Annotated in this window: 55 protein-coding genes, 3 tRNA genes and 6 riboswitches (1 of these 64 cut by a window edge); of the genes, 34 read left to right on the top strand and 24 right to left on the bottom strand. The window is 75.5% G+C overall.

The genetic code is table 11. The features are described 5' to 3' along the window. Both ACRYM6_RS16915 and ACRYM6_RS16910 read right to left on the bottom strand, forming a co-directional pair. A protein-coding gene (locus tag ACRYM6_RS16915) for an ABC transporter substrate-binding protein (RefSeq protein ID WP_432544047.1) crosses the window boundary here: on the bottom strand, positions 1-79 show its start. The gene continues 1,595 nt to the left of window position 1, outside the view; the window shows 79 of its 1,674 coding nt (coding positions 1-79); its start codon is at positions 77-79; the stop codon falls past the left edge of the window. 105 nt (positions 80-184) lie between these two features. Next, on the bottom strand, positions 185-253 hold the full coding sequence (locus ACRYM6_RS16910) for a putative leader peptide (protein ID WP_432544053.1): 69 nt from the start codon (positions 251-253) through the stop codon (positions 185-187). A gap of 19 nt (positions 254-272) precedes the next feature. Next, positions 273-359: riboswitch (SAM riboswitch) on the bottom strand. 131 nt (positions 360-490) lie between these two features. Between ACRYM6_RS16910 and ACRYM6_RS16905 the strand changes: the two genes are divergently transcribed. From ACRYM6_RS16905 to ACRYM6_RS16880, 6 genes are all read left to right on the top strand, one after another. Continuing rightward, a complete protein-coding gene (locus tag ACRYM6_RS16905) occupies positions 491-1,861 on the top strand; it encodes an FAD-binding oxidoreductase (RefSeq protein ID WP_432544046.1) in 1,371 nt (456 codons plus the stop codon). A 57-nt stretch (positions 1,862-1,918) separates the two neighbouring features. After that, positions 1,919-2,013: riboswitch (SAM riboswitch) on the top strand. Between the two features lie 161 nt (positions 2,014-2,174). Next, entirely contained in the window at positions 2,175-3,077 is a 903-nt protein-coding gene (locus tag ACRYM6_RS16900; RefSeq protein WP_432544045.1) for a sulfurtransferase, read from the top strand. Continuing rightward, positions 3,074-4,303 carry an aminotransferase-like domain-containing protein gene (locus ACRYM6_RS16895; RefSeq protein WP_432544044.1) on the top strand — a complete coding sequence of 410 codons (1,230 nt, stop codon included), beginning with the start codon at positions 3,074-3,076 and terminating at the stop codon, positions 4,301-4,303. Before ACRYM6_RS16900 ends, ACRYM6_RS16895 begins: the two co-directional genes overlap by 4 nt. After that, on the top strand, positions 4,300-4,794 hold the full coding sequence (locus tag ACRYM6_RS16890; protein WP_432544043.1) for a GNAT family N-acetyltransferase: 495 nt from the start codon (positions 4,300-4,302) through the stop codon (positions 4,792-4,794). The genes ACRYM6_RS16895 and ACRYM6_RS16890 overlap by 4 nt, the downstream gene beginning before the upstream one ends. Before the next feature lie 54 nt (positions 4,795-4,848). Continuing rightward, entirely contained in the window at positions 4,849-6,276 is a 1,428-nt protein-coding gene (locus ACRYM6_RS16885; RefSeq protein ID WP_432544042.1) for a PLP-dependent cysteine synthase family protein, read from the top strand. Then, the gene (locus ACRYM6_RS16880; RefSeq protein ID WP_432544041.1) at positions 6,273-6,866 is read left to right on the top strand and encodes a methyltransferase domain-containing protein; all 594 of its coding nucleotides are present in this window, start codon (positions 6,273-6,275) and stop codon (positions 6,864-6,866) included. Before ACRYM6_RS16885 ends, ACRYM6_RS16880 begins: the two co-directional genes overlap by 4 nt. 66 nt (positions 6,867-6,932) lie before the next feature. On the opposite strand, the gene ACRYM6_RS16875 is transcribed toward ACRYM6_RS16880, so the two are convergent. The 4 genes from ACRYM6_RS16875 to ACRYM6_RS16860 all read right to left on the bottom strand — a co-directional run bounded on the left by ACRYM6_RS16875 (position 6,933) and on the right by ACRYM6_RS16860 (position 11,764). Next, positions 6,933-7,904 carry an ABC transporter substrate-binding protein gene (locus ACRYM6_RS16875; RefSeq protein ID WP_432544040.1) on the bottom strand — a complete coding sequence of 324 codons (972 nt, stop codon included), beginning with the start codon at positions 7,902-7,904 and terminating at the stop codon, positions 6,933-6,935. 85 nt (positions 7,905-7,989) lie between these two features. Further along, entirely contained in the window at positions 7,990-8,769 is a 780-nt protein-coding gene (locus ACRYM6_RS16870; protein WP_432544039.1) for an amino acid ABC transporter ATP-binding protein, read from the bottom strand. Then, entirely contained in the window at positions 8,766-9,731 is a 966-nt protein-coding gene (locus ACRYM6_RS16865) for an amino acid ABC transporter permease (protein ID WP_432544038.1), read from the bottom strand. Before ACRYM6_RS16865 ends, ACRYM6_RS16870 begins: the two co-directional genes overlap by 4 nt. After that, entirely contained in the window at positions 9,728-11,764 is a 2,037-nt protein-coding gene (locus tag ACRYM6_RS16860) for an FAD/NAD(P)-binding protein (protein WP_432544037.1), read from the bottom strand. The genes ACRYM6_RS16865 and ACRYM6_RS16860 overlap by 4 nt, the downstream gene beginning before the upstream one ends. Before the next feature lie 175 nt (positions 11,765-11,939). After that, positions 11,940-12,034: riboswitch (SAM riboswitch) on the bottom strand. A gap of 126 nt (positions 12,035-12,160) precedes the next feature. Between ACRYM6_RS16860 and ACRYM6_RS16855 the strand changes: the two genes are divergently transcribed. After that, entirely contained in the window at positions 12,161-13,171 is a 1,011-nt protein-coding gene (locus ACRYM6_RS16855) for an ATP-grasp domain-containing protein (protein WP_432544036.1), read from the top strand. A gap of 67 nt (positions 13,172-13,238) precedes the next feature. On the opposite strand, the gene ACRYM6_RS16850 is transcribed toward ACRYM6_RS16855, so the two are convergent. From ACRYM6_RS16850 to ACRYM6_RS16835, 4 genes are all read right to left on the bottom strand, one after another. Beyond that, complete coding sequence (locus tag ACRYM6_RS16850) at positions 13,239-14,567, bottom strand: NtaA/DmoA family FMN-dependent monooxygenase (RefSeq protein ID WP_432544035.1); 1,329 nt, start codon at positions 14,565-14,567, stop codon at positions 13,239-13,241. A 12-nt stretch (positions 14,568-14,579) separates the two neighbouring features. Beyond that, entirely contained in the window at positions 14,580-15,623 is a 1,044-nt protein-coding gene (locus ACRYM6_RS16845; RefSeq protein ID WP_432544034.1) for an LLM class flavin-dependent oxidoreductase, read from the bottom strand. Positions 15,624-16,168: 545 nt separating this feature from the next. After that, complete coding sequence (locus ACRYM6_RS16840) at positions 16,169-16,540, bottom strand: rhodanese-like domain-containing protein (RefSeq protein ID WP_432544033.1); 372 nt, start codon at positions 16,538-16,540, stop codon at positions 16,169-16,171. A gap of 70 nt (positions 16,541-16,610) precedes the next feature. Continuing rightward, positions 16,611-17,963, bottom strand: a complete 1,353-nt coding sequence (locus tag ACRYM6_RS16835; RefSeq protein WP_432544032.1) for an aminotransferase class V-fold PLP-dependent enzyme — start codon at positions 17,961-17,963, stop codon at positions 16,611-16,613. 55 nt (positions 17,964-18,018) lie between these two features. Beyond that, positions 18,019-18,132: riboswitch (SAM riboswitch) on the bottom strand. A 107-nt stretch (positions 18,133-18,239) separates the two neighbouring features. Continuing rightward, positions 18,240-18,331: riboswitch (SAM riboswitch) on the top strand. A 61-nt stretch (positions 18,332-18,392) separates the two neighbouring features. Between ACRYM6_RS16835 and ACRYM6_RS16830 the strand changes: the two genes are divergently transcribed. The 11 genes from ACRYM6_RS16830 (at position 18,393) to ACRYM6_RS16780 (ending at position 30,458) form a co-directional block, all read left to right on the top strand. Then, on the top strand, positions 18,393-19,376 hold the full coding sequence (locus ACRYM6_RS16830) for a methylenetetrahydrofolate reductase (RefSeq protein ID WP_432544031.1): 984 nt from the start codon (positions 18,393-18,395) through the stop codon (positions 19,374-19,376). Next, a complete protein-coding gene (metE, locus tag ACRYM6_RS16825; protein ID WP_432544030.1) occupies positions 19,373-21,721 on the top strand; it encodes a 5-methyltetrahydropteroyltriglutamate--homocysteine S-methyltransferase in 2,349 nt (782 codons plus the stop codon). Before ACRYM6_RS16830 ends, metE begins: the two co-directional genes overlap by 4 nt. A 148-nt stretch (positions 21,722-21,869) precedes the next feature. Beyond that, positions 21,870-21,962, top strand: a riboswitch (SAM riboswitch). 194 nt (positions 21,963-22,156) lie between these two features. Next, positions 22,157-23,749 carry an ABC transporter substrate-binding protein gene (locus tag ACRYM6_RS16820; RefSeq protein WP_432544029.1) on the top strand — a complete coding sequence of 531 codons (1,593 nt, stop codon included), beginning with the start codon at positions 22,157-22,159 and terminating at the stop codon, positions 23,747-23,749. Further along, complete coding sequence (locus ACRYM6_RS16815) at positions 23,746-24,741, top strand: ABC transporter permease (RefSeq protein ID WP_432544028.1); 996 nt, start codon at positions 23,746-23,748, stop codon at positions 24,739-24,741. Before ACRYM6_RS16820 ends, ACRYM6_RS16815 begins: the two co-directional genes overlap by 4 nt. Positions 24,742-24,791: 50 nt before the next feature. Beyond that, a complete protein-coding gene (locus ACRYM6_RS16810; protein WP_432544052.1) occupies positions 24,792-25,637 on the top strand; it encodes an ABC transporter permease in 846 nt (281 codons plus the stop codon). Further along, positions 25,634-27,259 (top strand): dipeptide ABC transporter ATP-binding protein, encoded by a 1,626-nt coding sequence (locus tag ACRYM6_RS16805; RefSeq protein WP_432544027.1) that lies wholly within the window; start codon positions 25,634-25,636, stop codon positions 27,257-27,259. The genes ACRYM6_RS16810 and ACRYM6_RS16805 overlap by 4 nt, the downstream gene beginning before the upstream one ends. After that, positions 27,256-27,756: a GNAT family N-acetyltransferase gene (locus ACRYM6_RS16800; protein ID WP_432544026.1), complete on the top strand. Its 501-nt coding sequence runs from the start codon at positions 27,256-27,258 to the stop codon at positions 27,754-27,756. The genes ACRYM6_RS16805 and ACRYM6_RS16800 overlap by 4 nt, the downstream gene beginning before the upstream one ends. A 136-nt stretch (positions 27,757-27,892) precedes the next feature. After that, positions 27,893-28,324, top strand: a complete 432-nt coding sequence (locus tag ACRYM6_RS16795) for a pyridoxamine 5'-phosphate oxidase family protein (RefSeq protein WP_432544025.1) — start codon at positions 27,893-27,895, stop codon at positions 28,322-28,324. Beyond that, on the top strand, positions 28,321-28,722 hold the full coding sequence (locus ACRYM6_RS16790; protein WP_432544024.1) for a pyridoxamine 5'-phosphate oxidase family protein: 402 nt from the start codon (positions 28,321-28,323) through the stop codon (positions 28,720-28,722). Before ACRYM6_RS16795 ends, ACRYM6_RS16790 begins: the two co-directional genes overlap by 4 nt. Positions 28,723-28,897: 175 nt before the next feature. Then, on the top strand, positions 28,898-30,010 hold the full coding sequence (locus ACRYM6_RS16785; protein WP_432544051.1) for a transaldolase family protein: 1,113 nt from the start codon (positions 28,898-28,900) through the stop codon (positions 30,008-30,010). A gap of 184 nt (positions 30,011-30,194) precedes the next feature. After that, positions 30,195-30,458, top strand: coding sequence for a hypothetical protein (locus tag ACRYM6_RS16780; RefSeq protein WP_432544023.1), 264 nt, complete (start codon positions 30,195-30,197; stop codon positions 30,456-30,458). Positions 30,459-30,477: 19 nt separating this feature from the next. Here the strand turns inward: ACRYM6_RS16780 and ACRYM6_RS16775 are convergent, their stop codons facing one another. Continuing rightward, positions 30,478-31,335, bottom strand: coding sequence for a sugar phosphate isomerase/epimerase family protein (locus ACRYM6_RS16775; protein ID WP_432544022.1), 858 nt, complete (start codon positions 31,333-31,335; stop codon positions 30,478-30,480). Positions 31,336-31,448: 113 nt separating this feature from the next. On the opposite strand from ACRYM6_RS16775, the gene ppk2 reads away from it, so the two are divergent. Next, on the top strand, positions 31,449-32,276 hold the full coding sequence (gene ppk2, locus ACRYM6_RS16770; protein WP_432544021.1) for a polyphosphate kinase 2: 828 nt from the start codon (positions 31,449-31,451) through the stop codon (positions 32,274-32,276). A 29-nt stretch (positions 32,277-32,305) separates the two neighbouring features. Here the strand turns inward: ppk2 and ACRYM6_RS16765 are convergent, their stop codons facing one another. Together ACRYM6_RS16765 and ACRYM6_RS16760 are read right to left on the bottom strand one after the other, a co-directional pair. Then, positions 32,306-32,773, bottom strand: coding sequence for a hypothetical protein (locus tag ACRYM6_RS16765; RefSeq protein ID WP_432544020.1), 468 nt, complete (start codon positions 32,771-32,773; stop codon positions 32,306-32,308). Continuing rightward, a complete protein-coding gene (locus ACRYM6_RS16760; RefSeq protein WP_432544019.1) occupies positions 32,770-33,375 on the bottom strand; it encodes an RNA polymerase sigma factor in 606 nt (201 codons plus the stop codon). Before ACRYM6_RS16760 ends, ACRYM6_RS16765 begins: the two co-directional genes overlap by 4 nt. A 227-nt stretch (positions 33,376-33,602) precedes the next feature. On the opposite strand from ACRYM6_RS16760, the gene ACRYM6_RS16755 reads away from it, so the two are divergent. Genes ACRYM6_RS16755 through ACRYM6_RS16725 form a run of 7 tightly spaced genes read left to right on the top strand, consistent with a single transcriptional unit; the run spans position 33,603 to position 36,566 of the window. Next, on the top strand, positions 33,603-34,082 hold the full coding sequence (locus ACRYM6_RS16755) for an Asp23/Gls24 family envelope stress response protein (RefSeq protein WP_432544018.1): 480 nt from the start codon (positions 33,603-33,605) through the stop codon (positions 34,080-34,082). A 13-nt stretch (positions 34,083-34,095) separates the two neighbouring features. Then, positions 34,096-34,422, top strand: coding sequence for an Asp23/Gls24 family envelope stress response protein (locus tag ACRYM6_RS16750; RefSeq protein ID WP_432544017.1), 327 nt, complete (start codon positions 34,096-34,098; stop codon positions 34,420-34,422). Positions 34,423-34,462: 40 nt separating this feature from the next. Then, positions 34,463-34,642, top strand: coding sequence for a DUF2273 domain-containing protein (locus tag ACRYM6_RS16745; RefSeq protein WP_432513213.1), 180 nt, complete (start codon positions 34,463-34,465; stop codon positions 34,640-34,642). 2 nt (positions 34,643-34,644) lie between these two features. Continuing rightward, positions 34,645-35,112: a hypothetical protein gene (locus tag ACRYM6_RS16740; RefSeq protein WP_432544016.1), complete on the top strand. Its 468-nt coding sequence runs from the start codon at positions 34,645-34,647 to the stop codon at positions 35,110-35,112. Then, positions 35,109-35,741: a DUF6286 domain-containing protein gene (locus ACRYM6_RS16735; protein ID WP_432544015.1), complete on the top strand. Its 633-nt coding sequence runs from the start codon at positions 35,109-35,111 to the stop codon at positions 35,739-35,741. The genes ACRYM6_RS16740 and ACRYM6_RS16735 overlap by 4 nt, the downstream gene beginning before the upstream one ends. Next, positions 35,738-36,316 carry a hypothetical protein gene (locus ACRYM6_RS16730; RefSeq protein WP_432544014.1) on the top strand — a complete coding sequence of 193 codons (579 nt, stop codon included), beginning with the start codon at positions 35,738-35,740 and terminating at the stop codon, positions 36,314-36,316. The genes ACRYM6_RS16735 and ACRYM6_RS16730 overlap by 4 nt, the downstream gene beginning before the upstream one ends. 37 nt (positions 36,317-36,353) lie before the next feature. After that, positions 36,354-36,566, top strand: coding sequence for a hypothetical protein (locus tag ACRYM6_RS16725; protein ID WP_432544013.1), 213 nt, complete (start codon positions 36,354-36,356; stop codon positions 36,564-36,566). A gap of 45 nt (positions 36,567-36,611) precedes the next feature. Here the strand turns inward: ACRYM6_RS16725 and ACRYM6_RS16720 are convergent, their stop codons facing one another. The 4 genes from ACRYM6_RS16720 to ACRYM6_RS16705 all read right to left on the bottom strand — a co-directional run bounded on the left by ACRYM6_RS16720 (position 36,612) and on the right by ACRYM6_RS16705 (position 42,848). Further along, entirely contained in the window at positions 36,612-37,217 is a 606-nt protein-coding gene (locus ACRYM6_RS16720; RefSeq protein WP_432544012.1) for a hypothetical protein, read from the bottom strand. 71 nt (positions 37,218-37,288) lie between these two features. Further along, positions 37,289-37,361, bottom strand: a tRNA-Lys gene (locus tag ACRYM6_RS16715). 186 nt (positions 37,362-37,547) lie between these two features. Continuing rightward, positions 37,548-41,066 carry a bifunctional diguanylate cyclase/phosphodiesterase gene (locus ACRYM6_RS16710; protein WP_432544011.1) on the bottom strand — a complete coding sequence of 1,173 codons (3,519 nt, stop codon included), beginning with the start codon at positions 41,064-41,066 and terminating at the stop codon, positions 37,548-37,550. 183 nt (positions 41,067-41,249) lie between these two features. Beyond that, positions 41,250-42,848: a methyl-accepting chemotaxis protein gene (locus ACRYM6_RS16705; protein WP_432544010.1), complete on the bottom strand. Its 1,599-nt coding sequence runs from the start codon at positions 42,846-42,848 to the stop codon at positions 41,250-41,252. Between the two features lie 8 nt (positions 42,849-42,856). On the opposite strand from ACRYM6_RS16705, the gene ACRYM6_RS16700 reads away from it, so the two are divergent. After that, positions 42,857-43,876, top strand: coding sequence for a PP2C family protein-serine/threonine phosphatase (locus tag ACRYM6_RS16700; protein WP_432544009.1), 1,020 nt, complete (start codon positions 42,857-42,859; stop codon positions 43,874-43,876). 141 nt (positions 43,877-44,017) lie between these two features. Here ACRYM6_RS16700 and ACRYM6_RS16695 read toward each other — a convergent pair. The 3 genes from ACRYM6_RS16695 to ACRYM6_RS16685 form a co-directional block, all read right to left on the bottom strand. Further along, positions 44,018-44,090: transfer RNA gene (locus tag ACRYM6_RS16695), tRNA-Lys, on the bottom strand. Positions 44,091-44,204: 114 nt separating this feature from the next. Continuing rightward, the gene (locus ACRYM6_RS16690) at positions 44,205-44,381 is read right to left on the bottom strand and encodes a hypothetical protein (protein WP_432544008.1); all 177 of its coding nucleotides are present in this window, start codon (positions 44,379-44,381) and stop codon (positions 44,205-44,207) included. A 128-nt stretch (positions 44,382-44,509) separates the two neighbouring features. Beyond that, on the bottom strand, positions 44,510-44,737 hold the full coding sequence (locus tag ACRYM6_RS16685; protein ID WP_432544007.1) for a hypothetical protein: 228 nt from the start codon (positions 44,735-44,737) through the stop codon (positions 44,510-44,512). A 125-nt stretch (positions 44,738-44,862) separates the two neighbouring features. Here ACRYM6_RS16685 and ACRYM6_RS16680 point away from each other — a divergent pair, with 125 nt between their 5' ends. Continuing rightward, positions 44,863-45,495 (top strand): hypothetical protein, encoded by a 633-nt coding sequence (locus ACRYM6_RS16680; protein WP_432544006.1) that lies wholly within the window; start codon positions 44,863-44,865, stop codon positions 45,493-45,495. Between the two features lie 49 nt (positions 45,496-45,544). Here ACRYM6_RS16680 and ACRYM6_RS16675 read toward each other — a convergent pair. Together ACRYM6_RS16675 and orn are read right to left on the bottom strand one after the other, a co-directional pair. Beyond that, positions 45,545-45,620, bottom strand: a tRNA-His gene (locus ACRYM6_RS16675). A gap of 96 nt (positions 45,621-45,716) precedes the next feature. Then, on the bottom strand, positions 45,717-46,346 hold the full coding sequence (gene orn, locus ACRYM6_RS16670) for an oligoribonuclease (protein ID WP_432544005.1): 630 nt from the start codon (positions 46,344-46,346) through the stop codon (positions 45,717-45,719). Between the two features lie 66 nt (positions 46,347-46,412). Between orn and ACRYM6_RS16665 the strand changes: the two genes are divergently transcribed. From ACRYM6_RS16665 to ACRYM6_RS16655, 3 genes are all read left to right on the top strand, one after another. Further along, complete coding sequence (locus ACRYM6_RS16665) at positions 46,413-47,531, top strand: PrsW family intramembrane metalloprotease (protein WP_432544004.1); 1,119 nt, start codon at positions 46,413-46,415, stop codon at positions 47,529-47,531. 70 nt (positions 47,532-47,601) lie between these two features. Continuing rightward, positions 47,602-49,611 carry an ArnT family glycosyltransferase gene (locus ACRYM6_RS16660; protein WP_432544003.1) on the top strand — a complete coding sequence of 670 codons (2,010 nt, stop codon included), beginning with the start codon at positions 47,602-47,604 and terminating at the stop codon, positions 49,609-49,611. 105 nt (positions 49,612-49,716) lie between these two features. After that, a complete protein-coding gene (locus ACRYM6_RS16655; RefSeq protein ID WP_432544002.1) occupies positions 49,717-51,189 on the top strand; it encodes a malate:quinone oxidoreductase in 1,473 nt (490 codons plus the stop codon). A gap of 41 nt (positions 51,190-51,230) precedes the next feature. Here the strand turns inward: ACRYM6_RS16655 and ACRYM6_RS16650 are convergent, their stop codons facing one another. Next, positions 51,231-51,635, bottom strand: coding sequence for a TIGR03618 family F420-dependent PPOX class oxidoreductase (locus ACRYM6_RS16650; RefSeq protein WP_432544001.1), 405 nt, complete (start codon positions 51,633-51,635; stop codon positions 51,231-51,233). A 53-nt stretch (positions 51,636-51,688) separates the two neighbouring features. Between ACRYM6_RS16650 and ACRYM6_RS16645 the strand changes: the two genes are divergently transcribed. Together ACRYM6_RS16645 and ACRYM6_RS16640 are read left to right on the top strand one after the other, a co-directional pair. Continuing rightward, complete coding sequence (locus ACRYM6_RS16645; protein ID WP_432544000.1) at positions 51,689-52,180, top strand: methylated-DNA--[protein]-cysteine S-methyltransferase; 492 nt, start codon at positions 51,689-51,691, stop codon at positions 52,178-52,180. A gap of 20 nt (positions 52,181-52,200) precedes the next feature. Further along, entirely contained in the window at positions 52,201-53,184 is a 984-nt protein-coding gene (locus ACRYM6_RS16640; RefSeq protein WP_432543999.1) for a GNAT family N-acetyltransferase, read from the top strand. A gap of 4 nt (positions 53,185-53,188) precedes the next feature. Here ACRYM6_RS16640 and ACRYM6_RS16635 read toward each other — a convergent pair whose 3' ends face one another. Then, positions 53,189-53,692: a low molecular weight protein-tyrosine-phosphatase gene (locus ACRYM6_RS16635; RefSeq protein WP_432544050.1), complete on the bottom strand. Its 504-nt coding sequence runs from the start codon at positions 53,690-53,692 to the stop codon at positions 53,189-53,191. Between the two features lie 127 nt (positions 53,693-53,819). Here ACRYM6_RS16635 and ACRYM6_RS16630 point away from each other — a divergent pair, with 127 nt between their 5' ends. After that, on the top strand, positions 53,820-56,045 hold the full coding sequence (locus tag ACRYM6_RS16630; protein WP_432543998.1) for a peptidase M6: 2,226 nt from the start codon (positions 53,820-53,822) through the stop codon (positions 56,043-56,045). Positions 56,046-56,149: the final 104 nt, after the last annotated feature.

The raw sequence follows: 56,149 nt of genomic DNA, 5'->3' as shown, positions 1-56,149 counted from the left end.
CGGCCCCCGCCCCGAGGGCCGCGGAGACCGCGCGGCGGGTGGGACGGGGACCGGGGGTTCCGGTGGTGGTGCTGGGCATGGGGGCGTGGCTCCTCGGTCGTGCGGCGGGGGGACCGCACGGGGTTTCGCCGGTGCGGTGCGGGGGAGGGGGCCGCGGACCGGCGGGCGGTCGCGGGGGGTCGGGTCAGCGCAGCGGACAGAGCGCGCTGGACTGCCGGGACAGGTCGACGTGACGACGGGCCGTCAGGTGCACCGCGGATCGCACTGGGTCTCCTCCATCGGTCCCGGCGGTAGCACCTTCCCGAAGGAGGTTGCTGCGGCGTCTCTGAGCCAGGTCTCTCAGCCGCTCTGGATGGTGGATCGAGATTGGCAGAGTTCCCGGCGCGCGTCAACGCCGGGTCCCGGGTGTGCGATGGTGGCGGTTCCCCCGCCCGTGACCGCACCGGAGCGGGACCACCCGTGCAGGAACTCCCGAACGGAGCCACCAGACGTGACGACCGAACTGCTCCCCGACGTCCTGACCGGCCCGCTGGCCGAGCTCGCCCGCGAACTGCCCGGCGCCGTGGACCCGGGTTTCGCCGCCCACGAGGTCACCGACCGCTCCCGCCTCGACGCCCCCGTCGGGGTCCTCGCCGTCGTCCGCCCCGCCGACGTGGCGCAGGTCCAGGCCGTCCTGCGCTGGGCCACCCGGCACCGGGTCCCCGTCGTCCCCCGGGGGGCGGGCACGGGGTTGTCCGGCGGGGCCGTCGGCGTGGCCGGCGGGATCGTGCTGTCCACCGAGCGGCTCGACCGGATCCTCGAGATCGCCCCCGCCGACCAGGTGGCCCGCGTGGAACCGGGCGTCCTGGGCGCCGACCTCGACGCGGCGCTGGCGCCGCTGGGGCTGCGCTACGCCCCCGACCCCGCCAGCTGGCGGATCTCCAGCATCGGCGGCAACGTCGCCACGAACGCCGGGGGCCTGCGCTGCGCCAAGTACGGCGTGACCCGCGAGTCGGTGCTCGCCCTGGACGTGGTGCTCTCCGACGGGACCCTCGTCTCGACGGGGCACCGCTCGATCAAGGGGGTCACGGGCCTGGACCTGGTGGGGCTGTTCACCGGGTCCGAGGGGACCCTCGGGGTCGTCGTCGGCATCACGGTCCGGTTGCGCCCCCGGCCGGTCGACGAGCAGACCGTCGCCGCCTGGTTCGACTCGGTCGACGCGGCCGCGCAGGGCCTTCTGGCCCTCACGGCCGGCGCGGCGCGACCGGCCGTCGTGGAACTGCTCGACGGCGCGACGCTGGGCGACATCGACGCCCACTCGGGCACGTCGCTGGCCGCGCACGGCGGCGCCCTGCTGCTCGTCCAGACCGACGGCCACGGCGCGCGGGCCGAGGCGGCCGAGGTCGAGGCGGCCCTGGCCGGAGCCGGGGGACGCCCGCGCCGGCTGCACGGAGCCGACGCGGAGTTCCACTGGGAGCTGCGTCGCACCGGCCGGGGGCCGCTGGAAGACGCGCTGGCCGTGGGGGAGGACGTCGCGGTCCCGTTGTCCCGGATCGGGGAGTTCCACCGCGAGATCACCAGGATCGGTGCGGCGCACCGGATCGCGGTGCGCGCCGTCGCGCACGCCGGGGACGGGAACTTCCACCCGCTGCTGTTCGCCGACGACACCGCCGGTGCCGCCGAGCGCCTCGAGGCCGCCGCGGACGAGGTCGTCGCGACCGCCCTGCGCCTGGGCGGCACCATCAGCGGCGAGCACGGCATCGGCACCGCGAAGCGGCGCTGGCTGCCCGACGAGCTGGCCCCGCGGGTGCGGGCGCTGCAGGCCGGCATCAAGGCCGTCTTCGACCCGCTGGGCCTGCTGAACCCCGGCAAGGCCCTCTGATCCGGGACCCGGGCGGGGATTGACAACCGGCTCAGGGCCACGCGACAGTGATCGGGCAACCCATCAAGAGCGGCTGAGAGACCTGGCTCCGCGACGCCGCAGCAACCCCCCGTGCGAACGGGTGCGGGTGCTTCCGCCGGGAACGATGGAGGATCGATGCAGCACCGCACGTCCCGTGCCACCCCGCGCCGTCCCGGGGGTCACTTCCACGCCTGCAGCCGGCGCGTGGTGGACCTGTGCCGTCGTTCCAGCAGCGCCTGTCGCTGAGGCTCGACCCGGCCTCCCCCTCCCCACCGAACCCCGGAGCACCCCCATGCCCGTCCCCACCGACACCGGCGACCCCAAGTTCACCGCGTACGCCCACCCCGACCGCCTCGTCAGCACCGCCTGGTTGGCGCAGAACCTCGGCCGCGAGGGCCTCGTCGTCGTCGAGAGCGACGAGGACGTCCTGCTGTACGAGACCGGGCACGTCCCCGGCGCGGTGAAGGTCGACTGGCACACCGAGCTCAACGACCAGGTGACGCGCGACTACCTCGACGGCAAGGGTTTCGCCGAGCTGCTGTCCCGCAAGGGCATCGGCCGCGACGACACGGTCGTCGTGTACGGCGACAAGAACAACTGGTGGGCGGCCTACGCCCTGTGGGTGTTCAGCCTGTTCGGGCACGCCGACGTCCGCCTCCTCGACGGTGGCCGGTCCGCGTGGGTCGCCGAGGGCCGTGAGCTCACGACCGAGGTCGTGCCGCGGGCCGCCACCGAGTACCCCGTCGTCGACCGCGACGACACCGCGATCCGCGCGTTCCTGCCGGACGTGCGCGCGCACCTCGGCCGTCAGCTCATCGACGTGCGCTCGCCCGGGGAGTACGCCGGCACGCTGACCAACATCCCGGACTACCCGCAGGAGGGCACCGTCCGCGGCGGGCACGTCCCCGGCGCCGCGAACGTGCCCTGGGCGCAGGCCGCCGCCGACGACGGCCGGTTCAAGGACCGCGCCGCCCTGGAGGCCCTCTACACCACCGGCGGGGCGCACCTGGACCCCACCCGGCCGACGATCGCCTACTGCCGCATCGGGGAACGGTCGAGCCACACGTGGTTCGTGCTGACCCACCTGATCGGCCTGCCCGACGTGCGCAACTACGACGGCAGCTGGACCGAGTGGGGGAACACGGTCCGCGTCCCCATCGCCGTCGGCGCCGAACCGGGCGGGGTGACCCCGTGATCCTCGTCGAGGACGACGCGGCGCTCGACCCCGAACTGCTCAGCGGCCCGCACCTGCTGTCCCGCCGCGCCCGGGACGTGCTGCCGGCCGTGGGTTTCGGCCCGCGACCCACCCACCCGGTCGAGGGCACCATCGGCCTGCACGGCGGGATCCCCGGCGCCGCGGCCCTTCCGCTGGCCGGGCTGTCCCGCGCCTTCGCCGAGGAACTGGCCGACCCGGCCGCGCCGTCGCTGCGCTACTCGGTGCCGCTGGGGCTGCCGGAGCTGCGGGAGTGGATCGCCACCGACGAGGGCACCGACCCCCAGCGCGTCGCCGTCACCAACGGCGCGCTGCACGCCCTGGCGCTGGTGTTCGACGCGCTCGTGGACCCCGGCGACGTCGTGCTCGTCGAGAACCCCACCTACCCGCTCGTCCTGACCCTGCTGCGGCAGCGCCGCGCCGACACCCGCCCGGTCGCCACCGGGCCCGACGGCCTCGACCTGGACGACCTGGAGGCCCAGCTGCGCGCCGGGCTGCGGCCCAAGCTCCTCTACACGATCCCGGACTTCCAGAACCCCACGGGCACCAGTTCGCCCGTGGCCGCCCGCCGCCGGCTGGTGGACCTGGCCGAGCGGTACGGGTTCCTGGTGCTGTCCGACGACCCGTACCGCAAGCTCCGGTTCGACGGTGACCCCGCCGAGGACCTGGACCTGGCCTCCGAGCAGGTCCTGCACGTGAACACGTTCTCCAAGACCCTCGGGCCCGGCCTCCGGCTCGGCTGGATCGCCGGCCCGCGGTGGCTGGCCGGGGCCGTGCTGGACGCCCGCCGGGACTCCGACCAGCACACCTCGCTCGTCGTCCAGCGTGCCGTCCACCGCTTCCTGGCCGGCCCCGGTGCGCTGGCCGACGCGTTGCGGCACAGCCGGTCGGTCCTGCGCGAACGGCACGACGCGCTGCTGGCCGCGGTGTCGGCCGAACTCGCGGGCGTGGTGGAGGTCCCCGCGGCCGAGGGCGGGATCTTCGTGTGGGGTCGCGTGGTCGACCCCGCCGTCGACCTGGAGAAGGCGTTGGACGCGGCCCGGCAGAACGCCGTCGACTTCCCGCTGGGGCGCTACTTCAGCCCCGTGGGCCCGCGCGAGTTCACCGACCGGTTCCGCTGGGGGTTCTCCGACCTCACGCCGCAGGAGCTGCGGGAGGCCGTGCACCGCGTCGTGGTCGCCTTCGCCTCCCCGCTGGCCCGGCGGTGACCGTCCAGGCGCTGCCCGTCGTCACCTGGGAGGCCACGGGCTGGGACGACCCGCGCGTGGCGGGCCTGCGCGACCTCATGGACGCCGAGATCGGCCCGCGCTACGCCCGCCCCGGCGCGAGCCCGCGCTCCTTCCCCCCGCCCCCCTCCGCCGCCGAGGTCGAGGTGGCGTGGCTGGCCCTGGCCGGCGGCGAACCGGCCGCGACGGCCAGCCTGCGCCGGCTCGCCGTCGAGGGCGAACCCGTGCGGTGGGAGGTCAAACGCGTCTTCGTCGCCCCCGCGCACCGCCGCCGAGGGCTAGCGGCCCAGGCGCTGCGCCGCGTCGAGGAGTCCGCCCGGGCCCTGGGCGTGGACCGGCTGCTGCTGCAGACCGGCGACCGCCAGCCCGAGGCGATGGCCCTGTACGAGCGCCAAGGCTGGGAACCGGTCCCCGCCTACCCCCCGTACGACCGCGTCGGGCACAGCCGCTGCTACGGCAGGCACTTCGACTGAGAACACCGCCGCGCCCCCGGGCCCGCACCTGCTCCTCCACCGAAAGGCCGCACCGTGAGCACCCTCGAACGGCTGCCGATCACCGGGACCACCCGCGACCTGGACCTGGGCGCCGCCGCCGGTCCCGTCCACGAGTCCGTCCTGGACGCCATCGGTTCCACCCCGCTGATCCGTCTGCGCCGCACCGCGTCTCACCTCCAGGCCGCCGTCTACGTCAAGCTCGAGCAGAACAACCCCGGCGGCAGCGTCGAGGACCGCGCCGCCCTCTGGACGGTCCGCCGCGCCCGGGCCGACGGGTCCCTGCCGCCCGGCGGGACGATCGTCGAGGGGACCAGCGGGAACACCGGCGTCGGGCTGGCCGTCGTCGGCGCCCAGCTCGGCCACCCCGTCGTCGTGGTCGTCCCCGACGGGACCAGCGCGGAGGAGATCGCCGTCCTGCGCGCCTACGGCGCCGAGGTCGTCGTCGTGCCGGGCGGCGTCCCGCGCGACGACCCGCGGCACGTCCACCACACGGCCGTCCGCCTGGCCGCGGAGATCCCCGGCGGGTGGCTGGCCCACCCGGACGACGACCCGGACGACCCCGCCGCGCACCGGGAGACCACCGGTCCCGAGATCTGGGCGCAGACGCAGGGGCGCCTGAGCACCTTCGTCGCCGGGGTGGGGACCGGCGGGACGATCTCCGGTGCCGGGGAGTTCCTGAAGTCCGTCAGCGGTGGCCGCGTCCGCGTCGTCGGGGTCGACCCGGTGAGCTCGACGTGCTCCGGCGGTGACGCCAGCTCCCGGGCCGTGCGCCCCGGCGTCCTCGACGCGGTCGTCCCGGTCGAGGACCGGGACGCGCTGCTGACCGGTCGCCGGCTGGCCCGCGAGGAGGGGCTGCTCGTCGGCGGGTCGGCGGCCGGCGCGGTCGCCGTCGCGCTGCGCGAAGCGGAGGGGCTGGGCCCCCACGACGTCGTCGTGGTGCTGCTGCCCGACCCCGGGCGCTCCCCCTCGTCCAAGAATCTCAACGACACCTGGCTGCGCCGCAACGGGTTCCTGGAAGGAGGGGTCGAGCGCCCGGTGCGCGACCTGCTGCCGGCGGGAGCCCTGGACGCTCCGGGACCCATCTCGCTGGCCGCCGACCTGACCGTCGGGCGGGCCGCCGAGCTGGCCGCCGGGCAGGGCGCCCTGGGCCGCACCCCGCTGGCCGTCGTCCTGCCCCGCCGCGACACCCGCCGCCCGCTCCCCCTGGGCGACGTCGTGGGGGCCGCGACCCTGGCGGGCCTGCGCCACCTCGTCCGCGACGATCCCGACCTCGCGCACGTCCCGCTGCGCGAGGTCGCCGACGCGCCGCTGCCGCACGTGGGCGTCGGTCAGGGCGCCGACGAGGCGTGGACCGCGCTGGGGGAGTTCCCCGCCGCCTGGGTCCTGGTCGACGGCCGCGTCGCCGGCTGGGTCCGGCGGGCCCGGCTGGACCAGGGGCGCACCCCCGAGGACGGCCCGTGAGGACCGGCACCCGGTCGCGCCGGGCCCTGGTGACCGACGTGGTGGGCCCCGTCCTGGCCGGGCTCGGGCCCGCGCCGCTGCGGGTCCTCGACGCGGGCGGGGGCGACGGCCGCGACGCCGTCGACCTGGCCCGGCTGGGTCACGACGTGACCGTCCTCGACCCCTCCGGGCGGGCCCTGGCCGCCGCGCAGGAACGCGCCGCGGGAGCCGGTGTCGCGCACCGGGTCCGCACGGTCGACGCGGACCTGGACGACATCGCCGCCCTCGCCGCGATCACCCACCACCGCGCCGGGGGCTCGGGGTCCTTCGACCTCGTCCTGTGCCACGACGTCCTGCCCGCGCGCGGCACCCTGGCGCAGGTCGTCGCCGACGTCGCCGCGCTCACCTCGTCCGTGCACGCCGGGGGCGCGATCTCGCTGCTGGCCCCCGCCGGTGCGCCCGCGCGGGCCGGCCTGCTGCGGCTGGACCGCGACCTCGTGCAGGGGGCGCTGCTGGCCAGCGGGTGCGAGCTGCTGCCCGTGGGCGGGGACGTCGTCGACGAGGTGGGCGGAGTGACCCACTGGCACCTCCTCGCGCGGCGCGCGGACTGACCCACCCGCGCGCACCACGGCCCGCCCACCCCGTCGCGGGGTGGGCGGGCCGTCGTGCTGCCGCGGTCAGTCGGTCTTCGGCAACCCGGGCGGGTTGATCGCCGACGTCGTCACGGCCTCGTTCGCCAGGTTCCAGCGTTCGAGGGTCTCGGCGTACGCGCCGCTGCCGATGAGGTGGTTCAGCGCGTCGGCCAGGGCCTGCACGAGGCCGTTGTCCTTCTTCGTCGTCGCCGCGATCTCGGCCTGGATGGTCCCGCCGCCGGGGACGGTGCCGACGATCTTCGTGTCCCCGGAGACCTGCGCGTGGTACGCGGCCGTCGGGTTCGGCCCGAAGTTGGCCTCGATGCGGCCGGAGGCGAGCGCCAGGTACGTGTCAGAGGCCTGCTGGTAGTACTGGATGGTCGCCTCCTCCCGCCCGGCCGCCTCGTTCTGCGCGTTCCAGTCCAGCAGGACCTTCTCCTGGTTGGTGCCCGAACCGACCGAGACGGTCAGGCCGGCGATGTCCTCCGGGCCGGCGATCGCGGTGATGTCGGAGTCCTTCGCGACCTCCCAGGCCAGGGTGTCGACGCGGTAGGACGCGAAGTCGTACTTCTCCTTGCGCTCCTCGGTGACGGTGATGTTCGAGAACCCCACGTCGTACTGCCCGGAGTCCATCGACAGGAACAGGTTCTCCCAGCTGGTGGCCTGGATGTCGGGTTCCAGGCCCAGGACACCGGCGACGAGCAGGGCGATGTCGGGTTCGATGCCGATGACGGTCTCGTCGTCGTCGGCGCGGAAGCTCAGCGGCGGGTTGCCGTTGCCGGTGGTGCCGATGACCAGCGTCCCGCGGTCCCGGATCGCCTGCGGCACCTTCGCGGCGATCTCCGGCACCGCGTCGACGGTGACGCGTCCGCCCTGCTCGGGGCTGGTGTCGACCCCCGAGCCGCTGCTGCTGCCGGCGGCGGGAGCCGTCGCGGGGTCGGCGCTGCCCGACGCGCACGCGGACACCACCAGGGGGGTGGCGGCCAGCGACAGGAGCCAGGTACGTCGGCTGATCAAGGGGTTCTCCTCGTGCTCGGGCCTGCCCGGGGCAGGCCGACGTCGCGGTCCGGCGGAGCGCCGGACCGTCAGGGGGTGCGGTGGTTCAGAGGACCTTCGCGAGGAACGAGCGGGTGCGCTCGTGCCGCGGGTGGTCGAAGACCTGGGTGGGGGTGCCCTCCTCCAGGACGACGCCCTCGTGCATGAACAGCACGCGGTCGGCGACCTCGCGGGCGAAACCGATCTCGTGCGTGACGACCACCATGGTCGTGCCGGAGGCGGCGAGGTCCCGGATCACGTCCAGCACCTCGCCGACGAGTTCGGGGTCCAGCGCCGAGGTCGGTTCGTCGAACAGGACCAGAGACGGTTTCAGGGCCAGCGCCCGGGCGATGGCGACGCGCTGCTGCTGCCCGCCGGACAGGCGGCGGGGGTACTCCCCGGCCTTGTCGGCCAGGCCCACCCGCTCCAGCAGGGCGCGGGCCTCCACCTCGACCTCGGGGCGTCGGCGGCGCTGCGCCGACACGGGGGCCTCGACGACGTTCTCCAGCACCGTCAGGTGCGGGAAGAGGTTGAAGTGCTGGAACACGAACCCGATGTTCGACCGCTGGCGCAGGACCTTCCGCTCGTGCAGCTCGCGCAGGTGCTTCCCGGCCCGCTCGTAGCCGATGAGCTCGCCGTTGACCTCGACGACGCCTGCGTCGACCTTCTCGAGGTGGTTGATGGTGCGCAGCAGCGTCGACTTGCCCGAGCCGGACGCCCCCAGCACGACGGTGACGGTGCCGGCGGCGACCGACAGGTCGACCCCGCGCAGGACCTCCAGAGCGCCGAACCGCTTGTGGACGCCTTCGAGGCGGACGACCGGCCGGGCCAGGGTGGGGGCGCTCACCGGGTGACCTCAAGACGACGGGCGCGGGCGGTGCGCAGGGTGCGGAGAACCTTCACCAGCGGCAGCTCGTCGTGACTGCGGGAGCTGCCCCGGCCGTAGTACCGCTCCACGAACCACTGCCCGGTCGACAGGACGGTGGTCAGCACGAAGTACCAGACGGCCGCGACCAGCAGGAGCGGGATCACGCGGCCGGTGCGGGAGTAGACGACCTGGACCTGGTAGAAGAGCTCGGGCAGCGCCATGACGTAGACGACCGAGGTCCCCTTGAGCAGGCCGATGATCTCGTTGCCCGTCGTCGGGACGATGATGCGCAGCGCCTGCGGGAGCTGAATCCTCCAGAACTGCCGGCCCTGCGGGATCCCCAGCGCCGCCGCCGCTTCCCGCTGGCCCGGGTCGATCGCCAGGAACCCCGAGCGGACGATCTCGGCGAAGTACGCGGCCTGGTGCAGCCCGAGACCGAGGAACGCCGCGGTGAGCGGCCCGATGAGGTCCTGGGTGCCGAAGGACCAGAACTGCGGACCGAAGGGGACGCCGAAGCCGATGCGCTCGTACAGGATCGCCAGGTTGAACCAGAACAGCAGCTGCAGGATCAGCGGGACCGACCGGAACACGCTGATGTAGCTGAAGCTGACGGCCTTCAGCAGCGGGTTGTGCGCCATCCGCATGAGCGCCAGGACGGTTCCCAGGATCAAGCCGATCGCGGTGCCGACGATCGTGAGCTTCACCGTCAGCCACATCGACTTCAGGATCGTCGCGGAGAACAAGAACTCCGCGACCGTCGGCCACTCCCAGGCGGGATTGGTGACGAGGGCGTTGACCGCCATCGCCGCCAGGACGGCGACCACCGCGGTCGCCACCCACCGCCACGGGTGCCGGGCGGGCAGGACCTTCACCGCGGCCGCGGGTGCCCCGGCCACCAGTGCGGTGCGGGGGGCGGGGCCGGTGCGCGTCGTCCCGCTCATCGTCGTTCTCCCGGCAGGTCGGACACGGCGGGGGTGTCGGCGGGGGTGTCGGCGGGGGTGTCGGCGGGGGTGTCGGCGGGGGTGTCGGCGGGGGTGTCGGCACGGGCGGCCGGGACCGTGGACGACCCGGCCCGCAGGAGGTCGCCGGCCAGCCGGTCGGCCCGCCGGAACAGCTCCGCGTCGGTGCCCGGCCGGGCGAACGCGGGCGCCGCGCCCTCCCCGGAGACCCAGGCGCCGGTGGCGAACCGCCGCGGGTGGGGTGAGCCGTCCCCGCGGACCAGCCGCCCTCGGGGGTCCACGACGAGCCGGCCGTTCGACAGCCGGGTCCCGCCGTCGGAGATCTCGTGGGCCCGGACCTCACCGCGTTCGCGCAGCCGCGTCAGCAGCACGTCGGAGGTCCACTCCAGGTCCGGGACGGGCAACCGGGCCTCGACCAGGGCCCCGGCCCGCACCTCGTGCGGGCCGCTGTCGGAGGTCGCGGTGAACGCGCCGGCCTCCGGGTCGGCGACGACGTTCAGCCCGGCCCCCAGGAACCGCAGCACCCCCGCCCGCGCCAGCGCCGACAGTTGCCGCACCCGCTGCGGCGGCGGCCCGCTCGCCACGTAGCTGAAGAACCCGTGCCACCAGCCGTCCACGTCGACCGCCGCCGAGCGGGCGTTCAGCCGGCCCGCCGCGTGCAACCCGGCCGTCACCACGTACGCGGACAGCAGCGCGGCGACGACGGCGCCGTCGGGGGAGTGGCGCGGGTCGCTGCGCCGGGCGCGGTCGTCCTCGAGGTGGCGCAGGACCCGCTCGTGCACCTCGTCCCCGGACGTCCCCCACCAGGTGTCGAGGGGGCGGTCCAGGTCGGCCGGGTCGAACCGGTCGGCCGGGTCCGGCACGGCCCGCTCGACCAGTTCGTCGACCTCCGCCGACCCCCACGCGGCGCGGGAGAAGCGGGCGTCGAACTCCGCGGCCGCCAGCGCCGTGCGACCGGGGTGGGTGCGGAACAGCTCGCGGTAGTGCGCGCCCGCCAGCTCCTTGGCGATCAGCGGCCACAGGTCGACCCGCAGGTCCAGGGGGGCGTCGCCGTGCTGGGCCTCGACGGCCCGCGCCGAGTAGTAGCGCGGCAGCCCCAGGTCGGTGGGCGTGGCGTACCCGATCTTCGCGCGGTACGGCACCCCGCGCCGCGACCCCACGTGCAGCCGCGGTTCGCGTCCGCTGCGCCGGTACTCCAGGCTCCCGTCGGGGTTCTCGGTGAACCGCCCTCCGCGCCCCTCGGTCAGCCGCACCACCAGGTCCACGAAGGCCAGGCCCATGCCCACCACGACGACGTCGACGCCCGGCCGCAGCACGTCGAGGTCCTGGTCGCTGGTGTAGCCGGGACGGACGTAGGCCAGCCCGTGCGTGCGGGCGAACGCCTCGACCCGGCGCTCGCGGGGCCCCGGCCGGACGTCGAGGTGGCCCTGCACCAGCAGCACGGCGTCGACCCGCAGGGTGCCCTCCAGCCCGGCCAGGTGCAGGTGCTGGCTGCCGTCGGCGGGGTCGTCGGTGAGGTCGAGGACCGTCCGCGCGTGGCGGTGGACCCGCACCCCGGCGGGCAGCCCGGCCAGGGTCCGGTGCCAGGCGTCGGCGAAGTAGCGGCTGGCCAGCCGGCGTGAGGTGAACGACCCGGGTTCGTGGCGCAGGACCTCCTCGCGCAGCAGGTCGTCCCCGGCGGCGGCCGCGTCGAGCACGAGGTCGGCGCGGTGCTGCGTGACCCACTCCGCCAGGCCGGGACCGTGCTGGACGGGCCCGGTCAGCCCGGTCACGGAGGCGTCGGGCAGCACGCTGATGTCGGCGGCCCGCGAGTTCATCCACAGCAGCGGGTCCTGGGCCTCCCGCCAGACGCGGCCGGCGCCGGAGTCGAAGGGGTCCACCACGTGGACGTCCAGGGGGCGCTCGTCACCGGCTGCGGTCCACCGCGCGCCGAGGCGCTGCAGCAGGACCAGCGTGCGGGGACCGGCACCGACGATGCCGAGGGAGCGGGGGGTGGGGCGGGTCGTACCAGGCACGAGGGGTCTCCGGGGGGCCGCACCGGGGGACCGGCGCAGTGGACGTCCGCGGGCGTCGCCGCGACGGACGGGGGGTCAGACCCCCGCACAGACCGCCGAGCTCAGCCGTCCCAGGTCGACGTGACGGCGCCGGACGAGGAGGTTCCCCGGTGCGGTGCGACCGCTCATGCTGCGACTCCCATCGGTCCTGGCGGAAGCACCCTCGCCCGACGGATCGGGGGGTTGCTGCGACGTCGGTGAGCCAGGTCTCTCGGCCGCTCTGGATGGACGACCTCGAAAGTAGCCCACGACCCGGCCGAACACCAAGCACCCGCGGTCCCCCGGGGTTCCGGGCGGCGCCCCGGGGCCGGGGTGGCACCCTGGTCGCACGCCCCGCACGAGCACCGGAGGAAACCCGTGACCACCGTCGAGGACACCCGCAGCTGGACCTTCGCGACCGGCACCGAGCCGCGCGTGCACGTCGTCCACGAGAACCCCGAGTGGTTCCCGCCGTTCGAGGCGGCGTTCCGCACCGCCGGTGTGCCGTTCCAGGAGGTGCTGCTGACCGACGGCTCCCTGGACCTGGACGCCGAACCGGCGCCCGGCGTGTACTGGTCGCGGCTGAGCGCGTCGGCGCACACCCGCGGCCACGAGCGCACCAAGGAGTACACCCGCGCGGTGTTCGCCTGGCTGGAGGGCTGGGGGCGGCGCGTCGTGGGGGGCACGCCGGTCGTGGAGCTGGAGGTCAGCAAGGTCGCCCAGCACGCCCTGCTGCGCCGCCACGGGTTCGACGTGCCCCGCACGCTCGCGGTGTTCGGCCGCGACGACCTGTCGCGGCGGACCCGGGAGCTCGACGTGCCGTTCATCACCAAGCACAACCAGGGCGGCAAGGGCCTGGGCGTGCGCCGGTTCGACTCCCACGAGGAGTTCGACGCGCACGTCGCCTCCCCGGAGTTCGAGGAACCGGCCGACGGCATCACCCTGCTGCAGGAGTACCTGCGCTCGGCGCAGCCGTTCATCACCCGCGCCGAGTTCGTCGGCGGGGAGTTCGTGTACGCGGTGCGGGTCGACACCTCGGCGGGAAGCTTCGAGCTGTGCCCGGCCGACGCGTGCGAGGTCCCGACCTCGGGGCAGGCCCTCGAGGCGTGCGTCGTGGACGGCCCGCAGGGGCTGTTCTCGCTGCGCGGGGACGTCACGGCCGACACCCCGCTCATCAGGCGGTACGCGGACCTGCTGCGCGAGGCGGGGATCGAGATCGCCGGCATCGAGTTCCTCGAGACCGCCGACGGGCGCACCGTCACGTACGACGTGAACACCAACACGAACTACAACCCCGCCGTGGAGGCCGTCGCGCCGCGCTCGGGGCCTGGGGAGATCGCCCGGTACCTCGGCGAGCTGCTGCGGGACGAGACCGCCCGGCAGGGGTGACGGCGAGCCGCGCACCGCGTGCGGGCCCCCGGGAAGGTGTCCCGGGGGCCCGCACGTCCGTGGTGGCTCAGCGGCGCGTCAGCGGCGGCCGCAGCCCCAGGTGCTCGCGCAGCGTCGTGCCGACGTACTCGCTCGGGTACGCCCCGCGGTCCTGCAGGGCGGGCACGAGCTGGTCGACGATGTCGTCCAGCCCGGACGGCACGAGGTACGGCGTGATGTTGAACCCGTCGCTGGCGCCCGAGCGGACCCAGAAGGTCAGCTCGTCGGCGAGCTGGGAGGCCGTCCCGGCGAACCCGCGCTCGGAGGAGTGGTGCAGCACCAGTTCCCGCAGCGAGAACTTGTTCTCCTCGGCCACCGCGCGCCACTGCCGCGCGAGGTCGCGGGCGTTGCTGCCGGCGCGGTGCGCGCCGCGGGTGCCGTCGATGTCCTCGATGACGGGGTCGTGCGCGGGCAGCGGGCCGTCCGGGTCGTAGCCCGACAGGTCCTCGCCCCACACCTGCCCGACCAGGGACAGCGCGGTCGCGGGGGTGACCTGCTGCTCCAGGACCCAGCGGGCCTTCTCCTCGACCTCGGCCTCGTTGTCGGCCACGACGACCTGCGTGCCGGGCAGGATCAGCACGTCGCCCTCGGGGCGGCCCGCGGCGACCGTGCGGCGGCGGATGTCGTCGGCGAACTCCAGGGCGTCGGCGTGGTGGGTCCCGTGCCGGGAGAAGATGACGTCGGCCGTGCGGGTCGCGAAGTCGCGGCCCGCGGGGGAGTCGCCCGCCTGGAACAGGACCGGGTGCTGCTGCGGGCTGCGCGGGACGGTCGGGGTGATCTCCACGTCGAAGAACCGGTCGCGGGAGGTCACCGGCGTGAAACCCGTCCCGTCCCAGCTGTCCCAGACGGCCTTGGCGAGGTTCACGAACCGCTCGGCCCGCTCGTACCGGTCGGCGTGGTCCAGGTACCCGCCGCGGCGGAAGTTCGCGCCCGTCCAGGCGTTGTCGGTGGTGACGACGTTCCACGCGGCACGTCCGCCGGACAGCACGTCCAGCGACGCCAGCCGGCGGGCGAGGTCGGCGGGGTCGTTGTACGTGGTGTTCTGCGTCGCGACCAGCCCGATGCGCGACGTGAGGCCCGCCAGCGTCGCCAGCTCGGTCAGCGCGTCGGGGCGGCCCACGATGTCGAGGTCGTGGATCTTCCCGCGCTGCTCGCGCAACCGCAGGCCCTCGCCCAGGAAGAACGCGTCGAACAGGCCGCGTTCGGCGGTCTGGATCAGCTGGGTGAACGTGGAGGGGTGCAGCTGGGAACCGCTGCGCGGGTCCGACCAGATCGTGCTGTGGTTGACGCCCTGGAAGAACACGCCGAAGTGGACGACGGCGTCGGGGTAGCGCAGGTCGGTCGTGGGGTGGGTCATCGTGGGGCGTCCTCAGGCCGTGGCGAACTGGTTGACGGGTCGGGCCAGGCCCAGGGTGGAGCGCAGCGTCGCGCCGGCGACCGGCGGCTGGAGCAGCCGGGCGACGCGCAGCGCCGGCAGGGTCGTGCGCAGCAGCGCCCGCAGGTCCTCGTCGAGGACGGCCGCGTGCAGCCGGACGCCGTCCACCGAGCCGGCCAGCCCGGCCAGGTACCGGGCCAGGCCTTCGCCCGACCCCGCCCAGCGGATCCGGCCGAGGTCCGGGGCGGTGCCGTCGGCGTCGAGGGCCGCGAGGCGGTCCGGCGCCGGGTGGGCCTCGGTGTCCAGGGCGAACTCGACGTCGAGCACGACGAGCGGGCCGCCCGCGCGGCGGCGGGCCCGCTCGTCGCCGCTGAGCACCACGTCGGCCGCGGTCCGGTCGGTCAGGTCGCGCTCGTGGACGGCGACGACCGACTGGCCCTGCGGGGACCGCGGGACGGTGAGCGGGCCCTTGACGGAGAACGTGTCCGCGACGACGTCGACGTGGTGCAGGCGGTCGCGGTCGACGTAGCGGCCCGTGGCGACGTCGCGGATCACCGCGTCGTCCTCCCAGGAGTCCCACAGCGCCCGCACGGCGCGGACGACGTCGGCGAGCTCGGCCGCCGGGTCCGCGGGCACGGGCAGGTCCACGGCCCGGGCGGTCTGCGCCGGTGAGGTCGTCGCGACCCAGCCGGCCCGCCCGTGGCTGGAGTGGTCGAGGGAGGCGATCTGCGCGGCGAGGTGGAACGGCTCGGCGTACGTCGTCGCGGCCACCGGCAGCAACCCGATCGCGTCGGTCGTCCCGGCCAGGAACGCCGCCCGCTGCACGGCGTCGAGGTGCCCGACGGGGTTGCGGGGGTTGGTGCTGGTGCTGTCCTCGAACGTCAGCCCCGTCAGGCCCTGGGCCTGGGCCGTGACGGCGAACTCCCGGAGCCGGGCGGGGGAGAACACCTGGTCGGGGGTCGTGCGGGAGCGGCGCCAGGCGGCCGGGTGCCACCCGCCGCCGTCGACCTCCAGGAACACGTGGAACGGGGTGGGCATGTCTGCTCCTGATCTGGGGGGAGGGGTCACGGGGTGGGGGTCGGGCGCGCCGTCCCCCACCGTCCCCGGCCGGTGGGCGCCGCACCGGGGAACCCTCGCGGCGGAAACCTCGCGAAGGCCCTTGCGGATCGGTGCGGGTGTGTCACAGTGAGGCACCCGAGAGCGGAGGTGCGAGGTGCGAGGACATCGAGTGTGGACGCGTTTGTGCGCTGCCGCAACCAGTTTCGGAGGCGCGGTCGTCGAGGGTCTGGCGCTGGCCGGGCACGGTCAGTGGGGGTTCCCCTGGTCCCCGGTCGACACCGAACCGGAACCGGGTCCCGGTGAACTGAGCTGGGCGGAGTTCGAGGCCGAGCTCCACGCGCTGCTGTCCGGGGACGTCCGCGGTGCCGGCGGTGGTCCCCGCCCCGACAGCGAGCCCGTGCCCTGAGGCCCGGCCCGCCACGCGGCGGGCGCCGGCGCCCCGCCGGGGGTGGTGGATCGTGCACCGTCGGCGCGCCCGGTGCGGGGTGGGTGCGGGGTCGCGGTGCTCCGCGGTGCTCGTCACCTCAGGCCTGCGCGGGTTCCCCGGGCGCCAGCCCGGCGGCCTTCCAGGCGGGGAAGCCCCCGTCGACCTGCACGACGTTCGTGAACCCCGCGGCGAGCAGCTCGGCGGCGACCGGGCCCGACCCGGCCGTCGAACCGCAGATCACGACGATCTCCTGGTCCAGTCCGGTCAGCTGTGGCAGGGCCCCGGGGCCACCGACGGTGAACGCCGGCCCGACGTCGGTCGTGGCGACGACGACGGCCTGCGGCAGTCCGCCGTGGGCCGCGCGCCCGGCGTCGCTGCGGACGTCGACGAGCAGCGCGCCACCGGCGACGGCCCGCCCGGCGGTCAGCGCGTCCACCGAGGGGGCTGCGGGCGAGGGGGTCGGGCTCATGTCACTCCTGGGGTGTGGGTCACGGGACGTCCACGCGGTCGCGTGAGCGGGGTTCGGCCGCGCGGGCGGGTCAGCGCGGTTCGGGCACCGGGCCGAGGAAGGTCTCGGGAGCCGGCCGGGCGTCCGTCAGGGGACCCCAGTGGCCGTCCACGACGCCGTACTGCAGTTCCGGCCCGGTGGTCAGGAAGCGCCCGACCGCCGCGACGAGCCGGTCCACGTCGTCCGAGCTCGTCCCCACCCCGGTCGAGGCGCGCAGCCCGCCCTCGACCAGGCCCAGGGAGTCCGCGAACCGGTGCGCGCAGAACCGGCCGTCGCGCACGCCGATGCCGTGCTCGGCCGACAGGTACGCGGCGACCTCCGAGACCGGGCGACCCGGGACCGTGAAGGTCACGACCCCCACGGCGTCGGCCGGGTGCGGTCGCACCACCTCGACGCCCTCCAGCGCGCCCAGGCCCTCCACGAGCCGGTCGCGCAGCGCGGCCTCGTGGGACTCCAGGGCCGCGGTGGGCAGGGCCGCCAGCGTCGCGCACGCCTGGGCCAGCGCCACCGCGCCGACGACGTTGGGCGAGCCCGCCTCGTGCCGGTCCGGGCCGTCCGCCCAGCGCACCGCGTCGTGGCTCACGTCGAGGGTGGCGCCGCCCCCGGCCAGGTAGGGCTCGGCGGCGTCCAGCCAGTCGCGGCGGCCCACCAGGGCGCCGGCCCCGAAGGGGGCGTACAGCTTGTGGCCGGACAGGGCGATCCAGTCCAGGTCGTCGGCGGGGTCGTCGGCGGCGAGGCTGACCCGGCGGTGCGGCAGCAGCTGGGCGCCGTCGACGGCGATGCGGGCACCGGCGGCGTGCGCGGCCCGCGCCAGCCGGCGCAGCGGCAGCACCTCGCCGGTCACGTTGGAGGCCCCCGCGACGGCCAGCAGCGCGTACCGCCCGGTGGCCAGCTCGGCCTCCAGCAGGCTCGCGGTCTCCTCCGCGTCGGACCCGCCGCGGACCACCGTGGTGCGCGCCGAGCGCTGCCAGGACAGCAGGTTCGCGTGGTGCTCGACGTCGGCGACCAGCACCCGGGCCCCGTCCGGGACGGCCCGGGCCAGCAGGTCGAGGGCGTCGGTGGTGCTGCGCGTGAACACCACCAGGTCGTCCCCGCGGGCCCCGAGGAACCCCGCCACCTGGGCCCGGGCCTGCTCGAACAGCGCGGTCGAGACGCGGGACAGGTACCCGGCCCCGCGGTGCACGCTGGCGTAGTGCGGCAGCACCTGCGCGACGCGGGCGGCCACGACGGCCAGGGCCGGGGCGCTGGCCGCGTTGTCCAGGTTGACGTAGGTGGCCCGGCCCCCGGTGGCCAGCGGCACGACGGTGTCGGCGCCGACGACGGGCAGCAGGGGAGCGAGGGCGGGACGGGAGGGGCGGCTGGGGCTCAGGGTGCTCGTCGTCACGCGAGGTCTCCTCGGGGAGTGGACCCTGCCGGGAGGACCGGGGCCCGCCCGGCGAGGTCCGCGCTTGCCGGAACCACCTCGGAACCGGCCAGGTCGTCACCCGGGGCACCCCACCGCGGAGGAGGGTTGCCGGCCAGCGAGCCGGGGCTTGTCGCTGGCGCTCATGACCTGGGGCGAGATTGCCACGGGCGACCGGCCGGAATCAAGGTCGGCGTGTCGCGGGCCGTTCGGGGGAACCCCTTGTGGCCGGCGTCGGCGCCGGTCTACATTCGAAGCACACCATCCAGAGCGGCCGAGAGTCCTGGCTCGACGACGCCGCAGCAACCCCCCGAGCCCGGGCGAGGGTGCTAACGCCAGGCCGATGGAGTTCGTGATGCGCACCACCGATGTCGCCACCCCCTACCCGGTTCCCGGCCGGGGAACCGCGCGATGACGCTCGCGCCTCTCGTCGCCGGTGCGACGGGGCGGCCCACGCTCAGTTTCGAACTCTTCCCGCCCCGGTCCGACGGTGGCCGGGAAACCCTGTGGCGCAAGCTGTCCGACCTGCTCGCGGCGAACCCCGACTTCGTGTCGGTGACGTTCGGGGCGGCCGGGGCGACGCGGGGGCCCAGCCGGGACCTGCTGTGCCACGTCCTGCGCACCACGGCCGTCCCGGCCATGGCGCACCTGACCTGCGTGGGGTCCTCCCGCCGGGAGGTCGTGGAACTGGCCGGGGAGTTCTTCGACGCCGGCGTGCGCAACGTCCTCGCCCTGCGCGGCGACCCGCCGGCCGGCGCCGCGGACTGGGCCCCGCACCCCGACGGGGTCGCCACGGCCCGCGACCTGGTGGAACTCCTCCAGGTCGCCGACCGGCGCCGGCTGGCCCTGCGGGGAGGGTCGCGCCCCCTCGACGAGGGTGAGCTCACCCTGGCCGTCGCCGCGTTCCCGCGGGGCCGCGACGAGCACGAGCTCGCCGTCCTGCGGGCCAAGCAGGACGCCGGTGCCCGGTTCGCGATCTGCCAGGTCACGTTCTCGGCCGACGAGTACGCCGCGTTCGTCCACCGCGCCCGGGCCGCCGGGATCACCATCCCCCTGCTGCCCGGCCTCGCCGTCTCCGACGACGCCCGCCGGCTGCAGCGGATCGGTGAGCTCACCGGGGTCCCGGCCCCCCGCGCCCTGCTCGCCGCCCTGGACGACGAGGACCCCCGGGCCCGCCGCCGCGCGGCCACGGCGTTCACCTCCGGCCTGGCGCACGGGCTGCTCGCCGCCGGTGCCCCCGGCCTGCACCTGTACACGTTCAACGCGGCCGCGCCCGCGCTGGACCTCCTCGACCACCTCGACCTGACCCGACCCGCGACCCGACCCGCGACCCGACCCGCCGACCCCACTCCGGCCGCCCCGGCGGCCGCCGCTGCAGGAGGACCCACCCGATGAGCGACACGACCCCCACCGGGACGCCCGCGTGGACCGCGACGATCCTGGGGTACCCCCGGATCGGCCCCGACCGCGAGACCAAGAAGGCCCTCGAGGCGCTGTGGTCCGGCAAGGCCGACCTGGCCACCACCGAGGCCGCGCTCGCCGCCGTCCGGGCCGCCACCGTCCGCCGCCTCAACCGCCTGGGCCTGCCCGCCCACGACGCGTCCATCCCGTCGTCGTTCTCCGCCTACGACCAGGTCCTCGACGCGGCCGTGGCCGTCGGCGCGGTGCCCGAGCGGTTCGCCGACCTCGTCGGGGAGGACGGCAGGGTCGACCTCGCCGGGTACTCCACCATCGCCCGCGGCCGCGGGGCGCAGGCGCCGCTGGAGATGACGAAGTGGTTCGACACGAACTACCACTACCTCGTCCCCGAGATCGGCCCCGGCACCCGCTTCCGGCACGCCGACGACCGCGGCGTGCGCGAGTTCGCCGAGGCCCTGGCCGACGGTTTCCTCACCCGGCCCGTCGTCGTGGGCCCGGTGACGTTCCTGCTGCTGGCGAAGGCCGCCGACGGCAGCCCCGAGGGGTTCGCGCCGATCTCCCGCCTCGACGACCTGCTGGGCGCCTACGAGGACCTCCTGAGCGCCTACGCCGCCGCGGGCGCCGAGTGGGTGCAGCTCGACGAGCCCGGCCTGGTCAGCGACTCCGCGACCGCCGGCGTCGACGGGCTCACCGACCTCGTGCGGGCCGCCTACGACCGCCTCGGCGCGCTCGCGGGCCGGCCGCGGCTGCTCGTCGCCACCCCCTACGGCGACGCGGGCGACCACCTCGCCGCCCTGGCCGCCGTCGACGGGCTGGCCCTGGACCTGGTGAAGGGTGCCGTCCCGGCCGACCGCTCGGTCCTGGCCGGCAAGACGGTCGTCGGCGGCGTCGTCGACGGTCACAACATCTGGCGCCGCGACCTCGTGCGGGCCCTCGCCGCCCTGCGCGAGCTGGAGGGCCACGCCGGGCACGTCGTGGCCGGGACCTCCACCTCGCTGCTGCACGTCCCGCACGACGTCGCCCGCGAGACGGCGCTGGACGAGCGGCTGCGCGGCTGGCTCTCCTTCGCCGACCAGAAGGTCGGCGAGGTCGTCCTGCTGGGCCGGGCGCTCGGCGACGCGGCCGCCGTCGAAGCCGAGCTGGCCGCCTCGGCCGCGGCGCTGGCCGACCGGCTCACCGCCCCCGGCGTCGTGCGCCCGCAGGTGCGCGAGCGCCTCGCGGCCCTGACCCCGGACGCCTTCGGCCGCAGCGACTACGCCGTCCGGCGCGCCGCGCAGGACGAGGCCCTGGACCTGCCGGCGCTGCCGACGACCACCATCGGCTCGTTCCCGCAGACCACCGAGATCCGCAGGGCCCGCGCGGCGTGGTCGCGCGGCGAGCTCGCCGAGGCCGCCTACGAGGAGTTCCTGCGCGCCGAGATCGACCGCGTCGTGCAGCTGCAGGAGGAGCTCGGCCTGGACGTCCTCGTCCACGGCGAACCCGAGCGCAACGACATGGTCCAGTACTTCGCCGAGCACCTCGACGGTTTCGCCGTCACGCAGCACGGCTGGGTGCAGTCCTACGGCTCGCGCGGCGTCCGCCCGCCGATCCTGTGGGGCGACGTGACGCGCCCGGCGCCGATCACGGTCCCGTGGAGCACCTACACCGCGAGCCGGACGACCCGGCCCGTCAAGGGGATGCTCACCGGCCCGGTGACGATCCTGGCGTGGTCGTTCGTCCGCGACGATCAGCCGCTGGGCGACACCGCGAACCAGGTGGCCCTCGCCCTGCGCGACGAGGTCGCCGACCTGGAGGCGGCGGGCATCGGCATCGTGCAGGTCGACGAACCCGCGCTGCGCGAGCTGCTGCCGCTGAAGACCGCGGACCAGGCGGCCTACCTCGACTGGTCGGTCGCCTCGTTCCGCCTCGCCACCGCCGGTGCGGCCGACGCCACCCAGATCCACACCCACCTGTGCTACTCGGAGTTCGGGGAGGTCATCGAGGCGATCGACGGCCTCGACGCCGACGTCACCAGCATCGAGGCCGCGCGCTCGCGCATGGAGGTCCTCACCGACATCGCCGCCGCCGGGTTCGCCCGCGGCATCGGGCCGGGCGTGTACGACATCCACTCCCCGCGCGTGCCGTCCGCGGAGGAGGTCGTCGGCCTGCTGCGCGCCGCCGTCGCGTCCGTCCCGGCGCGGCAGGTGTGGGTCAACCCCGACTGCGGGCTGAAGACCCGCGGGTACGCCGAGACCACGGAGTCGCTGCGGCACCTGGTGGAGGCGGCCCGCACGGTGCGCGCCGAGCTCCCGTCGGCGGCCGAACCCGTCGCCGCCGGCTGACCCACCGGACCCGGGGCCGACGACCCCGGCCGGCCGAGTCCACCGAGAACCCCTCCGCGGCCACGCGCGGAGGGGTTCTCGTCGTCCCCGGAACCGTTGGGGGGGCAGGGGTTGAGGATCGGCACCCCGACCCCTATGGTGGAACGGCACACCATCCAGAGCGGCTGAGAGACCTGGCTCGACGACGCCGCAGCAACCCCCCGGAAACGGGCGCGGGTGCTTCCGCCAGGAACGATGGAGGAGTTCCCGTGGACCGCACGTCCCACGTCGCCGTGCTGCGTCGCATCGTCGACTTCTGCCTGACGGGTTCCACCGGCTGTCGCTGAACCGCCTCCACCGGCGCACCGGGGACGTTCCCGGCGCCGCCGCGCACCCACCCCGCCGGTGGCTGCGTCCCCCCCCCCGTCGTCCCCCCGTCGTTCCCCTGGAGCCCCCTTGCGCACCCGCACGCCCCTGCTCGCCGTCCCCCTGACCGCCGCCCTCCTCCTCACCGCGTGCAGCGGGGGACGGAGCAGCGCGGAGGACCCGGCCGCCACCACACCCGTCAGCGGCGGGAACCTGACCTTCGCCATCTCCGTGGACTCCGGGTGCATCGACCCGCAGCAGGTCGGCAACAACGACGCCCTGAACATCGGCCGCCAGCTCGTCGACTCCCTCACCGTCCAGGACCTCGACGGGAACATCGCGCCCTGGCTCGCGGAGTCCTGGGAGGTCAGCCCCGACGCCACGACGTTCACGTTCCACCTGCGCGAGGGAGCGACGTTCTCCGACGGGACCCCCGTCGACGCCGCGGCCGTCAAGGCCAACCTCGACGGCATCGTCGCGCTGGGAGCCAAGGCGTCGCTGGGGTCGACGTACCTGCAGGGGTACACCGGGACGCAGACGCCCGACGCGCGGACGGCGGTGGTCACGTTCTCCCAGCCGAGCGCCCAGTTCCTGCAGGCCACCTCCACGATGTCCCTGGGCCTGCTGTCCGTCGCCACGACCACCGCCGACCCGGCGACCCGCTGCGACGGGACCACCCTCGTCGGGTCCGGCCCGTTCGTGGTGGGCAGCTACGCCAGGGACTCCGAGACGGTCCTGGACAAGCGCACCGGGTACGACTGGGCCCCGTCCGGGGCGAAGCACCCCGGGGAGGCGTACCTGGACTCCATCACCTACCGGGTGGTCCCCGAGGCCGGCGTCCGCACCGGGTCGCTGCAGTCCGGGCAGATCGACGCGACCACCGGCATCGCCTCCCAGGACCTGCCGCAGTTCGACGGCGGCGGGTTCTGGACGCAGCGGCGCGCGAACCCCGGCATCCCGTACAACTTCTTCCCCAACGAGTCGCGGCCGCTGTTCGCCGACGAGCGGGTGCGCCGGGCGCTGTCGAAGGCGATCGACCGCGCCCAGCTCGCCACCCTCCTCAACCCCGGCGACGAGGCCGTCAGCGCCGCCGTCTCGGCCTCCACCCCGTCCGCCCCCGACGACTCCGGCGTCCTGGCCCGCGACGTCGACGGCGCGGAGGCGCTGCTCGAGGAGGCCGGCTGGGTGGAGGGCCCGGACGGCGTCCGCACCAGGGACGGGCAGGAACTCACCTTCACGGTCACGTTCTGGCAGCCCACCTCCGCGGTCCTGGAACTCGTGCAGCAGCAGGTGCGCGAGGTCGGCATCGACCTGCAGCTGGAGCAGGGCACGACGGCCGACACCAACGCCCTGCAGGAATCCGGCGACTACGACGTCCTGTTCTACAACCTCACCCGCTCCGACCCGGACGTGCTGCGCACGATCTTCTCCACCGGGTCGCGCAACGTGAACCAGCGCGCGCACAGCGGGGTCGACGACCTGCTGGACCGGCAGGCCGCGACCACCGACACCACCGTGCGCGCCGACCTCGTCGCGCAGGCCTCCGCGCAGCTCCTGGAGCAGGCGCACTCCATCCCGCTCATCGAGCTGTCCACCGTCATCGCCGCGAGCGACACCGTGCACGGCCTGCAGTTCGAGGGCTCGTCGCGGTTGTGGTTCCACGACGCCTGGAAGGAGTCGTGACGGGGTACGTCCTGCGCCGGCTCGGGCAGGCCGTCGTCGTCCTGTGGGCCGCGTACACGGTGACGTTCGTGATCCTCTACCTGCTGCCCAGCGACCCCGTCGCGATCATGCTGGCCGGCGGCCAGGGCGGGGAGCAGTCCACGGTGGACCCCGCGCAGGTCGCCGCCCTGCGCGCCGAGCACGGCCTGGACGACCCGCTGCCCGTGCAGTACGTCCACGCCCTGGGGCGGACCCTGCAGCTGGACTTCGGGAACTCCCTCCAGAACGGCGCGCCGGTCGCCTCCCTCATCGGGCAGGCGCTGCCGCAGACCGCGCTGCTGGCGGTCTCGGCCTTCGCGCTGGCCCTCGTCCTGGGCGTGGGCACCGCGTTCCTGTCCACCTGGACGCGCTGGGCGTGGGTGCGGACCGCGCTGCTGGCCCTGCCTCCGCTGGGCGTCTCGCTGCCGACGTTCTGGGTCGGCCTGCTGCTCATCCAGTTCCTCTCGTTCCGGGTGCCGGTGTTCCCCGCGCTGGGCAACGAGGGCCTGGCCAGCCTCGTCCTGCCCTCGATCACCCTCGCGATCCCCGTCTCGGCCTCCCTCGCGCAGGTGCTGGCCCGGGGTCTGCGCACGGCGCTGGCCGAACCGTACGTGGAGACGGCCCGGGCCAAGGGGGCTTCCCGCGCCCGCGTCCACCTGCGGCACGCGTTCCGCAACGCCGCGATCCCCACCCTCACCCTCGGTGGCGTCATCGTGGGCAACCTGCTGGCCGGGGCCGTCGTGGTGGAGACCGTGTTCTCCCGCGTGGGCATCGGCCGGCTCACCGTGACGGCGGTCAACGGGCAGGACATCCCGCTCGTGCAGGGGCTGGTCCTGCTCGCCGCCGCGGTCTTCGTCCTGACCAACCTCCTCGTGGACCTGCTCCACCCGGTCCTCGACCCGCGCGTGCGGGTCCTCGGCGCACCGCGCCGGCCCCGGGCGTCCACCCGGACCCTCGTGGGGAGCACGTCGTGAGCACCGGGGTGAGCCGCGAAGCGCCCGAGGACGTCCTCGACGTCCTCGACATCGACCGGCGGTACCGGACCCCGGCCCGGACGCGTCGGCGCCTGCCGTCGTGGGCCCGCCGCCTGGACCTGGTCGTGGCCGGGCTGGTGGTCCTGCTGGTGCTGGCGTGGGCCGCGTTCCCGACGCTGTTCACGGCGCAGAGCCCGATCGACGGCGTCCCCGCCGACCGCCTCCAGCCCCCGTCGGCCGCGCACCTCTTCGGCACCGACCACCTCGGGCGCGACCTGTTCGCCCGCGTCGTGCACGGGTCGCGGCTCACGCTGCAGGCCACGGTCCTCGCGGTCCTCATCGGACTCGTCGTGGGCACCCTCGTCGGGCTGGTCGCCGGTTCCGTGCGCGGCGTCGTCGACGACGTGCTCATGCGCGCGGTGGACGTCCTGCTGTCGATCCCGGCGCTGCTGCTGTCGATGGCCCTCATCACCGCGCTCGGCTTCGGCACGGTGGAGGTCGCCATCGCCGTCGGCATCGGGACGGTCGCCGGCTTCGCCCGCGTCATGCGCTCGGAGGTGCTGAAGGTGAGCGCCGCGGTGTACGTGGAGGCCGCGCGGGCCAGCGGCGTCCGCGCCACCGGCGTGCTGTTCCGGCACGTGCTGCCCAACGCCGCCGGCCCCGTCCTGGCGCTGTCCGCGCTGGAGTTCGGCGTCGCGGTCCTGGCCGTGTCGTCGCTGAGCTTCCTCGGGTTCGGGGCGCCGCCCCCGGCCCCGGAGTGGGGGTCGCTGGTCTCCGGCGGCCGCGACTACCTGGCCACCTCCTGGTGGCTGACGACGTTGCCCGGGCTGGTGGTGGCGGCCGTCGTGCTGTCCGCCAACCGGATCGCCCGGGCCCTGGAGAGGGGGACGGCGTGAGTGGAGCGCTGCTGAGCGTCCGCGACCTGCGGATCTCCTACGGTGCGCGGGAGGTCGTGCACGGGGCGTCGTTCGACGTCCACCCCGGCGAGGTCGTCGCGGTCGTCGGGGAATCGGGGTCGGGCAAGAGCACGACCGCGCACGCCGTCGTCGGCCTGCTCGCCGGCAGCGGGACGGTGGACTCCGGGTCGGTGCTGTTCGAGGGCGACGAGCTGGTCGGCCTCGGGGAGAAGGCGTGGCGGTCCGTCCGCGGGGCCCGCATCGGCCTCGTGCCGCAGGACCCGACCCTGTCGCTGAACCCCGTCGAGCGCATCGGGGACCAGGTCGCCGAGGTGCTGCACGTCCACGGCCTCGCCAAGGGGGCCGCGGCACGGGCGCGCGCGGTCGACCTGCTCACCGCCGCCGGCCTGCCCGACGCGGCGACCCGGGCCCGGCAGTACCCGACGGAACTGTCCGGCGGGATGCGCCAGCGGGTCCTCATCGCGATCGGCCTGGCCGCCGGGCCGCGGCTGCTGGTGGCCGACGAACCGACCAGCGCCCTCGACGTCACCGTCCAGCGGCAGGTGCTCGACCACCTGGGATCCCTGACCCGCGAGGCGGGCACCGCGGTCCTCTTCATCACCCACGACCTCGCCGTCGCCGCCGACCGCGCCTCCCGGGTGGTCGTGATGTCGCAGGGGGAGGTCGTCGAGGTCGGCACCGCGCAGCAGGTCCTCACCGAGCCCGTGCACGCGTACACGCGGTCGCTGCTGGCGGCCGCGCCCAGCCTGCACAGCGCCCGGATCCGGGCGGTCCCGCGCGATCGGACCGCGCCCCCGGTCCCGCGGTCCGCCGAACCGCTCGTGCGGGTGCGGTCGCTGGTCAAGCGGTTCGACGTGCCGGGCCGGGGGAACGTGCAGACCGCCGTCTCCGGCGTCAGCTTCGACGTCGGCCGCGGCCGGACCGTCGGGCTGGTCGGGGAGTCGGGGTCGGGCAAGACGACGACGGCCCGGCTCGTCCTCGGCCTGGAACGCCCCACCTCCGGCGAGGTCCGCTTCGACGGGGTCGACGTCTCCCGGGCGAGGGGGGCGGCGTGGCGGGAACTGCGCCGGCGCGTGCAGTTCGTCTACCAGAACCCCTACGCCTCCCTCGACCCCCGCGTCGCGGTGGGGGACACGATCGCCGAACCGCTGCGCGCCTTCGGGATCGGCGACCGGGCCTCGCGCCGGGCCAGGGCCGCCGAGCTGCTCGACCAGGTGCGGCTGCCCGCCGACACCCTCCGGCGCCGTCCCGCGGAACTGTCCGGCGGGCAGCGCCAGCGGGTCGCGATCGCCCGGGCGCTCGCGCTGGAACCGGAGTTCGTCGTCTGCGACGAACCGGTCTCGGCGCTGGACGTGTCGGTGCAGGCGCAGATCCTGGAACTGCTCGTGCAGCTGCAGGCCGACCACGGCCTGAGCTACCTGTTCATCTCGCACGACCTGGCGGTCGTCCGGCAGATCAGCGACGAGGTGGGGGTCATGCGCCGCGGGGAACTGGTGGAGTTCGCCCCGACCGGGGACGTGTTCACCCGCCCGCGGCACGAGTACACCGTGGAACTGCTCGAGGCCATCCCCGGCCGCCGGGCGCTGGAGGACGTGACGTGACCGCGGAACCGGTGGGACTGGTGGTGCGGGTCGTCGGGACCGCCGACCCGCTGGCGAAACCCCTGTTCGACGACCTGGCCCACGAGTACGGGACCCGCTACGGCGGCACCGCCGAGCAGGTGCGCCGGGAGCTGGAGCGGTACCCGGCGGAGGAGTTCGCCGCCCCGCACGGTGTCCTCCTGCTGCTGCTGGAGGACGGCGCGGCCGTCGCCGGCGGGGCCTTCCGACGGTACGACGAGCGGACCGCGGAGCTGAAGCGGATCTGGACCCACCCCGCGCACCGCCGGCGCGGGCTGGCGCGCCGGGTGCTGGCGGAGCTGGAGCGGCGGGCCGTCGCGACCGGCTACGACCGGTCGTTCCTGACGACGAGCCCGCGCCAGCCGGAGGCGAAGCACCTGTACCTCACCAGCGGCTACGCGCCGCGGTTCGACGTGACCGCCGACCCCGAGACCATCGGGCCGCTGGCCTTCACCAAGGACCTGCCCACCCGGGCGTGAACCCCCGCGGTCAGGGGTGGGCCGGTCCGGTGCGCCGGCGGTCGCGGGCTGGGCACCGGCCCGCCGGGACCGCGGCGTCCCCGTGGCGGGACCAAGGACCCTCGTGACGCCGCGGCGGCGCGCGCACGCTGGTGCCGTGGACGAACTCGGCGACCTCGACCCCGACACCTGCCGCGCGCTGCTGGGGACGCGCGGGGCCGGCCGCGTCGTCTACACCGAGCACGCGCTGCCGGCGGTCGTCCCGAGCCGCTACGTCGTGTGGGGCGACCGGCTGTGGTTCCCCGTGCCGTGGTGGACCGCCCTGGCCGGCCACACCGACGGGGCCGTCCTGGCGTTCCACGCCGACCGGGTGGAGGCGGCGGCGCGGGCCGGGTGGAGCGTGACGGCCCTGGGGCCCTGCCGGACCGTCCCGGCCGTGGCGGCCCCGCGGGCGGCCCGCGACCTCGCCGCGGGGGAGCGGTCGGTCATGGCGCTCGACCTCGTGCGGCTGCGCGGCCGCGGGCTCAGCACCGCCCGGCTGGACGCCCCGCCCGCGCGGACGGGCGGCCGGGCCGGGGTGCTGCCGTGACCGGCCGCCCGCAGCGCCTGGACGGCGCCGAGTGCCGCCGGTCGCTGGGCGAGCGCGGGGTCGGGCGCCTGGTGTTCACCGAGGACGCGCTGCCCGCGGTGGCGACCCTGAACTACGTCGTCCGCGCCGGTGCGCTGCACTTCCGGACCGCGGCCGGGACCGCGGTGGCCCGCTGCGCGGGGAACGCCGTCGTGGCCTTCAACGTGTCCCCCGCCGTGGACCCGGCCCGGGGGGACGCGCCGCGCGGGGCGGCGTGGAGCGTCACGGTGACGGGGCGCTGCCGCCGGGCCGACCCGGGCGAGGAGGTGCGCGCGGCGCTGCAGGCGTGGGCCCCGGGACCGCGCGAGGAGTTCTTCTCCCTCGACCTGGCGCTGCTGGAGGGGTTCCGCCTGGACTGAGGCCGCGGCGGCCGGGCGCGCCGGCGGGTCGGTACCCCCTCCCCAAAATTGTCCGTATGTCCTAACATGAAGGGACCATGACGATCGGTCGCCACGTCGCCGGGGACGGCTGCGACGCCGTCCCGCCGGCCCCCGGCCGGTCCACCGCGAGCGACAGGAGGACCCCGTGACGCTGCTGCAGCAGGACACGCCCGACACCACCACCGGTACCGACGAGGTCGTCCCCGCCACCCTCCGCGCGGCCCGCCGGACGCCGACCGCGCTGTGGAACGACTCCGCCGACCCCACCGAGCTCGGGACCGCGATCCGCGAGTACGGCGCCGTGGGTGCCACCTGCAACCCCGTCATCGCCCTCACCTGCATCGAGCAGGACCCCGGCACCTGGGTCCCGCGGCTGCGCGAGCTCGCCGCCGAGCACCCCACCGCGGGCGAGAACGCCCTGGGCTGGCTCGCCGTCGAGGAGCTCTCCCGCAACGCCGCGAAGCTGCTCGAACCCGCCTTCGAGGCCAGCGGCGGCCGCGACGGCCGGCTGTCGGTGCAGACCGACCCCCGCCTGCACCGCGACCCCGAGGCCCTCGTCGAGCAGGCCGTGCGCTTCTCGCAGCTCGCGCCCAACACCATCGTCAAGATCCCCGCCACGAGGACCGGCATCGAGGCCATCGAGGAGGCCGCCTACCGCGGCGTCTCGATCAACGCGACCGTCTCCTTCACCGTCCCGCAGGTCGTGGCCGTCGGGGCCGCCATCGAGCGCGCCCTGGACCGCCGGGCCGCCGACGGCCTGCCCGAGCAGGAGTTCGGCCACGTCGTGACCCTCATGGGCGGGCGCCTGGACGACTGGCTGAAGGCCACCGTGAAGCGCGACCACGTCATGGTCGACCCCGGGGTCCTGGAGTGGGCCGGCGTCGCCGCCCTCAAGCACGCCCACCGGGTCTTCACCGAGCGCGGCTACCGCTCGCGCGTGCTGTCGGCGGCCTTCCGCAACCACCTGCAGTGGTCCGAGCTCGTCGGCGGCGACCTGGTCGTCTCCCCGCCGTTCCAGTGGATCGAGGACATCAACGACGGCGACGTCGCGTTCCGCACCGACGCCATCGACCAGCCCGTCGACGAGACGACGATGCGCGTCCTGCGCACGAAGGTGCCGGACTTCAACCGCGCCTACGAGGTCGACGGCATGGCGGTGGAGGAGTTCGAGCGGTTCGGGGCCACCGTCCGCACCCTGCGCCAGTTCCTCGACGCGGCCGCCCGGCTCGACGCCCTCGTGCGGGACGTCCTCGTCCCCGCCGTCTGAGGAGGCGGCCCCGGACCCCGTCGCGGGAGGCGCTCTGCGCAGGAACACCTCCCGCGACGGTCGCCCCCTCCGGGCAGGGGTGGGGCGTGGCACCCGGTGACCGGCGGGCTGACCGGGTGGCGCGGTACCGCCGAGCGGGTGAGCCGCGGTCGAGCCGGCCCCGGACCCGGACGACGACCACCGTGTGCAGCAGCAGAACCACGCCGTCGCGTCCTGGTGGCGCCAGCTCGTCCCCGCCGTGCGGGAGGACCTCCTGAGCCTGGGGCCGGGGGAGTTCCTGCCCGGGCACCTCGCCGAGGACCTGCGGTCCTTCGGGGTCCACGTCGACGACCTCGCCGTGGCGCTCCGGCTGCACGGCAGCACCTACGCCGTGCACGCGCAACCGCCCGCCCTCGTGGACTTCCTCGCCGCCGAGCGCGCCTGGGGCCAGGGCTGGCGCGAGGACTGACCCCGGCGCCCGGGCCCGCTCAGGCCCCGAACGCGGCCTCGAAGCACGCCGGGGCGGTGTCCCGGGCCCGGCGCAGCCCGGTGTCCAGGTCCGCCGCCCGGTGCTCCTCGGACAGGATCTCCACCCCCCACGGCCCCCGGAACCCCAGATCGTGCAGGACGCGCAGGAACCCGGGGACGTCGTGCGCCCCCTCCCCGCAGTAGCGGCGGCGGTCCCGGGTGTCCTCGAAGAGCGTCCCGACGGGTTCGGCGTCGGCGTCGTCCAGCTCGACCTGGAACACCTGCTCCGGCGTCAGGGCCCGGGCCAGCTCGTCCAGGCCGGTGCCGGCGCGCACGACGTGCCAGTGGTCGACGGCCAGCCCCACCGCCGGGTGGTCGACCCGCCGCACCAGGTCCGCGCCCGCGGGCAGCGAGGACACCGCGGCGAACGGCAGCGGTTCCAGCGCGACCCGCGTCCCGTGGTCGGCGGCCTCCGAACCCAGCCGCCGCAACGGTCCCACCAGCGGTTCCAGGTCGTCCCACGCCGGCCCGAACGCCGTCCCGGCCTTGACGACGGGGGAGCCGAACACCTCCGCCGCCTCCAGCAGCAGCGCCCACCGGTCCCGCCAGTCCCCGTCCCCGCGCCACCAGTCGGTGACCAGTTCCACCTCGACGTGCTCCAGCCCGGCGGCCCGGGCGTGGTCGGCCACGGCCCGGAAACCCGTGGTGCGCCGGATCGCGGCGAGGTCCTCGTGGGCCAGCCCCAGACCGGCCCAGCCGCCGCGGGCGACGGCGTCGATCCGCGCGAACGCCGAGTGCGGGGACACCTCCGAGGGGTCGCCGGGGCGGGCCGCACCGGACGTCGTCCAGCAGGTGGCGATGAGCTGCGGGGTGTCCACGGGAACCTCTCGGGCGGTGGGGTCGGCCGGTCGACGGTAGCGGCCGCGGGGTTGGCGTCCGAGCCAGGGGAGGGCCAGGATCGACGGACCGACGGCGGCACGGGAGGAACGCGATGGCGACGAAGCACGGCGACCCCGAGGACGGCGGCACCGGCCGCGTCCCGCGCAAGGCCTACGAGGCGCGGCTGCTGGAGCTCCAGCGCGAACTCGTCGTCCTGCAGGACTGGGTGGTGCGCACCGGCAGCCGCGTCGCGGTCGTCTTCGAGGGCCGGGACGCGGCCGGAAAGGGCGGGGCGATCAAGCGCATCACGGAGTACCTGAACCCCCGGACCGCGCGCATCGCCGCCCTGCCGGCCCCCAGCGAGCGCGAACGGGGGCAGTGGTACTTCCAGCGGTATGTGGCGCACCTGCCCACGGCCGGCGAGATCGTCCTGTTCGACCGGTCCTGGTACAACCGCGCGGGCGTGGAACGGGTCATGGGTTTCTGCACGCCGGCCGAGCTGGAGACGTTCCTCACGCAGGCGCCGGAGTTCGAGCGGATGCTCGTCGACGACGGGATCCACCTGCTGAAGTACTGGTTCTCCGTCAGCGACGCCGAGCAGGAGCGGCGGCTGCGCTCGCGGCTGGAGGACCCGATGCGGCGGTGGAAGCTGTCGGACCTGGACCTGGAGTCGCGCCGGCGCTGGGTGGAGTTCTCCCGCGCCAAGGACGAGATGTTCGCCCGCTGCGACACCCCGTTCGCGCCGTGGTGGGTCGTGGAGGCCGACGACAAGCGGGCCGCGCGGCTGAACTGCATCTCGCACCTGCTGGACCAGGTGCCCTACGAGGAACTGCGGCCGCGGAAGGTGTCCCTGGGGCGGCGGCCGGCGGCGGGCACGTACGTGCGCCCGCCGCGCGAGGCGTTCCGGTACGTGCCGGACGTGGCGCGGGAACTGCGCTGAGACCCCGCCCGGTGTCCCGGCCGGGTCCGCTACCCCAGGTCGATGCGGTCGGTGACGACGTCACCGACGTGCAGGTGGACGTGGACGGCCTCCTCGGGCGGGCTGAGGGGGCCGAGCAGGTCGTCGAGCGCGGCCAGGACGACCCCGCGGACGGTCGCGGCGGCGGTGGGCAGGTGGGTGCCGAACAGGGCGACGACCTCCACGGTGACCCCGGTGAGGGTGTGCCGTTCGTCGGTGGCGCACAGCAGCGAGGTGACGCTCACGTCCCGGACGCCGTCGACGGCGGTGCGCAGCGCGGTGGCGAGCACGTCGGTGGCGACGAGGAACTCCCCGAGGTCGTGGCGGCCCCGGACGGGGTCGGAGGGCCGGTGGGCGCGGCGGGCCAGGTCCAGCAGGTCGGCCCGGACGGCCTGCCAGCCGGTCGGGGTGTGGCGGCGCAGGGCGACCGTGGCCTCGGCCAGGACCCGGGCGCCGTGCCTGCTGCTCGTCTCGTTCACCGCCACTCCTCCAGCGCGTCGGCCAAGGTCGTCCGGGCCCTCTCCAGGAGCCCGCGGACCGCGGTCGGGGTGCTGCCCAGGACCACGGCGATCTCGGCGTAGGACAGGTCCTCCACCTCCCGCAGCACCCAGGCGGTCCGCTGCCGGGGGGGCAGCAACCGCAGGGCCACGTCCAGCGCCTCCCGCAGGGCCGCCTCCACGCTCGTCCGTTCCGGGTCCGCGCGCAAGTCGTGCAGCCGGTCCACCACCTCCTCGACGGGGACGAACGGCCGCGAGCCGGACGCGGGCCAGCGCCGCAGCCGGGCGAAGGCGGCGTGCCGGGCGAGCGTGAACAGCCAGGTCCGCAGGGCGGCGTCGCCGCGGAACGACGGCAGGCCGCGCCAGGCGGCGAGGAAGGTGTCCTGCAGGCAGTCGTCGACCTGGTCGCGGTCGTCGAGCAGGCGGCCGGCGTAGCGGCTGAGGGCGGGGCCGTGCCGGTCGACGATCGCGGCGAACGCCTCGCGGTCGCCTAGGCCGGCGCGGCGGGCGAGCACCTCGTCGGTGCGCGGGTCCCCCGGGGGGTCGAGCGGGGGGTCGGTGTCGGTCACGACGTGCTTCTCCATCGTCCGGACGTTCTGCTGGACCGAAGCGGAGCACGTGCGGGGCGCGGGCGCGACCGGAACCGCGACCGGCCGGATCCGGTACGGGACACCGGATGTGGCGCCGGACCCACCACGGGATGTGATGCACGTCACACCGTGCTGACCGTGACGATCCGGCGCTCAACCACTCCAACCCCCCGTACGAACGAGCTCCGGCCGCCCGGGCCGGACCCCACCGAGGAGGACCCGTGACCGACACCACCAGCACCCGTCCCGCCACCGTCACCCAGACCACCGCCGGGCACGGCGCCGCCGGTTCCCGCCCCTCCGGCCTGACCAGCGACCACGGCGCCACCACCATCGCCGACACCGTCGTGTCCAAGATCGCCGGCATCGCCGCCCGCGACGTCTCCGGCGTCTTCGCCCTCGGCGGCGGCGCCGCCCGCGCCGTGGGGGCCCTGCGCGAGCGCATCCCCGGCGGCCGCGTCAACCACGCCCAGGGCGTCTCCGTCGAGGTCGGCGAGCGCCAGGCCGCCATCGACATCGAGCTCATCGCCGAGTACGGCGTCGCCATCAGCGACCTCGCCTCCGCCGTGCGCCGCAACGTCATCGCCTCCGTCGAGCGCATGACCGGGCTCGAGGTCACCGAGGTCAACCTCGAGGTCTCCGACGTCCACCTGCCCGAGGAGGACACCGACGACGAACCCCGCACCGCCCGCGTCCAGTGACCCGGTGCCACCGATGAGCCCCCAGGGACCGGACGTCGCCGAGCTCGCCGACGCCCTCGCCCTCACCGTCCGGCAGGTGCCCGGCGTCGCACGGCTCAACGCCGGGGTGCTCGAGGAGATCGGCACCTACCTGCCCGGCCGGCGGGTCGGCGGCGTCCGCGTCCCCGGGACGCTCACCGCCGGCCCCGACGCCGAACCCGTCGAGGTCCACGTTGTCCTGCACCCCGGGACGCCGATCCGCGAGACCGCCCGCGACGTCCACGCCGCGGTGGCCGGCGAACTGGCCCGCCACCACGTCGAGGTCCCCGTCCGCGTCCACGTCGACGACCTCGCCGACTGACCACCGTCCCCCTCCCCACCTCAACCCCCGGGAGTACCTCGTGTCCTCGTCCACGACCGGCCTGCTCGCCGGTCTCCTGCTCGCGCTCATCGCCGGGGTGGCCGGGCTCGGCTGGTTCCTGCTCGCCCTGCTGTTCGCCGCGATCGGTTACCTCGTCGGCGCGCACCTCGAGGGCCGCATCGACCTGCTCGCCCTGCTGCCGGGCCGGGGACGGGGCTGACCGTGCCGTCCACCGCCGCCCCTCCCCGCCCCGGTGACGCCCCCACCGGCGTCACCACCGACCCCGGCGACCGCGGCCGGCTCGTCGTCGCCGACCGCGTCGTCGTCCGCGTCGCCGCCGCCGCGGCCGCGGCCGTGCCCGGCAGCGTCCGCACCCAGGACGCCCGGGCCGACCGGACCGGCGCCGACCGCTCGGTCGGCACCCGCGTCGGCACGGCCGTCGGCACCGCCGTCGACTCCGTCCTGAACCGCTCCTACCCGGTGGCCGAGTGCACCCGGGCCGGGAACCGCGTCCGCGTCGGGGTCCAGGTCGCCGCGCAGTGGCCCACGCCGGCCGCCGACCTCGCCGCCCGCGTCCGCGCCGAGGTCGTCGACCAGCTCTCCCGGCTCGCCGGAGTCGTCGTCGACAGCTGCGACGTCACCGTCGCCGACTACGTGCGGTCCCGCCCGCAGGACAGGAGGGTCCTGTGACCAGCCCCTCGACCAGCCCCTCGACCGGCTCCCCGGCCGCCCCCGCGGCCGGGCCCCGTCGCCCGCTGCCCCCCGCCGCCCGCCCCACCGGGGCCGGCCGGGTCGGGGTCGTCGGGCCCCTGCTCGCCCTCGCGCTGCTCGCGCTCGCCGTCGCGGCCGCCCGCGAAGCCCTCGTGGCGCAGGACCTGGCCACCGGCCTGACCGGGGGCGGCTCCTGGGCGGCACCCGTGCTCGACGCCGCCGGGCGGCTCACCCCCTCGGGCGGGCTGGCCGCCGCGGGGGTCGTCCTCGCCCTCGTGGGGCTCTGGCTCGTGCTCACCGGCCTGTCGCGCCGCTCCCGGCGCACCGTCGGCATCGCCGGGACCCCCGCCGCCACCACGACCACGCGCGACGTCGCCCGGCTGGCCACCGGCACCGCCCGGCAGCAGGACGGCGTCCTGCGCGCCTCGGCCCGCGCCGGCCGCCGCACCGTCGACGTGTCCGTCACGGCCACCACCACCGCCGTCCGCGACGCCGTGACGTCCGCGGTGACGGCGTCCCTGTCGCACCTGGACCCCGCCCCGCGGGTCCGGGTCAAGGTCTCCGCCCCGTCCCAGGCCGGACGCGGCGCCCGAGGAGGTGCACGGTGAAGCGCAGCGTCCTGGCGGTCGACCGGCTGGTCGCCGTCGTGCTCGGGGTCGTCCTCGTGGCGGCCGGCGTCCTCGCCGCCGCCTGGGGCAGCGGTCAGCTGACCCGCTGGTGGCCGCAGGCCCCCGACCGGCTCGACCTGGGCGCCGCCCGGGACGCCGTCGACGCCGGCTGGTTCGGCGCCGCCTGCGCCGGCTTCGCCCTGGTCACCGCCGTCCTGGCCGTCTGGTGGCTGCTGGCCCACGTGCCCCGCCAGGGCGTCAAGACCCTCGGCCTGACCGGCTCCGGCCCCGCCGGGCAGCTGCGGCTCAGCGCCGACGGGCCCGCCGACGCGGCCGCCGAGGAGCTCGCCCTCACCCCGGGCGTCCGCTCCGCCGGTGGCCGCACGATCGACGACCGCGGCGAGCTCGTCGTGGAGCTGCGGGCCCTCGTCGAGCCCACCGCCGACCTGGCCGTCGTGGCGCGCGCCGCCGAGGAGGTCAGCACCCAGCTGCGCGGGGTGCTCGGGCGCGAGGACGCCCGCGGCCGGGTCCGGCTGTCCGTCGCCCGCAACGACCGGTCGCAGCGCGTGCACTGACGCCGCGGCCCACCGCCGCGCGGGGGAGGAGGTCGCCGTGGACGACGCCGGACCCGACCGCACCGGGCTCGACGCCCGGGACCGCCGGCTCGTCGCGCTGCTGCGGACCGGCTGCAGCGCCACCGAGGCGGCCCGGCGGCTGGGGGAGGACACCGCGCAGGTCGCGGCCCGGCTGGTCGCGCTGCGCACCCGGTACGGGGTGGGCAGCACCCGGGCGCTGCTGGCGGCCCTGCCCGCACCGCCGGACTGACCCCGACGCCCACCCGCTGCCACCGGGTGCGCCCGCGCACCGGGGTCAGCCGGTGAGCGCCAGGGCGCCCGCGGCGAGCGCGGCCCCCACCAGGGCCCCGGCCACGACCTGCGCCGGGGTGTGGGCACCCACCCGGACCCGCGCGGCCCCCACCCACGGCACGGTCAGCAGCACGGGCGCGGCGACCGGTTCCAGCCCGGTCAGCACGACGGCCGAGGCCGCGACCACGAGCGCGTGCAGCGAGATCTTCCACCACCTCGACACCAGCAGACCGGCTGCGGCGCAACCGGTCATCAACCCCAGCAGGACCAGCGGACCGGTGGGCGCGCCCAGCGCGCGCAGCAGCGCACCGGTCGCGACGGTCAGGCCCACCACCAGCGCCAGCAGCGGCGGACGGTCCTGCCGTCGGGGGACGTGCACCGAGGCGTACCGGCCCCGCCGCACCCCGCGGGCCACGACCGCGTACGGCACGAGCGCGCACAGCACGGTCACGACCAGGCCGTTCAGCGCGCCGCGCCAGGCCGGGACGGTGGTGAGCGCGCAGACCAGCGGCGGCATCACCGCGGCCAGGACCCACGGGGCGAGCAGCTCACCGGCGAGGTGGGCCCAGCGGGGGACGCCCGCCGCGGCCGGGGGTGGTGCTGGCGGCACCGCGGCCTCCTGTCGCCGGTCCGGGAACGCGAAGGCCCCCGACCGGAACCGGTCGGGGGCCTTCGCGTCGGTGCGCCACCATGGACTCGAACCATGAACCCGCTGATTAAGAGTCAGCTGCTCTGCCAATTGAGCTAGTAGCGCGTGCGAGAACAACTTTACCAGAGCTGGGAGGGGCTCCCGACCAGGCGAGAGGGTGGCGGGCCGGAGCTTCCCCTCACCGACCCGCCGAGGACGACGGTAGCAGAGATCGAACGCGTGTTCGAGCCCGGTGGCCGGCGGGTCGACCGCCTCAGCGGCCGACCCACCGCCCGCCCCTCACCCCGTCCGTCACCGCCCGGCCGCCCCCGCGGGCGCGCCGCGGTCGCCGGCGGCCTCCCCGGACAGCCCCGCGCACAGCACCTCGACGAGCACGGACTCCGGCCGCGGCGGGCTGTACAGGTACCCCTGGACGGTGTCGCACCCGTAGCGGCGCAGCAGGTCCGCCTGCTGCGGCGTCTCCACCCCCTCGGCGACCACGGACAGGCCCAGCGCCTGCCCGATGCCCAGGACCGCGCGGACGACCGCGTCGCAGCTGGGGTCGCGCCCCAGCCCGGCGACGAAGGTCAGGTCCACCTTCAGCAGGTCCACGGGCAGCTCGGTGAGGCGGGCCAGGCTGGAGTAGCCGGTGCCCAGGTCGTCCAGGGCGATGCGCACGCCGAGGTCGCGCAGCCGCTGCAGGTCGCCCAGCAGGGAGTGCGTGATCCTCGGCATGGTGGTCTCGGTGAGCTCCAGGACCAGCCGGTGCGCGGGCAGGCCGTGCCGCCGCAACGCGCCGAGGACGTCCTCGGTGAGGGAGGCGGACTCCAGCTGGCGGCCGGAGACGTTGACGTGCACCGCGGGTGCGGCCGGGCCGAGCGCCTCGCTCCACGCGGCCGCCATCCGGCACGACTCCTCCAGGACCCGCCGGCCCAGCTCCAGCACCAGGGGGCTGTCCTCGGCGACGTCGAGGAACTCCGCCGGGGACAGGACCCCCCGCTGCGGGTGCTGCCAGCGGACGAGGGTCTCCACCGCCACCGGCCGCCCGGTGGCCAGGTCCAGCACGGGCTGGCCGTGCAGGACGAGCTCGTCGCGGTCCAGGGCGGTGCGCAGCTCGGGCAGCAGCCGCGCGGCGCGGGCGCTGCGGGCCTCGCCCTCGCCGGCCCCGCCGGCGTGGACGCGGTTCTTGCCCGCCCGCTTGGCCTCGTACATGGCGCCGTCGGCGCGGGCCAGGGCCTGCTCCGCGCGGGCGCGGGGGTCGCGGCCGTCACCGCCGCGGGCGGCGTCGTCGGCGGTCACGAGGTGGGTGCCGACGCTGACGCCGACGACGAAGGTCCCCGCCGCGACGCTGACCGGCTCGTGCAGGGCCCCCAGCAGCCGCTCGGCGATGACCTGCAGGTCGGCGGTGCTGGTGACGTCGGGGCAGACGACGGCGAACTCGTCCCCGCCGAGGCGGGCCAGGGTGTCCCCGGGACGCAGGCAGGCGCCGAACCGGGCGGCGACGGTGCGCAGCAGGTCGTCGCCGGCGCCGTGGCCGGCGGAGTCGTTGACGGCCTTGAACCCGTCGAGGTCGCAGAACAGGACGCCCACCCCGGTGCCGCTGCGCCCGGCCGCGGCCAGGGCGTGCTCGAGGCGGTCGTGCAGCAGGGTGCGGTTGGGCAGCCCGGTCAGGCCGTCGTGCAGCGCCTGGTGGCGCAGGGCCTGCTCGGCGGCCTTGCGGGCCGTGACGTCCTCGACGAGGCACAGCAGGTGCCGCCGGGACGTCCCGTCCGGGGCCGGGTCGGTCATGGCGGTGGCCGACAGCAGCCCCCAGCGGACGGTGCCGTCGGCGTGGCGGAACCGCAGCTCCAGCTCGTCGCGGGGGCGTTCGCCCAGCAGCAGCGGGGCGAGGGCCAGCGAGGACCCGGCCCGGTCCTCGGGGTCGATGAGGTCGTGGACGTCGCGGGTCAGCAGGTCCTCGGCGCTGAGCCCGGTGAACCGGCACAGCGTGGAGTTGACCTGCAGGACCCGCGCCGCGTCGTCGTCGCCCAGCCCGACGATCACCATCCCGACGGGGGCGGTGTCGAAGGCGAGGCGGAAGCGCTGCTCGGAGGCGGCCAGGCGCTGCCGGTCGGCGCGCTTGGCGGTGACGTCCTCGACGTGGGTGACGGCGTAGCGGGGCCGGCCGTCCCCGTCGTGGATGACGGCCATGTCGAGGGCGACCCAGATGACGGTCCCGTCGGCGCGCACGTACCGCTTCTCCAGGTGCGCGCTGGGGGTCCCGCCCTCGACGAGGCGCCGGACCTGCTCGCGGGAGACGTGCAGGTCCTCGGGGTGGGTGACGTCGGCGAACGTCTTGCCCAGCAGCTCCTCGCGGCTGTACCCGAGCATCCGGCACACGGCGGGGTTGGTGTGGAGGAACCGGCCTTCGGCCTCCCCGGTCAGGGCGGTGATCAGCACCCCGGTGGGGGCGTGGGTGAAGGCCAGGCTGAAGCGCTGCTCGGCCTCGCGCAGCGCGGCCTCGGCCCGGCGCCGCTCGGCGGTGTCGCGGGCGGCGATGGAGGCGCCGACGACCGCGCCGGCGGCGTCCAGCACCGGCGAGACGGTGACGGAGACCTCGACGTCCGTGCCGTCGCGGTGCCGCCCCACGGTGTCGCGGGCGTCGACGGGGGCGGCTCCGGCGCCGGAGGTGGCGCGGATCAGCCACGCGCGCAGCTGCTGCACCTCGGCCGTGGAGGCCACCCGTCCCAGCCCCGCGCCCAGGACCTCCTCGGCGCGGTAGCCGTAGAGCTGCTCGGCGGCGGCGTTCCACGACGTGATGGCCCCGGTGCCGTCGACGGAGATGATCGCGTCGCGGGCCCCGGCGACGATCCCGGCCAGGGACCGCAGCTCCTGCTCCATCCGGCGGCGGTCGGTGACGTCGCGCATCGCCGCGTAGAAGCGGCGCTGCCCGCCGACCTCCACCGGGGTCAGCGTCAGCTCCACGGCCAGTCCGGTGCCGTCGCGGTGGCGGGCGGGCACCTCCACGCTGCCGGTCAGCCGCGCGGTGCCGGTGCGCAGGAACCGCGCGAACCCGGCGTGGTGGGCGGCGGCCGCGCTCGCCGGCAGGATCGTCTCGGCCAGGGTCCGGCCCAGCGCCTCCTCGACCGTCCACCCGAACATCCGCTCGGCGGCGGCGTTCCAGGAGGTGATGCGCTGGTCGGCGTCCACGGCCAGGAAGGCGTCGCTGGTGGCGTCGAGCACCAGGCGCAGCTCGGCGTTGCGGGCGGCGAGCTGCTCGGCCCGCTCGACGGAGCGGTGGGCCTCGCCGGCGTAGGTCCGGGCGATGCGGGACTGCCGGCGGCGCTCGAACAGGGCCACCACGACCCGGGCCAGCCGTTCCAGCCCGCTCAGCTGCTCGGCGGTCAGCTCGCCGGGTTCGGTGTCGAACACGCACAGGCTGCCCAGGGCGTGCCCCTCGGGGGTGAGCAGGGGCGCGGAGGCGTACAGGCGCACCCGGGCCATCCGGCCGTCGACCCACGGGTTGGTGGCGAACCGCTCGTCGCGGCTGGCGTCGCGGACGTGGACGACCTCGCCGTCGAGGAAGTGCAGCGCGCACATCGAGTCGCTGCGGGCGGAGTCGGTGCCTTCGAAGCCGACGGTGGTCAGCTGGCACTGGCGGTCGGCGTCGATGAGGTTCAGCGTGGCGTTCGGGACCCCGGACAGCATGGCCGCGGTGTGCACCACGTCGTCGAGCTCGACGTCGGCGGGGACGTCGAGCACGTCGTAGGAGTGCAGCACCGCCAGCCGCTGGACCTCCAGGGGTGACCCGCTGCGTTCGCCGGGCCGGTGGGGGGACGTCAGGGGGCTCACACGTGAAGGCATCGGCATCGACACCTGTCGAACTTGAGGCGCCGGGGCCGGTTCACCGGAGCCCCGGTGGGCGGACGCAGGAGGCCCGGCCCACCGCGAGGGGTGGGCCGGGCCGGGGTGGTGGGCCGGGGGAAGAGGTGCTCGTCCCCCCGGCCACCGGTGCTGCTGGTGGTGCTGGTCCGCTCAGGCGCGGGGCAGGGTGAAGGTGGCGACCAGTTCGTTCAGCTCCGCCGCCGAGCGGGAGACGTCAGCGGCGGTGGTCGCGGTGTGGGTGGCCCCGGCGGTGGTCTGGTCCGAGGCGGCCGCGATGCCGGAGATGTTGCTCGCGATCTCCTGGGAGCCGGTGGAGACCTCGGTGACGTTGCGGACCATCTCCGACGTGGTCGCCGACTGCTCCTCCACCGCCGCGGCGATGGTGGCCTGCAGCCCGTCGATGCGGGCGATGACCTCGGTGATCTCGGTGAGGGCACCGGCGGCGGCGGTGGCGTCGGCCTGGGTGGCGTCGACCTTGGAGATGATCTCCTCGGTCGCCCGCGCGGTCTGCTGGGCCAGTTCCTTCACCTCACCGGCCACCACCGCGAAGCCCTTGCCCATCTCCCCGGCCCGGGCGGCCTCGATGGTCGCGTTCAGGGCCAGCAGGTTGGTCTGCTCGGCGATGGAGGTGATCAGCTTGACGACCTCACCGATCTCGCGGCTGGAGGCCGACAGCCGTTCCAGGGTGTCCCCGGCCGCCCCGGCCGCCGAGACCGCCGAGGCGGCGGTGGAGGAGGCTTCGGCGGTGGAGGTGGCGATCTCGCGGATCGCCGAGCTCATCTGGTCCCCGGCCGCGGCGACGGTGCCGATGTTGGCGCTGATCTCCTCGGTGGCGGCCGAGACGACCTGGGCCTGGGTGGAGGCCTCCTCGGCGCCGGAGGACAGCTGGGTGGCGACGGTGGTCAGTTCCTCGCTGGAGGCGGCCAGGGTGGTGGCGTTGCCGGCGATGCGGCGCACCGTGTCGGTCAGGCGGTCCATGGTGGCATCCAGCGCGGTGGCGACCTGGCCGACCTCGTCCTTGCCGGTGGCGCCCACGCGCTGGTCCAGGCGGCCCTCGGCCAGCCCGCGCACCACGGTCAGCACCTTGGCCAGCGGACCGGCGACCGAGCGGGCCACGACGGTGGCGACCACGACGGCCACGACCAGGGCCAGGGCGCCGATGACCAGCAGCAGCGTCACCGCGGACTCGTAGTCGGCCGAACCCTCGGCGACCAGGTCCTTCGCGGCCTGCTGCTCGACCTGGTTGATCTTGTCGAGCTGGGCGACCATCTCGTTGGACGGCGGCACGGTGAACTCGGTGCGCGCCTTGATGAAGCCCTCGGTGTCGCTGCCCAGGGCGAAGGGCAGCACCTTCTCGCGCGCGCTGCGGTAGGAGGCCATGATGTCCTCCACCTCGGCGCGGTCGGCCTCGCTCGCGCTGGGGGAGGACGCCAGGTACGCCTTCCACGCCTCGTCGTAGACGGCGTCGTCGGCGGTGATCTTCTTGACGGCCTCCTGCACCGCGTCCCCGGAGGACAGGGCGGTGTTGGCCAGGTCCATGCGCAGGTTCAGGAAGGCGACCTTCACCGCGCCGATGGTCTGCACCGAGGCGATCCCGGAGGTGGACATCAACGACAGGTTCGCCTGGGAGGAGCCCAGGCGGTTGATGCCGAGGCCGACGATCGCGGCCAGCAGCACGCAGACGACGCCGAAACCGGCGAACAGCTTCGAAGCGACCCTCAGGTCGCGCAGGTGGGTGAGCACTCTCACCCATCGGCGTGATCCCGGGAAACCTTGAAGCGCCGGCGGGTGTAGCGTGCGCGCCGCCCGGGTCGGGCCGGGTCGGGCCGGGTCGGGCCGGGCCCGGCCGCCGTCGCGGGACGTTCGCCGCTGACCCCGGCCCCGAGGTCACCGGTCTCCTGCTGGCGGTCGCCGGGCAGGTCGGGCAGGCGCTGGAGCGGACCCGCCTGCACGACGCCCAGCAGGTCGTCCAGCGCCGGCTCACCGACTCCGTCCAGGCCCTGTCCACCCTGGCCCGCGACCTGCAGAGCGGGCTGCTGCCCCGGCGCCTGCCCGAGCTGGACCGCGTCGAGGTGGCGGTCCGCTACCTGCCCGCGGTGACGGCCGCGGTGATCGTCGGCCACTGGTACGACGTCATCACCGGCCCCGACGGCTCGGTGACCCCCGTCATCGGCGACGTGCGGGGGCACACCACCACCGCCGCCGGGCTGAGGGGGCAGATGCGCACCGCCGTGCGGGCCTACGTCAGCGAGGGGCGCGACCCGGCGACCGCGCCGGCCCGCACCGACACCCTGCCCGTGCAGATGGACACCGGGCTGTTCACGACGTGCTGCCTGCTGCAGCTGGACCAGACCCGCGGCGAGATCGCCACCGCCACCGCCGGTCACCCACCGCCGCTGCTGCTGGACGGCGCGGGCACGGTCAGCGAGGTCCTCACCCACCCCGACCTGGCCCTCAGCCTCAGCGAGGACGCCACGCACGCGGTCACCCGCAGCCGGCTCGACGGGCGCAGCCGGCTGCTCCTGCCCACCGACGGCGTCGTGGAGTCGGCACCCGAGGGCACCGACCGGGGCCTGGCCGCGATGCGGCGGGTCCTGGCCGACGCGGTGCTGGCCGGGATCCCGCACCGGCTCACCGACGACGCGGCCCTGCTCCCTGAGCCACACCTTGCTGGCGTGGGGGTGGACGAGGACACCACGGCGACCGCCGAGCTCATCACCAGCGAGCTGGTCACCGACGCCGTCACCCACACCGCCGGCCCGGACACCCTCGGGTGACGCGGGATCGCGATCGTGGAGGTGCTGGCGGAGAGCTGGGGCGTGCACGACCGGGGGGAGGGCGAGGAGGCGCGGGCCCAGCCGGCCCTGTCGAGGCCTCAGGAGTGATCTCGCGCGACGACGTCGTCGTGCGAGGGGGAGTGCGCCACCATGGACTCGAACCATGAACCCGCTGATTAAGAGTCAGCTGCTCTGCCAATTGAGCTAGTAGCGCGAACGCCCGGAACCGTAGCAGACGTGCACACGTCCCGGGAAATCCGGTCCCCGCGGGGAGCGAGAGGGGGCGCGCCCCGCGGGACCGGTCCCCGGCCGGGCCGGGAGGGCCGGGTCAGCCCTGGGCCCACCACTCGTCCTCGGGCAGGCCCTCGGCCGCGAGGAGCTCCGCGGAGTGCGGGCCGTCCGGCGAGGCCATGTCCATGATCAGCGACAGCGGGATGTGCTCGGAGAGCATCTCCATCACCGGTTCGACGGCGCTGCCGGCCGACGGCGTGTTCTCGTGCGTCATGCGTCCTCCCGAGGGTGCGACCGCCCCCCGCAGCCCGGGGGACACGCAGTTCGTCGTCCGCGCGGCCGCGGTGCTTGAGGCCGGGAGCGGGCGGTGGACCCGTCCGGCCCACCCGGCCCGCGGCCGGGTCACCGAGCGTGCTCGACGCCGTCCGCGCGCACGTCCGCGCGCACGTCCCCGCGCACGTCCCCGCGCACGTCCCCGCGCACGTCCGCCGCGCCGGCCACCGGGCGCCGGGCGCGGCCGAGGCGGTCGGACTGCTCCCGGCGCACCTCCACGACCACCGCGATCCGTCGTCGCCGACGGCGCGCGGCCGAGGCGTCGAGCGGGTAGCGGGTCAGCACCGGAGCGGTCATGCCCCCGACCCTAGGGAGCCGGCCGGCGGCAGCGCATCGGCCGCGGGCACGACCACCGGATCACCCCTGGGGATGATCCGGCCGGTCCGGTGGACGCGGCGCCCGGAGCCGAGCACAGTGGTCGGGTGCGCGACGTCGGGCGGTGGGGGATCGACCTGACCATGCCCCAGTCCCTGCTGCTGGCCCTGCACCTGCGCGACGCCGCCGGGCTGCGACCGCCGACCTCGCCCCTGCTGCCGGACCTGCCGCCCCTGGACCCGCCGGTGCGGCCGCTGCGGGCCGCCGGGCACGACATCGCCGGCCTCGACGTCGCCGGGCAGCAGTGGGCGGCCTGGTGGGTGCGGCACTTCCCGGGCGGCCCGGACGCGCTGACCTCGATCCTGCCGCCGCGCTACCCCGGGCTCGACGGCCGTCCCGAGCTGCGCGGGCTGGCCGAGCTGGGCCTGGACGACGCGCTGGCCTGGTGCGCGCGGGCCCGGGAGGTCGAGAAGCGCGTCATCGCCCGCTCGCCCAGCGCCCTGTTCGAGACGAACCTCGTCACGGCCGTCGAGCGGGAGCTGGGCCGGCGCATCCGCCCGTTCTCGCTGCGGGTCGTCGTGCTGCCCGTCGCCGGGGTCCACCACTGGGACGTGCTCGGGCAGGCCGTCGTCTCCCTCGGGCTGCGCGCGGACCGGGACGCCTACCTGACGTGGCTGCGCGAGCAGCTCGTCGCGATCGGCCGGGACCACCTGGCCCGCGACGGGGAGCAGAGCACGTGAGGGGGGACGACGGAGGGGCGGCCCCGTGAACGGGACCGCCCCTGCGACGTGGGGTGAGTGACGGGACTTGAACCCGCGACTTCCTGGACCACAACCAGGTGCTCTACCAGCTGAGCTACACCCACCACGAACACCACCGCGACCGCCGGACGGCGAACGCACGTGACGGGTCGAGGATACACGCGCCCCGGGGTGCTCCGGGACGCTGCCCACCCGTCCGCTCAGTCCTGCGGCGCGTCCGGCTTCAGCTCGAACTTCGCGCCCGCGGCCTTCGCCGTCTCCGAGTCCGGGCCCGGGTCGGCGACGAACAGCACCTCGCGGTAGTACTTCAGCTCCTGGATGCTCTCGCGGATGTCGGCCAGCGCCCGGTGCCCGCCGTGCTTGCGGGGGGTGTGGAAGTACACCCGCGGGAACCAGCGCCGGGCCAGCTCCTTCAGCGACGACACGTCGATGAGCCGGTAGTGCAGGTGCTCGGTCAGCTGCGGCATGTCCCGCGCCAGGAACGCCCGGTCGGTGTGCACCGAGCTGCCCGCCAGCGGCGCCTTGCGGGGCTCGGGCACCCACTGCTTCACGTAGTCCAGGACGGCCTGCTCGGCCTCGGCCAGCGTCCGCCCGGCCGGCAGCTCGTCCAGCAGGCCGGAGCTGGTGTGCATCTCGACCACGACCGGGTCCATGTCCACCAGCGACTCGGCCGGGGGCTTGATCACGACGTCGACGCCGTCGCCGAGGACGTTGAGGTCGGCGTCGGTGACCAGGACCGCCACCTCCACGAGCGCGTCACCGGTCAGGTCCAGCCCGGTCATCTCGCAGTCGATCCAGACGATGCGCTCGCTGACCTTGTCGTTGCTCACCGGGTCAGCGTAGAGGTGGGCGACCGGCCGGCGGGCGGGCGAGGGGGCAGCCCGTACCCTCGGACCATGCCGGCGCTGCGAGTCCGCGCCACCGCGCCGGCCCCCCTCCCGGTGGTCGTGCTCGTCGTCTGCGGCCTGCTGAGCCTGGGCGCGGTGACGGCCGAGATCGGCTGGGACGGCCTGCTGCCGGGGCTGGCGCTGGCCGCCGTGCCCGTCGGCCCCGTCCTGGCGACCGTCCTGTGGCTGGACCGGCACGAGGCCGAGCCCCCGCACCTGCTGGCGTTCGCGTTCGGCTGGGGCGCCTGCGTGGCCAGCCTCGGCGCCCTCGTCCTGAACACCGGCGCGTCCCGGCTGCTGGACCGCGTCTTCCACCACGACTTCGGCGGCGCCGTCGGCGACGTGACGAACACCTCCGTCCTCGTCGCCCCCGTCGTGGAGGAGGCCCTCAAGGGGCTGGGGGTCCTGCTGCTGCTGCTGAAGCAGCGCCGCCAGTTCGACGGGGTCGTCGACGGCATCGTCTACGCGGCGTTCGTGGGGGTCGGGTTCGCCTTCCTGGAGAACGTCCTCTACCTCGGCCGCGCCCTGGGCGACGACCAGCCCGCCTCGCTGGTCGCGGTGTTCGTGATGCGCTGCCTGGTGTCCCCGTTCGCCCACCCGCTGTTCTCGATGGCCGTGGGCGTGGGGCTGGGGCTGGCCGCGCGGCGGCGCTCGGCGCTGCACCGCGTGGGCGCCCCCGTGCTCGGGTTCGCCGTGGCGGTCGTCCTGCACGCCCTGTGGAACGCCTCCGCCGGGGCGGGGGTCGCGACGTTCTTCGAGCTGTTCCTGCTGCTGCAGGTGCCCGTGTTCGCCGCGGCCGTCGCGGTGGCGCTGGCCGCCCGGGTCCGCGAGGCGCGGCTCATCGCCCGGCACCTGCAGGTCTACGTGCGCACCGGCTGGCTGGGGGCGTCCGAGGTCGACATGCTCGCCTCGGGCCGCGGCCGCCGCCGGGCCCGGTCGCTGGCCTCCGCGCGCGGCGGGGCACCGGCCGCGCGGGCCGTCCGGGAGTTCCAGGAGGTCGCCACCGAGCTGGCCTTCCGCCGCGACCGGCTGCGCCGCGGAACCGTGCAGTCCTCGCCGCAGGAGGAGGTCGAGCTGCTCGAGCTGCTCGCCGCGCACCGGCGCGAGGCCCTGGTCCACCTGCCCTGAGCGGCGGCTCACGGCCGACCCACAGCCGGTCCTGGGCCGGGCCCCGGGGTCGGGGCCGACGGTGGGGAGCATGACCACGACCACGACCGCGCCCGCCGCGGGCACCGGACCGGCACCGGGCGGGCGGGTCCGGCCGCGCCGGGTGCGCTGGGCGACCCTCGCGCTACTGGTGGCGACCGGCGTCCTGTACGTCGTCGACCTGTCCGCCTCCGGCTACGCGAACAGCTTCTACGCCGCGGCCGTGCAGGCCGGCTCGCAGAGCTGGAAGGCGTGGTTCTTCGGGTCCCTGGACGCCCAGAGCTTCATCACCGTCGACAAGCCGCCCGCCTCGCTGTGGGTCGGCGGCCTCGCGGCGCGGGTCTTCGGGTTCAGCTCGTGGACGCTGCTCGTCCCGCAGGCCCTGGAGGGCGTCGGCGCCGTGTGGCTGCTCACCGCCGCCGTCCGCCGCTGGCACGGGCCCGTCGCCGGGCTGGTCGCGGGGGCGGCGCTCGCGCTCACCCCGGCCGCGGCGCTGATCTTCCGGTTCGACAACCCCGACGCGCTGCTGGTGCTCCTCATGACGGCCGCGGCGTACTGCACGGTCCGCGCCACCGAGGCGGCGTCGTGGAGGTGGCTGGCCTGGGCCGGCGTCGCCCTCGGGTTCGCCTTCCTCACCAAGATGCTGCAGGGCTTCCTCGTCCTGCCCGGCCTGGCCCTGGTGTACCTGTGGGCCGCGCCCACCGGGCTCGGCAAGCGCGTCCTGCACCTGCTGGGCGCCGCGGCCGCGGTCGTCGTCTCGGCCGGCTGGTGGGTCCTCGCGGTGACGTCCTGGCCGGGGGAGAAGCCCTACATCGGCGGCTCCACCGACGGCACCGTCATGGACCTCGTCCTCGGCTACAACGGCCTGGGCCGGATCCTGGGCTCCGACGGCGGCGGGGGCGGCGGGATGTCCGGCGGCACCCCCGGGTCCAGCTTCGGCGGCACCGCCACCTGGCAGCGGCTGTTCTCCTCCGAGATGGGCAACGAGATCTCCTGGCTGCTGCCCGCCGCGCTGCTGGCCCTCGTCCTGGGGCTGGTGGCCCGCGGTCGGGCGCCGCGCACCGACCGGGCCCGCGCGTCGCTGGTCCTGTGGGGCGGGTGGCTGCTCGTCTCCGGCGCGGTCTTCGCCTACATGGAGGGCACCGTCCACCCGTACTACACGGTCGCCCTCGCCCCGGCCGTCGCGGCGCTCGCCGCCGGCGGCGGGCAGGTCCTGTGGGCGCAGCGGCACCGCGCGCTCGCCCGCCTCGGCCTGGCCGTCGTGATGGCCTCCGCCGGGACCTGGGCCTTCGTGCTGCTGCACCGCAACGGCACCTGGGTCTGGGCCGGCTGGGTCGTCATGCTCCTCAGCGTGGCCCTGGCGACCGGGTTCGTCGTCACCCCGGTGCGGCTGCGCCGGCTCGCGATCGTGCTGGTGCTGTCCGGCACCGTCGTCGGGCTCGGCGGCACGGCGTCCTACGCCGTCGCCACCGCGGCCACCCCGCACACCGGCTCCATCCCCACCGTCGGGCCGGCCGGCGCCACGGCCGGCGGCGGGACGGGCGGCGGGTTCGGCGGGGCGCGCGGCACCGCCGGGGGCACCACGGACGGCACCCGCCAGGACGGCACGACCCAGGACGGGACCCGGCCGGGCCTGCCGGGCGCGACCGGCGACCCCGCCGCCACCGGGCAGGCGCCCACCGGCGGCGCGGGCGGCCCCGGTGGCGGGGAGAGCGCCGGCACCGAGCTGACCGAGCTGCTGCAGGAGGCGGGCACCCGCTGGTCCGCCGCGGTCTCCGGCTCGCAGTCGGCCGCGCAGCACGAGCTGGCCACCGGCACCGCGGTCATGGCGATGGGCGGCTGGAGCGGCGACCCCACCCCGACGCTGGAGCAGTTCCAGCAGTACGTCGCCGACGGCGAGGTCCACTACCTCATCGGCGGCGGCGGCAGGGGCGGCGAGTCGGGGGTCAGCGCGATCCAGGAGTGGGTCGCGGCGAACTTCACCGAGCTGACCGTCGGCGGGACGACCGTCTACGACCTCACCCGGCCGCTGGCCCCGGCCACCGCCGGCGCCGCCGGCTGAGACGCAGCTCACGTGTGAGGTGGGGCACCGGCCCCCGTCCCGGGCGGCGCCCCACCTCGCCCAGGTCGTAACCTTCACAGGTCCACCGATCGACGACGAACGAGGGTGAGCTCCGTGCCCGCATCGAACCGCTACGACGCCGTGCTGATCGGCGGCGGGGTCATGAGTGCCACGCTCGCGACCATGCTGGCCGAGCTGGAGCCGGACTGGTCCGTCCTGGTCCTGGAGAAGCTCGACACCGTGGGTGCCGAGAGCTCGGACATGTGGAACAACGCCGGCACGGGCCACTCGGCCCTGTGCGAGCTGAACTACACCCCCGCCAAGGCCGACGGCACCGTCGACATCGCCAAGGCCGTCGCCATCAACGAGCAGTTCCAGGCCAGCCGGCAGTTCTGGGCGCACCAGGTCGAGCAGGGCGTCCTGTCCTCCCCGGGGGACTTCATCAACGCCGTCCCGCACATGAGCTTCGTCCGCGGCGGGGACGTCTCGTTCCTGCGCGCCCGGTTCGAGGCGCTGTCGGCGCACCCGCTGTTCGCCGAGATGGAGTGGGCCGACGACCACGAGCGGATCGCCGCGTGGGCGCCGCTGCTGGAGGCCGGCCGCGACCGCGGCGAGCGGGTCGCCGCGACCCGCTCCACCAACGGCACCGACGTCGACTTCGGGACCCTCACCCAGCAGCTGTTCACCGGGGCCGCGGCCAAGGGCGTCGAACTGCTCACCGGGCACACCGTCAAGGACCTGCGCCGGCGCGGGTCGGGGTGGACCGTGCTGGGCTCCAGCTCCGAGGGGAGTTTCGCCGTCGCCACCCCGTTCGTGTTCGTGGGTTCCGGCGGCGGTGCCCTGCACCTGCTGCAGCGCAGCGGGATCCCCGAGGGCCAGGGGTTCGGGGGGTTCCCCGTCAGCGGCCAGTGGCTGCGCTGCACCAACCCCGAGGTGGTCGCGCAGCACGCCGCGAAGGTGTACGGGCAGGCCGAGGTCGGCGCCCCGCCGATGTCGGTGCCGCACCTGGACACCCGCTTCTCGCACGGTGAGCGGGCCCTGATGTTCGGCCCCTACGCCGGGTTCAGCCCGAAGTTCCTCAAGCAGGGGTCGCTGCTGGACCTGCCGCTGTCGGTCCGCCCGCACAACCTGCTGCCGATGCTGGCCGTCGCGCGCGACAACGTCTCGCTCATGACCTACCTGGGCAAGCAGATCGTGCAGTCGATGGAGCAGCGCCTGGAGGCGCTGCGGGTGTTCTACCCCGACGCCCGCGAGCAGGACTGGGAGCTGCTGACCGCCGGTCAGCGCGTGCAGGTCATCAAGAAGGGCCCGCGCGGCGGGGTGCTGCAGTTCGGCACCGAGCTCGTGCACGCCGCCGACGGCTCCGTCGCGGCGCTGCTGGGCGCCTCCCCGGGCGCCTCGACGGCCGTGGACGTGATGCTGCGGCTGCTGGCGCAGTGCTTCCCCGCCCACCAGGAGCAGTGGCGCGACCGGCTCACCGCGATGGTCCCCTCGTACGGCACGAAGCTGTCCGACGACCGGGACCTGCTGACCCGCACGCTGGCCCGCACCGCCGAGGTCCTCGGCCTGGCGGCCTGACCGGTCGGGGCCGGGGGAGTGCCCCGGCCCCGACCCGGGCGCTACTTCGCGACGGCGCCCCAGCCGTGCCAGTGCTCGATCTCGACGACGACGGTGACCCGCGGGGAGTCGCGGTTCGGGTACGGCTCGCCCGTGTAGTGCCGCGAGACGCGGTCGATGTCGACCAGCCCCTCGTCGTCGCGGATCTCCACGACCCGTCCCTGCACCGACACGTGCGTGTACCAGTCGCCCTCGGCCAGCGCCGTGAGCGAGACGGCGGGGTTCTCCCGCAGGTGCCGCAGCCGGGCGCGGCGGCCGTCGAGGTTCAGCAGCAGCTTCCCGTCCTCGTACAGGTACCAGGTCGCCACGGTGACGGGGTGACCCTTCGGGTGGATCGTCGCCATCACGGCCGGGTTCGGCTTCGCGAACAGCTCGGCGGCGTCGGCGGTCAACGGGGCCTGGGGCACGGTCTCCTCCTGGTGGGTGCGATCCTGGGCACCGTACCGAGAGGGGGCCCGGCGTGCAGTGGACGGTCCTGCCCTCGCCGGTGGGGGACCTGACGGTGGCGCGCACCGACGCCGGGCTGACCGGCATCTGGTTCGCCGACCACCGCGGCGGGCCCGGCCCGGGGCTCAGCGAGCGCGACGACGGCGCCTTCGACGACGTCGCCGGGCAGCTCGCGGAGTACTTCGCGGGGCGCCGCCGCACCTTCGACCTGCCGCTGGCGCCGCGCGGCGACGCCTTCGCCCGCCGGGTGTGGGACGAGCTGACGCGCATCCCCTTCGGGCGGACCACGACGTACGGCGACCTGGCCCGCACCCTCGGCGGCGTCGGGTACGCCCAGGCCGTCGGCGTCGCCAACGGCCGGAACCCGCTGTCGGTGGTGGTGCCCTGCCACCGCGTCGTCGGCCACGACGGCGCCCTCGTCGGGTACGCCGGCGGTCTGTGGCGCAAGCGGTTCCTGCTGGACCTGGAGGAACCCGCCGCGGACGAGGCCGGCCGACTGTTCTGAGCCTCTGGCAGGGTGGGCGGGTGCTGCCCGGACTGACCTGCCGCCCCCTCGGCCCCGAGGACGTCCCCGACTGGTGGGCCCTGCTGGACCGCGCCGCCGCCGTCGACTCCCCGCGCGTGCGGGACTCGCCGGAGTGGTTGCGGCGCAGCCTGACCGGTGAGGGCTTCGACCCGGTGGCGCAGACCGTCGCGGGCCGCGACGAGGCGGGTGTCCTGCGCGCCGCCGGGATCGTCGAGCTGCGGATGGGGGACCTGGCCCACCTGCGGCTGCCGTTCGACGGGGTCGTCGACCCCGCCTGGCGCGGGCGCGGCACCGGCCGGGCCCTGCTGGCCTGGGGGCAGCGGGCCGCCGCGGCCCGGGCCGCGGCCCGCCGCCGGGAACTGGGCTCCGACGTGGGCGCCGAGGTGCAGGTGTGGTCCGAGGAGCACCGCGAGGACGTCGCCCGGCTCTGCGCGTGCGCCGGGTTCGAGGTCCGGCGGTGGTTCAGCACCATGCGGCGGCCGCTGCCCGCCGGCTCCGGGCCCGGGGCGCCGCTCCCGCCCGCGGGCTACCGCGTCGTGCCCTTCGACGAGCACGACGGCTCCGGGCTGCGGGAGCTGCACAACGCCGTCTTCGCCGACCACTGGGGCTCGCAGCCGCTCACGGCCGCCGACTGGTCCCGCTACGTCGTCGGCAACCCCGAGTTCCGGCCCGGCTGGAGCAGGCTGGTGCTCGCCGGGGACGAGCCGGTCGCGTACGCCACCGTCTTCGCCCACGAGTCCGACTGGCCCGCCCTCGGCTTCGCGCAAGCCGACCTGGGCAACCTCGGCGTGCGCCGCGACCACCGCGGCCGGGGGCTGGCCGCGGTCCTGCTCGGCGCGGTCGCGCGACGGGCGCACGAGGCGGGGATGGCCGCCGTCAGCCTGGACGTCGACAGCGAGAACCCCTCGGGGGCCGTCGGGCTGTACGAGCGCGCCGGCTACGTGCGCGTCCACGGGACGGTCCTGCGGGCCCGTCCCGTCTGAGCGCTCAGCGCAGCAGGCCGCGGACGTGCTCGACGATCGCGTCCGCGGCGGCCTCCACCTGCTCCAGCGTCCGCTCGAAGTCGCGCCGGTCCCCGTACCAGGGGTCCTCGATGTCGAGGTCGGACTCGTCGGCCACCGCGCCGGCCGGGTCGTCCAGGCCGGGCGCCGCCGGGTCGAAGGACCGGTACATCCGCACCCGCGCCGCGGCCTCCTCGTCCGGGGCCTGCGTCCGCAGCCAGCGGGCGTGCCGGGCCGTCATGGCCAGCAGCAGGTCCCGCTGCCCCAGCTCGTCGGGGGTGATCCGGTGCGCGCGGTGCCGCGGGACCTCGTACCCGTGCTCGCGCAGCACCGACGCCGCGCGGCGGTCGACCGGGTTGCCGTCCTCCTCGTCGGAGATCCCCGAGGAGTCCACCACGACCCGGTCGGCCAGCCCGGCGCGCTCCAGCCGGTCCCGCAGCACCACCTCGGCCATCGGGGAGCGGCAGATGTTGCCGGTGCAGACGGTCATGACGCGCAGCGGGTCGGAGCTCACCGGCCCATCCTGGCTCCTCCGGCGGGCGCGGTGCCTTGTGGGGTCGCTGTGCGTGGTGGAAGCTCACGCCTGGACATCACTGTGCGTCGAGGAAGGACTACCCATGGGGATCAACCCACGGCGCGGGGGCCTGGCGGCCCTGGCCGCGCTCTCGGCGACGGCGCTCGCCGTCCCCGCCACCGCCGCGGCGGCTCCCGCCCCCGCCGGCCAGGGCCTGCCGGCCGACGTGCGCCTCCTGGACGGGGACTACAAGGCGGGCGCCGCGCTGCCCTTCACCGCGCAGGCCCGCGCCGACCTGGCGCAGGGACGGGCCCGGACGCTGGCCGCCGGACCGGACGGGGACCTGGGCGTCGGCGACCGCCGGGACTGGCTCTCCCTCGTCGACGGCGGCGTCACGCCGGACGGCCAGGAGGTGCCCGGCGGGATCGGCGTGCGCGGCTACACGCTGCGCGGGCTGGGCGACCACATCGAGGTGTGGGTCGCCGACGACCTGTCCTTCCCCGAGGGCGACTGCCGCAACACGCTCGACGACGGCGCGCTGACCACCGTCACCGACGCGCAGGCCCAGGGCTTCGCCGACGAGTTCGACGAGAACGTGTGGCCGAAGGAGTCCGAGGCGTTCTCGGTGGCCCCCGAGCGCGACGGCAGCGAGAACGTCATGGGCGAGCTGTTCCCCGACGCCGGGTACCCCGACGACTACTGGAACGGCGAGGGCGACCGCACCGTCGCGCTCATCGACAACGTGCGCGACCAGAACTACTTCGACCCCACCGACGAGAACGGGCGCACCTACATCGCCGGGTTCTTCTCCTCGGCGTTCAACGAGCTGCTCGACCGCAACGTCATGACGATCGACGGGTTCGACTGGCTGCACCGCACGGGCACCAACCCGCCCGACGACTCCGCCGACCCCGACTACCTGGCCTGCGCCGAGTACCTCCAGCGCCCCGGCCTGGGGGAGGCGGCGCCGCGCACCTACGAGGGCACCTTCGCCCACGAGTACCAGCACCTGCTGGAGTACTACGCCGACCCCGACGAGGTGAACTGGGTCAACGAGGGCCTGTCGGACTGGGCGCAGACCCTCGTCGGCTACGTCGACCCGACGGTCCCGCTGGACGACCCCGCGGCCGACAACCACCTGGCCACGTTCTTCGGCTGGAACCCGCAGGAGAGCTTCGGCGGGCCCGAGCAGTCGGTGACCCAGTGGGGTGACCAGGGCGCCCCCGAGACGCTCGCGGACTACGGCGCGACGTACGCGTTCATGTTCTACCTGCACGACCACTTCGGTGGGCAGGAGTTCATGACGGCCCTGCACAACGAACCGCAGAACGGCCTGGCGGGCCTGCAGTCGGTGCTCGACGCCTTCGGGTACCCCGACCGCGCGCAGGACGTCCTGCACGACTTCCTGGCCACGGCGGCCGTCGACGCGGCCCTCGACTCCGGCGCCCGGCTCAAGCACGGCGACCCCGCCCGGTTCAGCACCCCCTCGCTGTCGGCGAAGGTGAACTGGGACACCCCGCAGGCGTACGACTCGCCCGGCGCCCCGGTGAACGGCGCCGACTTCGTCCGGCTGCGCAACCTCGACGGCTACCTCCAGCAGGGCTTCGTCGACTTCGTGGGGGCGAAGAACTACCCCGTGACGCCGGTGGAGTGGACCGCCGCCGACGGCGACCTGGTCTCCGGCAGCGGTGACGACCTCGACCGCGCGATTGTCCGCACGTTCGACATCCCCGCGCAGGACCCGACCATCACCCTCGACCTCGACCTGGACACCGAGGCCGGCTACGACTACTTCTACGTCCAGGTCTACGACGAGGCGACCGGCACCTGGGTGAACCTGCCCACCGCCGGGGCCGACCCGGGCACCGGTGGCCTGTCGGGCGAGGTGTCCGGCGAGCAGGAGTTCGACGCGTCCCAGTTCGCGGGCCGCACCGTCGACGTCGCCCTGCGGTACGTCACCGACGGCGGCGTCTCCGAACCGGGCGTCACGGTGCGGTCCGTGCGCGTCGGGGGCCAGGAGGTCGCCGACGCCGGTGACCTGTCCACCTGGCAGTCGCTGACCCAGGCCCGTCCCATCCCGGTGGCCGGGTGGACCGTCCAGCTCGTCGGGTACGACGACGAGCGGGTCGCGGTCGTGGACCTGCCCGTCCTGAACACCCCGTGGGGCTGGAAGACGGTCGCGCCGGTGAAGCTGGCGCTCGGGTTCACCCCCGACGTCGCGGCCGTGCTGGTGACGGCCGACGACCCGACCGAGACGGCCCCCTCGTACGCGCCGTACCAGCTCTTCGCCGACGGTGTGCTGCAGCCCGGTGGGGGTTCGGGCGCCTGACCCGGGTCGACGGCCAGGGCCCCCGGGCCCGGTGCGGGCCCCGGGGGCGGGGCGTGGCCGGGGGGCGCCCCCCCCCGGGGCGGACAACCACCGCGCGCTGTTGG

It is taken from the genome of Kineococcus rugosus, assembly GCF_050871975.1.
GTDB lineage: Bacteria > Actinomycetota > Actinomycetes > Actinomycetales > Kineococcaceae > Kineococcus.
Note: the sequence above shows the minus strand (reverse complement) of the source record. Positions and strands in the feature narration are given on the sequence as shown.

Coding starts and splice junctions, on each gene's coding strand:
- ACRYM6_RS16690 (WP_432544008.1), bottom strand. CDS start 44,381: ATGACGCACGAGAACACGCCGTCGGCCGGCAGCGCCGTCGAACCGGTG.
- ACRYM6_RS16635 (WP_432544050.1), bottom strand. CDS start 53,692: ATGACCGTCTGCACCGGCAACATCTGCCGCTCCCCGATGGCCGAGGTG.
- ACRYM6_RS16665 (WP_432544004.1), top strand. CDS start 46,413: ATGCCGGCGCTGCGAGTCCGCGCCACCGCGCCGGCCCCCCTCCCGGTG.
- metE (WP_432544030.1), top strand. CDS start 19,373: ATGAGCGACACGACCCCCACCGGGACGCCCGCGTGGACCGCGACGATC.
- ACRYM6_RS16760 (WP_432544019.1), bottom strand. CDS start 33,375: ATGGAGAAGCACGTCGTGACCGACACCGACCCCCCGCTCGACCCCCCG.
- ACRYM6_RS16750 (WP_432544017.1), top strand. CDS start 34,096: ATGAGCCCCCAGGGACCGGACGTCGCCGAGCTCGCCGACGCCCTCGCC.
- ACRYM6_RS16660 (WP_432544003.1), top strand. CDS start 47,602: ATGACCACGACCACGACCGCGCCCGCCGCGGGCACCGGACCGGCACCG.
- ACRYM6_RS16685 (WP_432544007.1), bottom strand. CDS start 44,737: ATGACCGCTCCGGTGCTGACCCGCTACCCGCTCGACGCCTCGGCCGCG.
- ACRYM6_RS16850 (WP_432544035.1), bottom strand. CDS start 14,567: ATGACCCACCCCACGACCGACCTGCGCTACCCCGACGCCGTCGTCCAC.
- ACRYM6_RS16830 (WP_432544031.1), top strand. CDS start 18,393: ATGACGCTCGCGCCTCTCGTCGCCGGTGCGACGGGGCGGCCCACGCTC.
- ACRYM6_RS16865 (WP_432544038.1), bottom strand. CDS start 9,731: ATGAGCGGGACGACGCGCACCGGCCCCGCCCCCCGCACCGCACTGGTG.
- ACRYM6_RS16630 (WP_432543998.1), top strand. CDS start 53,820: ATGGGGATCAACCCACGGCGCGGGGGCCTGGCGGCCCTGGCCGCGCTC.
- ACRYM6_RS16840 (WP_432544033.1), bottom strand. CDS start 16,540: ATGAGCCCGACCCCCTCGCCCGCAGCCCCCTCGGTGGACGCGCTGACC.
- ACRYM6_RS16845 (WP_432544034.1), bottom strand. CDS start 15,623: ATGCCCACCCCGTTCCACGTGTTCCTGGAGGTCGACGGCGGCGGGTGG.
- ACRYM6_RS16900 (WP_432544045.1), top strand. CDS start 2,175: ATGCCCGTCCCCACCGACACCGGCGACCCCAAGTTCACCGCGTACGCC.
- ppk2 (WP_432544021.1), top strand. CDS start 31,449: ATGGCGACGAAGCACGGCGACCCCGAGGACGGCGGCACCGGCCGCGTC.